The organism is Sphaerisporangium perillae (genome assembly GCF_023276435.1).
Classification (GTDB): Bacteria; Actinomycetota; Actinomycetes; order Streptosporangiales; family Streptosporangiaceae; genus Sphaerisporangium; species Sphaerisporangium perillae.
Map to the genome: position 1 here is coordinate 57,672 of NZ_JALLPO010000012.1, position 54,427 is coordinate 112,098.

The window sequence follows — 54,427 nt, forward strand, 5'->3', positions numbered from 1 at the left end:
ACGGTCTGATCGGTGAAGAAGACGGTGGCGTGAAGAGGCCCAGGCAGGGCTGGATGGGCTACACCTGCCACCCGGTAGCGGCGCGAGCCGTCGACCGCTGTCACAACGTCCGCGAAGTCCCCCGTGCCGAGACCCGTGCGAGCCGCGACACCGCCGTCCAGGACGATCTCATCTGGTTTGACCGGTGGATGGCCCTCCCGCAGCCGGTACGGCGTGAGCCGGCTACTGCTCCAGCCATGACCCCGCGTGGCACCATCCGCGTTCAGGCGGGACGACGGCCCGCCGGCCTTGACGACATGGCTGTAGATAGAGACATCCGTCACCACCTCCCGCACGCCGGGCACCTGTGCGACGCGATGCGCCACGCTGAGAGGAAGCCGCGGGGGTGGAAGCCGGTCCCCGACGGGATCGGCTCCAGAATCGATCGGCCGGCCACCCGGCGCCACGGATATGTGCGGGTTCCCGGTCACGACCAGGGTGACGGCGTGAAACCGCCGGGATCCCCCATCACCGGTCACCGCGGACTGCAGCAGGACGCCTCCGGTGGTGATGACGGTCACGGCAAGTGCGACGGCAAGCAGCGAGCCCGCGAAACGCGCCTTGCGCGTGCGAACGGATCTCAGGCCGAGACGTAGCACAGCTCACGCGTCCAACCGGGACAGCCAGGCCGAGGTCCGTTCGACCGTTGGACTGCTCATCTCGTCCACGATGCCTCCGTCCACAAGGAAGACGACCCGATCGGCATATGTGGCAGCGCGCGGGTCGTGAGTAACCATGATCAGAGTGCGGCCGAAGCCGTCCACGGTCTCCCTGAGCAGGCGCAGGATGCCGGCCCCGGTCTGGGTGTCGAGCGCGCCGGTGGGCTCGTCGGCGAAGATCACCTGCGGTCGGGTGACAAGAGCCCTCGCGATGGACACCCGCTGCTGCTGTCCCCCGGAGAGTTCGGCGGGAAGATGGTCCATCCGCTCGGCAAGACCCACCCTCTCCACGATCTCGTCGACCCATTTCCCGTCAGCCCGCCGACCGTTGAGCAGAAAAGGGAGCGTGACGTTCTGCCGGACCGTGAGGGAGGAGAGAAGGTTGAAGGACTGGAACACAAAGCCCATGTTGTTACGCCGGAAAACCGTCAGCCGACTCTCGCGCATTTTCGTGATGTCCGTTCCCGCGAGGAACACGGCGCCGGCGTCCGGCCGTTCCAGGCCGGCGGCACAATGCATGAACGTACTCTTTCCCGATCCCGAAGGGCCCATCAAGGCGGTGAAGGTGCCCTCGGGGAAGGCCATGGAGACGTCGCGGAGCGCGGCTACCGAGGTCAGGCCCGTGCCGAAGGACTTGGAGACACCCTGAAGGGCCACGGATAACGCCTGCCCGCCTGATGGTGCCGGATCCGGCATCTGAGGGGCGGAGGACGCGGTGGAACGAGCCACAGATGTATCCCATCGATAGTAAATACGCGAAGCAGGACCAAGCACATGCCGACGGCAGCTGAAACCGAAGGTGACGGCGTGGTGAGGATTTGAGGAGCGGCGAGGCTTTCCATGGAAGCACCCCGCCACCTGTCCATTCGCCGGCCCGATCTCCTGGCCATATTCGACTGATACGAAGTCGGCGGCTATCGGGTACGACCCTGGAATAACCCTCAGGCGTCCCTTACGGCCGATGGGACTTCCGCGGGGTCATGGAGGCATGGGGTCGGATCGTGGTTCGGCATCTGACCGGGGCGTCCATCATCAGCCCGTGCAGCAGCACGATCGTGGGGCCGTCGCCGCCGGTGTCCTGGTATTCGATGGTCCCGGCGGACAGCTCGATCTCCTTCATGCCGGTCGGTGCAGCGAGGATGCCGCGGCGGCGGGGTCGTCCGCCGGTGGATGATCGAGCAGGTGCCGGCGCAGGAAGGACAGCTCGACGTCGACGGCCTGCTCGTGCCCGCCCAGGAAGGATTCGTAGTGGCCGCCGGGCATCCGGACGAGCTCTCCGCCGGGGGCTCGCCGCGCCGCGCCGGCCATGATCACGCAGGCACCGTTGGTTCCCGGATAGTGCCAGCGCCCCGGGCATACCTGGCCAGCAGGGCCACCACGCGATTACCCCCTAGAGCCGGGTGGGGGTGCCAGGTGTGACATCCGCCCGCGATCTGTGATCCGGATCTCAGTCGTCCGAGCTGATGACAAGGTTCCCGGCCCCCGCAGGCTTGGACAAGATTATGCAGACCGGTCTATTCTCCTACTGTGGCGGTCAAGGGTGATGAGACGCGGGCGCGGCTGATCGAGGCGGCTCGGACGCTTGTGGAGGCGAAGGGCTACCACGGCACCGGGCTCAACGAGGTGCTCGCGGTGGCCGGCGCTCCCCGGGGTTCGCTCTATCACCACTTCCCCGGCGGCAAGGACCAGCTGGTCGGCGAGGCCCTCGCCGCCGCGGGCCGGGAGGTCGACGGCATCGTAGGAGAGCTGACCGCGACGGCGCCCACCTCCCGCGAGCTCGTGCTGGCTCTGCTGGAAGGGCTGGCCGACAGGATGGTGGCGGCCGGCTATGCCAAGGGCTGTCCGGTGGCGACCGTGGCCCTGGAGGTCGCCTCGACCAACGACCATCTACAGCCGATCTGCGGCGGCATCTACACGGGCTGGCAGCGGCCGCTGGCCGATGCTCTCCGGGCCGACGGTCACGACGCGGCCGAGGCGGATGAGCTCGCGGTGACGGTGCTCGCCCTGATCGAAGGCGCGCTGGTACTGGCCCGCGCCGGCCGCAGCCGGATCCCCATCGAGCAGACCGGCCGGCGCATCGCCAAGCTGCTCGGCACCGACTGACCATCGTGGAGGTGCCGGGCGCGTTTTGCCGGCCAAAGATTATGTAGATCGGTCTAGAGAGGAATCTGACATGGAAGAGACTTCGGCTCGCGCGCCGGACGCCGTGGTGTTCGGCGCGACCGGCTTCATCGGCAGGTGGACGGTGCTGCACCTGCTGGATCAGGGCCGTACGATCGCGGCCGTCGTCCGCGAACCGGCTCGTGGCCGCATGGGCGCAGGCGCCGAGGGCGAGCCCGTCGCCGGCCGGGAAAGCGAATTACGCGCCTGGCTTCAAGATCATGGCGTGGCCGCCGAGCGGCTCGCGGTCGTGGACGGTGATCTCACGGCGGGTGCGGGCCTGGGGCTGAGCGCGGCGGACGACGAGCGACTTGCCGACGTACGGGATGTTTTCCACACAGCCGGCATCTACCGATTCGGGCTGGGGCGCGAGGAGGCCAGGGCGGTCAACGTCGAGGGCGCCCTCAACGTGCTGCGCTGGGCCGCAACCCGGCCCGGCCTGCGCAGGCTGATCCACGTGTCGGGCTACCGGGTCGGGCTGGCCCCGCGAGCGCGCTATCCGCTTCCGGAGGCCGAACTGGTGAAGCTCTACCGCGACAAAGGGGCTTATGAAGGCTCCAAGACCGAGGCGGATGCCGCCGTACGGGTCGTCGCGGCCCAGTTGGGGGTCCCGCTGACCGTGGTGAATCCGAGCAGCGTGATCGGCCACTCGACCACGGGCGAGGCCGGTCAGTACATCGGTCTGGCCGAACTGGTCCGCGACCTGTGGACCGGCCGGCTTCCGGCGCTGCCGGGAACCGCCCGTACGTTCGTGCCCGTGGTGACCGTAGATCATTTCGCGAAGTTCATGGCCGCGATTCCCGAACACGACCCCGAGCCCGGCGGGCTGCACTGGGTACTCGATGAGAACACCCCGGACCTGCCCGACCTGATTCGGCTGCTCGCCGGCCACCTGGGCGTACGCGCGCCGAAGACCCTCGTGCCGGTGGCCCTGATCCGCCGCCTCCCAGCGGCGCTTACCGGAGCCAACTCTGAGACCCTGGCCTTCCTGACCGAGGACCGTTACGACACGGCCTCAGCCGAAAAGGTCGCCGAGGTCGCCGGGCTCCGGCAGCCTCCCGCCGAGACCGCGCTGCGCCGCTGGGCCGATCGGCTGGTGGCGGACAGATTCGGGACGGCCTCGGCCGCGCTTCCTGGCGGCTTCCACGAAGTCGGCGGATCCCGGACCTACGTCACCGGGGACCTGACCTCGCCCGACTTCGTTCTCCTGCACGGACTTCCCCTCGACGGCGAGTCCTGGCAGGGAGTACTCAGCGAGCTGGACGGAGCATCCGCCCTCGTCGCCGATCTGCCGGGACTCGGCCGTTCGGCCCCCACGGCGGCCACCCCGCCGGACTGGCTCACCGATCTGCTGGCGCCCGTACGAACCCGGCCCATCATCGTCGCCCACTCGGCGGCCGCCGCACCGGCGCTCCGCTACGCCGCCGCGCATCCCGATCGCATCACGGCCTTGCTCCTCATCTCCCCCTATTTCCTCCAGGAGCAGCCCTCAAGGTTGCTCCGCACACCGGTGCTCGCCGCACCACTCCTCAGGAGGATCTCCGCCGACCGTCTCGCGATCTCACTCCTCGGCGCGAACGGCGGCGTTTCCTCAGACCAAGCCCGTCCGGCCATTGCGAGTGCCGCCGCCCAACTGCACCGGCCCGGCGTCGCCCGCCGTACGGCCCACCGGCTCCGGGCCGCGAACCACCCCACCGAACGCGCCGCTCTCCAAGCCCTGCTCAGCGGGACAAAGCCGGTCTCAGTCCCGGTCCACATCGTCGCCGGGCAGCTGGATCCGCTGGTCGGCGATCCCGGCCCGGCCACCGTCACGACCATCCCCGCCACCGGACACCACCCGCACCTCACCCACCCCTCCGCCATCGCCACGATCATGCGGGGCATCATCGACGGATCGGGGCCGGGTGAGTCGGTGGCAGGCCGAACCTCGTGAACACCGCGGGGTCGTGGAAGGCGTGGGCCCGGCCCAGACTCGGCCTCACCGGGTAGCCCGCTCTACGCCCCCTGTGCCCGCGAGCGTGGCCTTCTGCGGCACCCGGGACAGGACTGCCGCGGTGACCAGGCCGCACACCAAGGCGACGCCGTGGTGGTCGGCGAAGGCCACCAGGACGAGACCGGCGACGGCGCCGATGGCAGGAAAGGCCCACCGGGGGAACCGCTCCCGGCGGGCGACCATCTGCACGCCGAGCGCGCTGATCACCGCCGTGGCTATCACCCCTGCGATGGAGTACCCGAGCACCCCGGTCCCCACGCTAGCGAGGGCGTAGTACGCGCCGGCCGCGCCCGCGAGCCCGCCGTCCGGGACTGCCGCCAGCAGTCCCTTCCCGGAGGCCGTCGTACCCCTGGCGGTCGGCTCGCCTGACAGGGCGGCGATCATCAGGCCGCCCGCGAGCCCGCAGACGGCGATCGAGTTGCCGGCGCCGGCGTGACCGAACAGGCAGCCGGCCGCCTGGCCGCCCGCCGCGCCCGCCGCGTACAGCAGGAGCCACCGCGCGCGCCCGAGGAGGCGTTCGGCCAGGAAGCCCAGCACCGCGAGCGTCGCGAGGTTGTAGACGGTGCCGAAGACGCCGCCGTCCTGGAAGACCAGCGAAGTCAGCAGCCGCCACCACTCGCCCGCCGCGATGGCCGAGAGGTCGCGCCTGAACGCCTTCTCCAACGCGGGGTGGGCGAGCTGAAGCAGGCTCGGCACCGCCGTGATGACGAAGGCGGCGAGGGTCAGGCCTGGGAAGCGGGTCTTGGTCACGGCAAGAATCGTGCCAGGAACGGCTCTGTCCCGGCAGAGAGCGATATCGCACGTGTGCCGGGACAAATGTCACATCAACCGGGGACGGGCAGGATTGACCGGCCGAGAGCGGCAGGCGGCGGGCCCTCGCGGCCATTCAGGCGGGGGCCCCGCGGCCGGTCAGGCGGGTGGCGAGGCTCAACCGATGGTGAGGACGACTCTGCCGCGGCCGTGTCCGGTCTCCACCTCACGGTGCGCGTCGGCCGCGCCATCCAATGGGAAGGTGCTACGGACGTGGATGCGCAGTTTCCCCTGCGTGTACAGGTCGGCGAGCTCGGCGAGCCGAGCCGCCGAGCGCAGGTTGGGCGTGACCCGGATACCGAGTTCCCGCGCCCTGCCGTGCTCGACGAGCGTAAGGATCCGATCCCGGTCGGCTACCAGGGCCAGCGACACGGTCAGCGCGTCGCCGCCGGCTCCGTCCAGGGCGGCGTCCACGCCGTCGGGTGCGACCGCCTGCACCCGTTCCAGCAGGCCATCGCCGTACGCGACCGGGATCGCGCCGAGCGAGCGGAGGTAGTCGTGGTTCGCCTCGCTGCCGGTGCCGATGACGGTGGCCCCCCACTGCGCCGCCAACTGGACCGCGACCGTGCCGACCGCGCCGGCCGCCCCATGGACGAGCACGGTGTCGCCCTTGCCGGCGCGCAACTCCTGCAGCGCGATGTGCGCGGTCTGCGCCCCGGCACTGAACCCACCGGCGACCTCCCACGGCATGCCGGCGGGTTTGGCGGTGACCTGCTCGGCGGGGACGACCAGGTATTCGGCGTAGGAGTTGAGCTGCCCGAAGCCGAGCACTTCGGCACCGGCCGCGACGCCGGTGACGCCGTCGCCGACCTGGTCGACCACGCCGGCGAACTCGTTGCCAGGAATCTTGGGCAGACCTGGTGCCACACCCGGCGGTGTCCAGCCCGCTCGCACCGCACAGTCGTACGGTTGTACTCCGGCGGCCTTGACGTGGACCCGGACCTGCCCGGTACCGGCCTGCGGGGTGTCGATCTCCATCAGCCGTAGCACGTCCGGACCGCCGTATCGCGAGAATGCCGCTGCTTTCATCAAGGCCACCTTCGTTGTCGTCAATGACGACCGAGTCTCTAACTTCAACCTTGGTTGAGGTCAAGCGAGGAGCCGCGACGCGCACGCAGCTCGGAAGCAGGGTTGGCGGAAGACGGCTCGACTTCACTGACACAAGGTGGCAGTGAAGCGGCTCTACGGTGCAGCCATGGCTTTCGCAGACCGATGTGCTTCGTCCGCTTGGGCCGGTCGCTGGTCGGACGCGTAGGGGCGTTGCCGCCGGTGCTCGGCGATCCGCTTCCCCAAAAGCACGACCTGATCTTGACGCTCATCTCGCCGATTCGCCTCCCCCAAGGCACGACAGGAGACCGCTCATGAACGACTTTGACTTCTACGCCGGCACGTGGGACGTCACCAACCGCCGACGGACGGACTTCCTCGAAGAGACGTGCTTCTTCCAGGAAGCGACCGAGTGGGAGGAGTTCCCGGCCGTCAGCCGGGCCTCCCGGCATTTCGAGGGCGGGGCGAACTTCGACGAGATCGAGTTCCCAACGAAGGGCTTCGGCGGTCTCACCTTGCGGCTGTACGACCCCGAACGCGAGGAGTGGTCGCTGTACTGGGTCAATAGCCGGACCGGCACGCTGACCACGCCGGTCGTCGGCCGGTTCATCGACGGCCGGGGTGAGTTCTACGGGGACGACACCCTGGCGGGCAAGGAGATCCGGGTGCGCTACATCTGGTCGGGCATCACCGCGAACTCCGCCCGCTGGGAGCAGGCGTTCTCGGTGGACGGGGAGAAGACCTGGATCACGAACTGGATCATGGAGTCAACCCGCCGCTGACCTTGCGCCGTGTGTCTCGTCCTTCATGGATGAGACACACGGCCTCTTCGTCATTGGTGGGCGGTCTTGCACGGCCCTGGGGGCCTTGGTGCGGGTGATCCCATGTCGGCCCCTGTCACGGTGGTCGAGGACGACGAGGTGATCCGTAAGACGGTCACCCGGCTGCCGCTTCCCTGATCCAGGATTGGATGTTACTGTAACTTTAGTTACAACATCTAACCAAAGAACCAGCATCTTAGGAGATGGGTCATGGAAGCGACCGAGATCGTGTTGCCAGGCGTGGTGGAGCCGGAGGCGCTGCAGGTGCGGGTCAGGGAGCTCCCCCGGCTCGAGGTTGGACAGGCGCTGGTGCGGGTGGAGGCGAGCGGGGTGTCGTTCGCCGAGCAGCAGATGCGCCGGGGGAAGTACTACGACCAGCCCGCGTTCCCGTTCGTCCCCGGCTACGACCTGGTGGGGACCGTCGAAGCCGTCGGGGACGAGGCCGCCGCGGACGCCGCCCGCATCTCCGTCGGGCAGCGGGTCGCCGCTCTCACGAAGATCGGCGGCTGGGCCGACCGTGTCGTGCTCGACCTGGCCGACCTGGTTCCGGTACCGGACGGGGTGAGCGCCGCGGAGGCCGAGACGGTCGTGGTCAACGGCATCACCGCATGGCGGATGCTGCACCGGACCGCCCGGGTGCGCGCCGATCAGACGATCGTCGTGCTCGGGGCGAGCGGCGGGGTCGGGTCGACGCTCGTCCAGCTGGCCCGGCATGCCGGGATCCGCGTGATCGGGACGGCCTCGCCGCGTGGTCACGACCGCCTCCGCGGCCTTGGCGTGATCCCCGTCGACTACCACGATGACGTGCCCGCGCGGGTGCGCGAGCTCGCGCCGGACGGCGTGGCGGCGGTGTTCGACCATGTCGGCGGGCCCGGCGTCGTCGACTCGTGGCGGATGCTCGGGCGCGGCGGCACGCTGGTCTCGTACGGCAGCGCGTCCACCCGCGACCAGCCGGGCAGCGGGCAACTGACGGTGCTCAAGCTGGTGGCCAGGCTGGCGGTCTGGAACGCCCTGCCGAACGGGCGTCGCGCGTACTTCTTCAACCTGTGGGCCGGCAAGGCACGCCATCTCGACCGCTATCGCGCCGAGCTGCGCGCCGACCTGGGGCGGCTGTTCGCCCTGCTGGCAGCCAGGGACATCACCGCGCAGGTCGCTCGCACCTTCCCGCTGACCGGCGCGGCGGCCGCACTGCGCTACGCCGAGGCCGGCGGTTTCACCGGCAAGGTCGTCATCGTGCCCGGCCATCCCGAGGCGAACGCGTGAACACGGCCGCGAGCTTCGCGGATCCGGCTCCCGTCCCGGACGCCGGCGACCAGCCGGTGAGGTCGAGCAGGCGCCGCACCAGTGGGGACGCCGACCGCAACGTCAGAACATGATCGCCCTCCAGCCGGGCGGCGGCGGCGACCAGGATACGCAGGCTGCCGACATCGATGAACGTCAGGCCGCTCAGATCGACGCAGATGTCGCGGCTGCTCCCCATCGCGGCCAGCGCCCTGATCAGAGCGGGCAGGGTCGTGGCGTCGAGGTCACCGTCGACGCGCAGGCCACGATGCTCGACGAGCGCGGTGATGCGCGGATCCCGGTCGAAGGCCGCGAGGGGGGTGCGGATCGGTTCGGCTCCGAGTCCGTGAGCGCTGCCGGCCATTTCCATGCTGTTCATGCCGTCTCCTATGGGACTGGACAAGATGACCGCACGGCTACAGACGGCATAGAAACGTTGCGATGGTGTCAGCGAGATCGTCGTGATGGCTTAATCATCCGCCCAGCTCGACGGAGCGGAAACCAGCGATCGTGACCTGACTTATCACCGCCGGTGATGACTGGAGGTGTCGTCGTGGGCAGGCAGAATGGCCGCCCGGTCCGGGAGCGGGTTCCAACCCCCCATGACACGGCGAGCCGGACGAGAATGCCTGGTCAGGTCGACGGCGTCGGACCCGTGATCGCGGCCGGTGATGAGGCTTGCTGGGATTGGACGTTTCCCCTGGTCCGCCGATCGCGTTGACTGAAAGACGTTCAGTCGGCGCACCTCGCGTCGCTGTCGCCTGGGGGGGACATGATGACCCAGGACATGCAAGGCATGAACATGGCCGTACGCGGCGGCCTGAACGGTCAGGCGCCGCGCTGTGACCACCTCGATATGGTCCCGGCGGCGGAACCCGGGTTGCCGGAATGCGAGAAGTGCCTGGCGTCCGGCTTGAGCTGGGAGCGCCTGCTGGTGTGCCTGACATGCGGGTGGGTCGCCTGCTCGGACGATTCGTCGGGTGGTCACGCCCAGGAGCACTACAGGGAGACCGACCACCCGGTGGTCTCCGCCTTGGAACCTGAGACGGCTTGGCGCTGGTGCTACGTGCACGGGCGGACCGTGTGAGCGGACGGAAGAGGTTATGACTGTTTCCGAACAAGCGGTGCGAGATCGGGAGGTCTACGACGGCGTATCCCCCTTCCCCCGGGCCGCGGAGCACGCTCCGGCGGGCGGAGCACAGGTAGGCCTGACCGGGGCGATCGTCATCGTGCCGTTCGTCGCGTTGGGGACCGGGATCTGGCTGGCGTGGGGCACCGGGGTCACGCTCACCGATCTGCTGCTGGCAGGGGTCTTCTACGTGGTGACCGGGCTCGGGGTGACGGTCGGGTTCCACCGGCTGTTCACCCATGGGTCCTTCACGGCCCGGCCGTGGCTGCGCGTTGTCCTGGCGATGGCCGGGTCGATGAGCTTTCAGGGCAACCTGATCGACTGGGTGGCGGTCCACCGCCGCCATCATGCGTTCACCGACCGCCCTGGCGATCCGCACTCGCCCTACCGGTACGGCGCCGGCCTGCGTGGGCAGCTACAGGGGCTTGCCCACGCCCACCTCGGCTGGATGTTCGCCGACGATCAGACTCCGGTCACCCGCTACGCCCCCGACCTGCTCGCCGATCCGGCGATGGCAAGGGTGGCGCGCGCCTTCCCCGCCCTGTGCGCGGTGTCGCTGACGCTGCCGTTCCTGGCCGGCTGGGCGATCAGCGGCGAGCTGTACGGCGGGCTGACCGCGTTCCTTTGGGCCGGGCTGGTCCGGGTCGCCCTGCTGCAGCACGTCACCTGGAGCGTCAACTCCCTGTGCCACGTGATCGGCAGCAGACCCTTCACCACGCGCCGCCATGATCGCTCCACCAACGTGTGGCCACTGGCCCTGTTGTCGTTCGGAGAGAGCTGGCACAACGGCCACCACAGCGAGCCCAGCTGCGCCCGCCACGGCCTGGACCGGCACCAGGTCGACCCCTCCGCCGGGCTGATCCGGGTCTTCGAGCGCCTGGGCTGGGCCACCGGCGTGCACTGGCCCGATCGCGATCGCCTCGAACACCGCCGCGCCGCCCCGTCCGTGGAAGCGCGCGCATCCGCAGGTGATGCCGCCAGGAGGAAGGCCTGAGACCGCATCACCGCCTGGACCGAGAGTGAGACGCGGCTACTCTCCAGGAAACGGTTCGCTTGCTGTACGGCCGCCGGCCGCCGCGGGGACCTAGGGTGGACCAAGACGGTCCGCATCAGCGCCGCCCAGGTGGAAAGGGGTGGCGGACATGGAGCTACGCCAGCTCCGCTACTTCGTGACGTTGGCCGAGGAACTGCATTTCGGCCGGGCGGCGACCCGCGAGCACATCGTGCAGTCCGCGCTGAGTCAGCAGATACAGCGGCTCGAGCGCGAGATCGGGGTGCGACTGCTGAATCGCAGCACCCACCACGTCGAGCTCACCCCGGCCGGCGTGGTCTTCCTCGTCGAGGCACGGCAGATCCTCGACCATGTGGGCCGGGCGGCGCACGCCGCACGAAGCGCCGCCGCGTCATCGCCCACGGTCCGGGTCGGCATCATCGACGCCAGCTACGATTCCATGCCGCAGATCCTGCGCGCCGTCCAGCAGAGCCATCCTGAGCTGACGATCCACCAGGTCGAGGCCGGCACCCCCGAGCAGTACCGGCAACTGGCCGATGGGCGCCTGGACATCGGGATCGGGCGCGCATCACAGGCCCCTCCCGAGGTGGCCTCCGAGTTGATCCGGCTCGATCCACTCGGCGTGCTCATCCCCGACGACCACCGCTTCGCCGCCCTGGACGGCGTGCCGGTCGCCGACCTCGTGAACGAACCGCTCCTGCTCGGCGAGGACAGCCAAACGCCGGAGTTGAACCAGTTCGTCACCGAGCTGTGCCGCTCTGCCGGATTCTCGCCCACCATCTACGAGGGAACCGTCGAGAGCAACCGCGCCGCCGCCGACCTCGTGCTCCAGCACCGCTGCGTACTCTGCGTTCCCTCCTCCTACCGCACGTCCAGCCAGCCGGGCACCATATGGCGTCCCCTGATCGAACCGACGACCCGCTACCCGTGGTCGCTCTTGTGGCGCTCGAGTGACCCGCCCCGCCACGTCGCCGCCGTCATCGACAGCGCCAGACGACTCGCCCGCCGGCTCGACTGGCTGGACACATCGGCCTCACCCACTAACGATCACCGTCGAGCCGGTACGTCTTGACCGCCCCGCTAAGGACGCTGCGCCCGCTGGACCATGATGGCGGCGTTAGCAGGCCCGGCACGTCGACGTGCCGCTCGCGTGCCCGTTCCAGCACCCTCGCCCATGGTCCAAGGTCCTCGGCGGTGTCAGGACGTTCGTCCAGCGATCCACGGACGAAGTCCCCTACCGGACGGAGGCGCCGCGTGTGAACGGTGGAGAAAGGATCCGGCGGTCAATCGCACACGTTTATGGAGCCATCCGTGGAACACAACCGGAACGGCACGCTGAGCGTGCTCTGGCACGGCGGAAACCGCTTTGACATCCAGGTCCGCCGCCACACGATCCGCGTCGACCAGTCCATGGACTTCGGCGGGGGCGACACCGGTCCCACTCCTGTGGAGCTGTTCGTCGGGAGCCTCGCGGCCTGCGTCGCGCACTGCGCCGAACGCTATCTCCACCGCTGCGAGCTGTCCGCAGGGGTGACGGTGACCGCCGACTACGAGATGGGTCTCCGGCCGGCGCACGTCAGCCACATCAAGCTGGTCATCGAAGCTCCGGGCGTCCCCGAAGGACTGCGGGAGTCCTTCAGCAACGTCATCCAGCACAGCGCCGTGCACAACTCGCTACGGCTGCCTCCGGAAACGACCTACGAGATCCGCATCGCGGAGGCCGCCGCCGCCGTCAGAGTCCAGCAGTAGCCAGGACAGGCGCCGCGGAGCCGTGGCGGAAGGAGTCGATCGTGCACAAGAAGGTGCGGGACGTCATGACCAGGGAGGTCGCGTCCGTCAACGGCAGCACACCGTTCAAGGACGTCGCCGAGGTGCTCGTCCGGCATGGAGTGAGCGCGGTCCCGGTGGTCGACGGCGAGGGGCACGTCATCGGCGTGATCTCCGAAGCCGACCTGCTCCGCAAGGAGGAGTTCAGGGAGCAGTACTACGGCGAAGACTACCGGCCTTCCCTTCGTTCCCGGCTTCGCCGGCATATCGGCGGCCAAGGTGGGAGCCCGGAGGAGAAGGCGCGCGGGGAGAGCGCGGCCGAGTTGATGACCAAACCGGCGATCACGGTGAGGTCGTACACCTCCGTGGTGACCGCCGCCCGTCAGATGAGCGAGCACGGGGTGAAGCGACTTCCGGTGGTCGACGACGACGGCCTGCTCGAGGGCATCGTCAGCCGCCACGATCTGCTCACGATGTTCGTCAGAACCGACGACGACATCGCCGACGAGGTGCGCGATGACATCGTCGAAGGAGCCCTGTGGCCATACTCGCCTGCCGTCCACGTTTCGGTGGCCGGTGGCGTCGTGACGCTGAGAGGCCAGATGGCGACCCGCGGCGACGCGCGGATGATCGTACGAATGACCGAGCGGGTCAACGGGGTGGTCGACGTGCTCGACGAGCTGGGGTGGAGAGAGGACGACATTCCCGCCGGCGACTGAAGGCGGCGCCGGTATTGAGGCGGCACAGGACGAGCCGGTTTCCCTTCCCGACCCTGATGATCGGATCCTCCGCCACCTCCCCCGGTACGGGGTCGTCAGGTACGGTGCGCTTGATGATGCACCGTCCGGGCGGCACCGGGTCCTCCACCACGACGGCCTGTCCCGGACGGACCTCCGCTTCTTGAGATCGTCCGGGTCCACGTCCCGCAGGTCGACTCCTCCCCAGCGGATCGAGCCGGACGTCGGCTCGAGCATCGAGCATTCCGCATGCTGTGTTCCTTGCCCTGCGCGCACTATGCACCTCTAGGCGATTCGGTCAATCTTGACCGGTTTGCGCGGGTCTTTGTACGATCTTCATCGTCCTATCGGGGCGCCGCCGCGGTGTCGCATCAGGAGACGCCGCTCCTGTCCGGGAATGGGCGTCGTCCTGCCTCCGATGCATTCTCGGCGAGCGTCCGTAGTGTTGTCGCCGATCACGCGCGCGGCGCCGGTGTACCCCTGTTCGCGTGACGAGGTGGGCTCCCGCGGGAGCACTGAGAGGAATCGCATGAGGTCTCGTAGTTTGCGTGGCGCGGTCGTCGCGGCAGGGCTTTCGGTGCTGGTCGGCGCGCAGCCCGCGCTGGCGGCGCCGGCGGGCCACGGTGAGCCGCGCTATTCGGCGGGTGCGCCCAGCGTTGGGGATCCGTACTTCCCCGACGAGGGCAACGGGGGCTTCGATGTGCTGCACTACGACGTCGCCTTCGACTACGAGCCGGCCACCAGGCACATGGTCGCCACCACGACCATCACCGCGCTGGCGACCCAGGATCTGGACCGGTTCGACCTTGACTTCCGCGGCCCGGAGATCAGCGCCCTCCTCGTCGGCAAGCATCCGGCGTCGTTCCGGAGGGACGGGCAAGAGCTCGTCGTCACCCCGCGCCCGAAGCTGAAAAGCGGCGAGCAGTTCACTGTGGTCGTGAAGTACGCGGGCACGCCCCCGGTCATCACCGACCCGGACGAGTCCATCGAGGGCTGGGTGCCGACCGACGACGGCGTGTTCGTGCCGGGCGAGCCGCAGGGGTCCCCCGCCTGGCTGCCCGGCAGCGACCACCCGACGGACAAGGCGACCTTCACCTTCCACGCGACCGTGCCGGAGGGTCTCACCGCCGTCGGCAACGGCCAGTTGCTGTCGCAGAAGACCGTCGGCGGCCGTACGACGTTCGTGTGGGACTCCACCGAGCCGATGGCGACCTATCTCGCTACGGTGACGATCGGGAAGTTCCAGGTCGCCCGGTCGGCCACACCGAGCGGGATCCCGATCTACACCGCCGTCGACCCGCAGCTCGCGAGCCAGTCGGCGGCGACCGTCGCCAGGATCCCCGACATCATCGAATACTTCGGCTCCCTGTTCGGCCCCTACCCGTTCGCCTCCGCCGGGGCGATCATCGACCGGGCGCCGGATGTCGGATACGCCCTGGAGAGCCAGACCAAGCCGATCTTCTCCAGCTCGCCGAGCCTCAACACGATGGCGCACGAGATCGCCCACCAGTGGTACGGGGACAGCGTGTCGCTCAGCCGCTGGTCCGACATCTGGCTCAACGAAGGCTTCGCGACCTATGCCCAGTGGATGTGGACCGAGCACAACGGGGGCGCCACGACGCAGCAGACCTTCAACAGCGCGAGCAACTACGGGCGCGCCGCGACCTCGGCGTTCTGGCAGACCGTCACGACGGACCCCGGCCCGGTGGACATGTTCGGCAGCGTGCCCTACAACCGGGGCGCGATGACGCTGCACGCGCTGCGCGGCAAGATCGGCGACACCGCGTTCTTCCAGCTGCTCAAGCAGTGGGCCACCGCACACCGGTACGGCAACGTGAGCACCGCCGACTTCATCGGCGAGGCGCAGAGCGTGTCGGGCATGGATCTGACGAACTTCTTCGACGTGTGGCTGGTTCAGAAGGGCAAGCCGGCCACCTGGTGATCTCGAACGGCGAGGTCTCCCACCCGTCATCGAGACGGTCTACGCCGCGAACGCCCGCCGCCTGATCACCTGAAGCACTCCCGGCCTCGCGTCCGTTGACGACATGATCTCCGGCAGCGTGCTCTCAACCGCGGAGACTGCGGGACACCACCCCGAGCAGGCGGCCGGCGGGGATGTAGCCGAACCTGCGGGAGTCGGCGCTGGCCGCGGGGTTGTCGCCCAGGAGGACCAGGCAACCCGCCGGGACCCGGGAGCCGGGTGCGGCGCCCGCGGCCGCCGCCACCTCCCCCGGTACGGGGTCACCGGGTAGGGCGGCCGCGCGCTTGATGATCCACCGTCCGGGCGGCACCGGGTCCTCGACCACGACGACCTGGCCCGGACGGACCTCGGCCAGCGGCGCCCTGCGGACCAGGACCCGCTCCCCCTCCCGGTAGGTGGGCGCCATGCTCTCGCCGTGGACCGTCACCACGAGGTACCGACGCCGTGCCCGGAGCCCGATCGCCAGGATGGCCGACAGGGTGAGCACGACCGCCAGGGAGACCAGCCCCGTCATGGTTCGATCGCGGTGGCGGTGAGCTCGTCCCGGTGTCCCTCGGCCTGGAGGTCCAGGTGACCCTCAACCTCGGGGCCCCGGTAGCCCTCGGCTTGGAGGAGGAAGAGCTTCGCGTACGGGCCGTCCGTGCGCAGGAGCTCGTCGTGGGTGCCCTGCTCGGCGATCCGGCCGTCGTCCAGGACCACGATCAGGTCGGCGTCGCGGATCGCGCCCAGCCTGTGGGAGATGAGCAGGCTCGTCCTGCCCGCTCGAAGCCCGCGCAGCCGGCGGTGGATCTCGTGTTCGGCGCGGGCGTCGAGCCCGGCGCTCGGCTCGTCGAGGATCATCATGTCGCAGCCTTCCCGGATGAGCGCCCGGGCGAGTGCCAGGCGCTGCCACTGCCCGCCGGAGAGGACCACGCCCGTGGAGGAGTCGTCCTCTTCCATCTCCCTGAAGAAGCTGCGGCTCAGCATGGTGTCGTAGCCGCGGGGCAGCTTGCGCACGGCGTCGTCGATGCCCGCCCGCCGTGCGGCGGCCGCGATGCGTTCCCGGTCGCCGATCGCCGTCAGGTCCCCGAGCCCGATGTTCTCCGCGGCGGTGAAGTCGTAGGACATGTAGTCCTGGAAGACCGCCCCGAGGCGCTTCCTGAGATCGTCGGGGTCCATGTCCCGCAGGTCGACTCCACCCCAGCGGATCGAGCCGGACGTCGGCTCGTAGAAACGGCACAGCAGTTTCACCAGCGTGCTCTTGCCCGCGCCGTTGAGCCCGACGAGGGCCACGCAGGATCCGCGCGGAATGGTGAAGTCGACTCCGCGCAGGATCCACGGGTGGTCCTCGCTGTACCGGAACCAGACGTCGCGTAGCTCGATGTCGCCGGCGGCGGGAATCCCCCGGGGGCGTTCGGGCCGTGGCAGGTCGGGTTCCATGCGGTCGAGGGCCAGGTAATGGCCGAACATCAGCAGTTCCTGGTGGGTATAGGCGGCCTGCTCGGCCAGGGAGCTCAGCGCCGTCTGCACGGCGGCCACCGCGACCACGAACATGGAGACGTCCCCTGCGGTGCCCTGGCCGTTCAGCGCCGCGTTGATCGCCACGAGCAGTCCGGCGCCCGCCGTGCCGGCGCTCACCAGGCTCAGCGCCGACTGGGTGAGCAGCTCGCGCCGGTCCAGGCTCCGGTGCTCACCGTTCGCGCGCATACGCTCGGCCCGCATCCGCCCCTGCAGGAAGTGGCCGAGCCCGAAGAGCCTGATCTCCTTCGCCGCCTGTACATCACCGAGCAGCCGTCCGTAGAAGATCTCCCTGCGCTCCATGGGGCTGATCTTCCACATCACCTGGGCCCTCCGGCGGCTGAGGGAGAGCTCGGCGATCAGGGTGGGGACGGCGGCGCCCAGCACGGCCGCGGTGATGACCGGACTGATCACCACGAGGGAGACCAGGAAGCCGAGCACCGTGACGGTGTTCTGGGCGATGCCGAGCGCGCCGTCGACGATCTGGCCGGGCGTGTGCCGCGCCGCCTGGTCGGCGAGGCGCAACCGGTCCAGGAACGCGGGGTCCTCGAACCTGGACAGGCCGGTGAAGCCGTTGACCTTGGTGTACAGCCGGTCCTGCGTGCGGAGCGCGGTGGCGCGGCCGAGTTCCGCCCGCAGGTACCGGCGTGCGTGCGGCAGCGTGAGCGCCAGCACCCCGAGGGAGACCAGGGCGATCGCCGCGGGCATGACCGCGGTTCCCTCCCCCGTCAGCCCGTCCAGCACGATCTTAGTCAGCCAGGCGGTCGCGACGGGGATGGCCGCCGCGGCCAAGGTGACGGCCACGTAGGCCGGCAGCAGCAGCGGACCGGCCTGCCACCCGAGGCGCAGCGCCGCGCCCAGCTCCGCGAGCCGGGACCACCGGACCTCCCTCTGTGCGGTCATGCCGGGATCGGGTCCTTGAGTACCGACAGGTCGAATCCCGCGGTGGTGACGGCGTGCGCTTCCCCGACGCGGCAGAACGTGGGGAAGGCGTTCACCTCGAACGCCGTGGCCACCGGTCCCTCGTGGTCCTCCACGACCACGCGGGCGACCTCTGCCAGCGCGTCCGCCATGGCATCGGCGTGGGGGGGGGGGGGGGGGGCCCCCCCCCCCCCCCCCCCCCCCCCCCCCCCCCCCCCCCCCGCCCCCGCCCCCCCCCCCCCGGGGGGGGCCCCCGCCCCCGGGGGGGGGGGGGGGGGGCCGGCCCCCCCCCCCCCCCCCCCCCCCCCCCGACGCCGACGACCACCGCCAGTGCCCGGTCCTTGCCCCCGGGCAGTGCTCTGACGTGTTCGGCGAACTCCGGCAGGCTCGTCCGGCATGGCTCGCAGCCGGGAGAGAAGAATCCGACGACCGTGCCCGGTTCGAGGTCGCGGCGCGACACCGCCTGGAGATCGACCGTGAGCGCGTCGAAGTGCCCGACCGTCGACCCGACCGCGGGAAGGCGCGCGCCTGGGCCACCGGATCCGGATAATTCGGACAACTTCTGTGTGTGTTCTCGTAATCTCCGCACCACCGCGAGTATCAGAATGAGATTCAGCCCGCAGAGGATGCTCAGCACGATCCCGACCGCGGTGAGATAGGGCGCCATATCAAGTCCTCTCAGGTCGATGTCCCGCCGGCCGAATGGGCTCCGGCCGGCGGGCGGGGAAGGTCGCGGCTACGGCCGGTAGACGCAGGAGCCGCAGATGATCACGTTGTCGTCGGGGTAGTAGCAGCAGTACCGGGAGTGCCGGGCGCCGCACTGCTCGTAATAGCAGGACGCGGCGTCCGCGTGCCCCCTGGGAACCAGGAGCCCGAGCAGCCGGTCGGCCAGCGAGCCGATTCTTCTCGCCATCGTTCTTCCCCTCTCTGAACGCGGATCCGGTTTTCAGTGATCGTCGGAAATTGTTGTTCTCAGCTGTAGAAGTGCCGTAGAAAAGGCGTAGAGCTTCTGTTCAGGACCACGTCCGAATGGAGATCCGCTTGGCATCGATGAGGTTCCGCTGCCTAGGGCCTCTGGAGGTGTGGGACGGCGAACGCTGGGTGCCGCCCAGCGGACGCAAGGTTCGCGGTGTGCTGGCCGCCCTGCTGGTCAGGGCGGGGCAGAACGTGTCAACGGACTATCTGGTCCAAGAGCTGTGGGGGGAGGCGCCTCCCTCCTCGTGCAGGACGTTGGTTCGCGGATACGTCCTGTCGCTGAGACGGCTGCTCAACGACCGCGACGCCGACGTCCTGCGGTACCGCGACGGCGGCTACCGGCTGAACGTCGAACGCGACGCCGTCGACGCTGCCTGTTTCGAGGACCTCTGCGACGAGGCGGGGCGGTTGCGGGCTCGCGGCGACCCGGCGGGGGCCGCGAAACCGGTGCGGCGCGCCCTCTCGCTCTGGCGCGGGCCGGTGATGGCCGACGTGCCCGTGACCTCCTCGCTGGCCACGTACGCCGACGTACTGGGCGAGCGCAGGCTGGCGGCGCTCGAATGGCGGATGGAGGCCGACCTAGAGGAGGGCCGGGCGGAGGATCTCGTCAAGGAGCTGGTGAGCCTCGTGGCGGAGCACCCGTTCCGCGAGGGGTTCGCGGTCCTGCTCATGCGCGCCATGCACCTGTCGGGACGGCGTTCCGAAGCGCTCAAGTTCTTCGCCGACCACCGGCGGCGGCTGAGGGACGACCTCGGCGTCGGTCCCGGCCCCGAGCTGGGCCGCGTGCACCAGGAGGTCCTGGTCGACGAGCGCCGCCCGGCGGCGCCGAACCAGCGCCAGGGGCCGGTTCAGACGCCGCCCTGCCTGGCCGACTTCACCGGTCGCCAGAAGGAGATCGAGCACTGGACGGCGGTGCTGGCCGCGGACGGCCCGCGGGCGCTCAGGACCGTCGCGATCTCCGGCCGCGCGGGGGTCGGGAAGACCACGCTGGCCGTCCACCTCGCGCATGGCCTCAGGGAGGGCTACCCCGACGGCCAGCTGTGCGCGGACTTCACCGGCCAGACCGCGCCCGCGGCGGTGCTGGGACAGTTCCTGCGCGCGCTCGGCGTGCCCGGTCCCTCGGTCCCCGAGACCCTCCCCGAGCGGGTCCAGCTCTACCGCAGCCTGCTCGCGGACCGGCGGGTCCTGGTGCTCGTCGACAACGCCGACGCCGAAGCGCAGGTACGGGCGCTCCAGCCGGGGTCGGCCGGCTGCGCGGTGGTGGTGACGAGCCGCAAGCGGCTGCTGGGTCTGGAGTCCGCCTCCTTCGTCGACCTCGACGTCCTAGAGCCCGGCGCGGCTCTCGACCTGTTCGCCAAGATCGTGACCGCCGGGCGGGTCGAGCAGGAGCCCGAATCGGCGCTGGAGATCGTCGAGCTGTGCGGCCGGCTGCCGTTGGCCGTGCGGATCGCCGGGGCGCGGGTGACGGCACGGCCGGGGTGGCGGCTGTCCGCCTTCGCGGCGGAGCTGCGCGACGAGGCGTCGCGGCTCGACCGGCTCCGGGCCGGCGACCTCGACGTGAAAGCCGCGATCGGCACCTCCTACGCGGGCCTCGACGAGCCGCAGCGCCGGCTGTTCCGGCTGCTCGGGCTGCTCGACGCGCCCGACTTCCCCGGCTGGGCCGCGGCCGCGCTGACCGGTACGTCCGAGCGGGTCGCGGACGAATGGCTGTTCGGCCTGGTGGACGCGCGCCTCGTCGACGAGATCGGGCCCGACCTCGCGGGACGGGCGCGGTTCCGCCTGCACGAGCTGATCCGGATCTTCGCCCGCCATCGCGCGGAGACCGAGGACGACGCCGCCGGCGGCCGGGAGGCGCTGTGCCGCGCGTTCGGCGGGTGGCTGCTGCTCGCGGAGGAGGCCGACGCGCGCCTTCCCGCACGGACCTTGGCCGCGTTACATCCCAGCGCGTCCCGCTGGCGGCCCGACGCGGCGGAGAGCATGGTGAGCGACCCGTTCGCCTGGTTCGAGACGGAACGACGGACGATCATCGCTTCGGTGCGGCAGGCGGCCGGCCTGGGCGCGACGGAATACGCGTGGGGGCTGGCGGCCGCCGCCCAGACCTTCTACGAGCTGCGCGACGCCCCGGAAGGCACGCGTACGCACCAGGTGGCGCTGGCCGCCTGCCGGGAGGCCGGGGACCGCCTGGGCGAGGCGATCATGCTGCGCAACCTCGCCGACCTGCATTCCGGCAAGTCCGGCACCGCGCTCGACGACAAGCTGGAGTCGACCGGCTCGTCCTGCCGGATCTTCCGCGAGCTCGGTGAGCGTCGCGGCCTGGCGGACGCGCTGTACCTCTGCGGCGACGCGCACCGGCTGCGGGGTGACCACGACCAGGCCCTCACCCGGCTCCACGAGAGCCTGGAGATCGCCCGGTCGTGCGATTACCTGCTCGGCGAGCTCCACGTGCTCCAGCAGTTCGGCATCATCGACAACGAGCGGGGACGCCTCGACGAGGCGCTAGAGCACGCGCGGCGCGCCATGGTGATCGCCGAGAAGCTCGCCGGCCCGCGTGAGGAGTGCGTCGTGCGCACGCTGCTCGGGGTGATCCACAAACGGGCCGGCCGGTACGACGAGGGCGCCGAGCAGTTGCGCGAGGCCGTGGCCAAGGCCAGGTCGTCGGCCGATCCCCTGCTGGAGGCGCAGGTGCTCGCCCATCTCGGACAGCTCTACGCCGATCACGGTCACCCCGACGCCCGCCGGACGCTGGAGCGCGGCCTGGCCGCCGGCTCCGCCTGCCACTACGACTTCGGCCAGGCGGTCGCCCTCCACGGGCTCGGCCTCCTGGAGAGCGCGGAAGGACGCCACGAACAGGCCATCGCCCGGTTCCGCGCCGCCGCGGTCCTGTGGGAGCGGCTGCAGCACGCGTACGGAAGAGCGCGGACCATGGGCGCGCTCGGTGAGGTCTACGCGAAGGCCGGCGACCGGGCGGCCGCACGCCTCTCCCTTGCCGAGGCGCGCCGGCAGTACCTCGAACTCGGCAACGAGACCGAGGCCGCACGCCTCACCGCCCTGACCCCAGAGGAATGAGCACAGCCGCGCGGGCGGAGCGGCGAGGTGATCACCCCTGACCGCGCAGGTCCGCGCCGGCGCGGGGATGTCCACAGGCTGTGTTCAGGTCGCCCGGTACTGGTCGTGGCGGGCGTACAGTTCCGTCCATTCGTCCTCGGTGAGGGTCCTGCCGGTCTGGCCGATCTCGGCCAGTTCGCGGAAGTACGCCTCCCGGGGCGCGCCCGGCGCGAACAGGATGAGCATGGCGGCGGCTTCGTCGCTCTCGTTGGCGAAGTTGTGCACTCCCCCTTCGGGGACGTGCAGGAAGTCGCCCGGGGTGGCGTCCACCCAGCGTGCTCCGTCGTAAAGCCGGACGGTGCCGGACAGGATGTAGAAGGACTCGGAGAACGTCTTGTGGAAGTGCGGGCTGGACCCGCCCATTCCCGGGAGCATGTTCCACTCGAACAGGCCGAAGCGCCCCTGCGTCACCGAGCCGGTGGCGACGAAACGGGCGACGGTGCCCGACCGCATCGTCACGTGTTCCACTTCGCCGGGCGGCAGGTAGAGCGCGCTCGTCTCACCGACGTCTTTCAGGTACGACACCTCGGGTTCCTTCCTTGTCGCAGGGCGGCGAAGGCCATCCTCCGGCATTTGATCGGCCGGCCGTAAGCGCCAATGCCGGTCCGGTCGATTGGGCCAATGCGGTGCCCGAGGTGCCGGATCGCGCCGGATCCCGCCCGTCATCGCCGGGTCCCCGTCTCACCGCGATCCCTGGCCAGGCAAATCCATGTATTCCCTATTGACTTATAGCAGAATGCGATCGACGCTTGGCCTGAATAACGGCGGGCCTGCGATCACCGCGCCGGTCCGCCAGGTGACGACGCAGCTCGGCCGGCCGTTCCGACGCGGCCCGCCGGCCGCAGAAAGGCACTCCCATGAGTGAGCAGCGATCGGCGGAGGTGCCGGCATGAGCGAGGTAGAACCGCCGACCAGCGGCGAGAGCCGTACCGCGCTCAACGAGGACTGGGCTGCCACCATCGTCGGCCTCGTCCTCCTCGTGCTGATCATCACAGGCGTGATCCCGACAGGGCTGGTGCCGTGATGAGCACCGAGCAGGCCGCGAACACCGGTGTCCAGGCCGGGACGCCCGCCTGGCGGTGGCCCGCCGCCGGAGTCCTCGTCGTGCTCCTCCTTGCCGCGGCCACCCGGTTCCTGGAGAAGGGCGTCCCCACCTGGTTCGCCGGGTCGGGCCTGGCCAAGGCCATCGAGTTCCCCGTGTACGCGATCGTCCTCGGCCTGCTGGGCAACGCCGTCCTCACCGCCACCGGGCTGCGGGACCGGCTGGCCGGCGGCTTCAGGACGGAGTTCTTCATCAAGACGGGCCTGGTCCTGCTGGGCGCGTCGATCAACCTCAAGGTGATCGTCACCGCGGCCGGGCCGGCCATCATCCAGGGCATCGTGCTCATCAGCACGGTCTTCCTGTTCACCTGGTGGCTCGGCGGCAGGCTCGGTCTTGACGACAAGCTCCGGGCGCTGCTGTCGGCCGCCGTGTCGATCTGCGGCGTCAGCGCCGCCATCGCCGCGGCCGGAGCCGTGCAGGCCAGGCGCGAGCAGCTCGCCTACAGCGCCAGCCTGGTGATCGCCTTCGCCCTGCCGTCCATCTTCATCCTCCCGGCGCTCGCCTCCGCCCTCGGCCTCAGCCCCGAAGTGGCCGGGGCCTGGATCGGCGGCAACATCGACACCACCGCCGCGGTGACCGCCGCGGGAACCATCGTGGGCGAGGACGCCCTCGCGATCGCCACCATCGTGAAGGTCACGCAGAACGCCCTCATCGGTGTCGTCGTGGTGGCGCTGACCGCCTGGTTCGCCTTCCGCGTCGAGCGCCGCGCCGACGCCGCCCGGCCGGGCCTGGGCGAGCTGTGGCGGCGCTTCCCTAAGTTCGTGCTGGGGTTCGTGAGCGCCTCGGTGATCGCCACCTGGTACCTGACCACCGTCCCCGCCGCCCAGGGCAAAGCCGTCATCGGCGTCGCCAACGACCTGCGCACGTGGTTCCTCATCCTGGCCTTCGTCAGCATCGGCCTTGAGTTCCGCGTGGCCTCGCTGAAGGAGGCCGGCTGGCGTCCCGTGGGCGTGTTCGCCGCCGCCACCGTGGTGAACGTCCTGGTCGCCCTGGGCCTGGCCGCCCTGCTGTTCAGCGGCTACACCGTCGAATAGGCCGCGTCGGAGGTCCCACACGTAGGGGGCCTGGGCAGCGTCAGGCCGAACCACCGTAGGTCGGCGTCTGCCGGTCCCGATACCCCGGGACCGGCACCCGACGACAGCTGGTGCCTCGACGTTCTATGACGCCAGCTGGAACGCCGTATGTGGGGAGATGTCAGCGCTTGCGTTTCTTGCCAGGTCTGCCGTGGCGGCCGTGCGATCCGGGAGCCGGGGTACGCACCAGACGCAGCCGGTGAACTCGCGCGCGCATCGGTTCGGCCACCAGTATGCGCAGTTCCTCCATGGCCGTGTGACCGGCATGGCCTGAGCTCAGCACCGCCTCGACCATCTCAAGGGCGTCCTTCCCCGCCATTTCCTTGACCTGCTCCATGACGGCTTCAGGACCACCGAGCTCCAGGAGCACGAGCAACCCTTCGGCCAGCAGCGACAGTTGCTCCTGCGGGGTGAGGTCCTCGGGTCGCAGGTCTCCCGCCTCCAGGAGAGCCGTCACGGCGATCGGGCCCAGCGCCGGATCGTGCCGCGCCCGTGCGAGCATCGACCGCCCGTCAGCGCGCACCTCCACCAGGGAGGCGAGCATGGCCGCCGCTCGCGTGCGGAAAGGGCAGGCACGGATGGCGCCGAGAAGTGGTGCGATGTCTCCCCCGTGCGCCGTCAGCCAGCCTTCGAGCTCCAGGGCGGCCTGTTCCGGAGGGTAGTGCTGGGCCAGTACACCCAGCAGCTCCGCCGGTGGAGCATCGGCCAGCTCTCCGACCAGCGGAACGTCCCGGCCGTCGGCGAGCATCTGCTCCCGTACCGCCCTCAGGCCGAGGGGCGTCAGCTCGATCAGCAGGTCCGGCTTGTCCCGGCCTCTCAGGAGCCGCGCACAAACCTCAGGCGGCAAGGGCTGCTCAGCTCCCTGAAGATCACTGAAGTACAACTCGTCCGGAACGCCGTGGCTCAGCTCGACCACGCCTAGCTCGGACAGGACCTCAAACGCCATGAGCAGATCCCGCTCGACCAGCCGCCGCCAAAGCTTCTGCCGGACGTCGTCCCCGGCCTGATCGAGCACGAAGTATTCCTGACAGGTAAGCCACACGGTCTCCTTGAGCCGGGCCAGTGGAACAGGACTCGGCATGCCGTACGCGCTGTTCAGCACGTCGGGGAGAACCTCGTCGAATGTCTCGACGAGCAGGGAGGACGCGCTCCAGGTGGCGGCGGGCACGCCGATCGCGGCGCCCAGCTCGAAGAACACCTCGAACGCACGCGACCACAGGGCCTCGGGATCGCGCAGGACTGGCGCGGCCTTGGCCACTCGCACCAGGCGTCCCTTGCTGACCCGGAGCAAGCGTGCTTTCTTCGCCCAAGCGAGCAGCAGCCCGATGCGGGGCATCTCGGCCGAGCTGCGCACCTTCATTTCCTGCTCTTCGGTCTCGAGCAAGCCAGCCAGTTCCCGGGCATCGCCCAGTCTCAGGTGACCGGCGGCGGTGAGCTGCCGCCCGTCCGCCCCCACCCAGCCGGCCAGGCGAGTTAGCTGCCATACGACCCTGCTCTTGGCCGCCGCCTCGGCGAGTTCCGCAGCCGGCGGGAGTGCCACGGGAAGCTGGGCGAAAGCCCGCTCCTGGTAAGAGCGAGGCCCCGAGTCCAGGAATTGGGCCTTCACCAGGTTGTCGAGCAGGTCGTTGTCGTATCGCACCCGCCCGGCGTCGAGGTCCCGCTGGAACCTCTCCAACGCCCGCCGGTCGGTGAGATCGACACCGTTGTCGAGCGCCGTCCGTGCCCAGAATTTCCCAACGCTCTGACGCAGCGGATCGGCAAGCGCGACGGGGTACTCCGCCGCGACCTCGGCGACGGCCGCCTCCAGCTCCGCCGGCCCGGCGCCACGAGGATCACGCAGACCGGACGCGGCCAGATAGCGCAGCAGGGTGAGCAGGCTCTCAGGCGCGGCGTCGAGGACATCCGGGTCGGCCACGACGCGCTGCGGAATCCACTCCAGCAGTAGCCGCCGCACCTGGCCGGGGCCCCAGAAGGCCAGCCGCCCATCACGACTGTGGTGCCGCGAGTCCAGAGCCGCGGAGATCATCACCTCTTCGGCCCGCATGCCGTGCTCGGCCGCCCATATCTGGCAGCGCCGGATCAGCAGATCCTTGACCGACGCGAACTCCTCGACCTCGTCGAGTTCGAAGTGGGTCCGCATCATGCACTCCGTCTCATGCTCACAGGATCCTGCCATGTGTGAGCCAATCAAAGCGGTAAGCCGCAGTACGGTCACCGCTCTCCTCACGCGGGACCGCAGGTTCGAATCCTGCTTCGGAGGATATGTGATGTCTCCGGACATCCATGTCCATGCTCGACGGCGGTCGCAACCTGAGCACGGCCCTTCCTCGTGAACAGGATCAGCGGCCTTCCTGCTTGGCGCGCTCCAGCCAGTCGAGGCTGTTCTGCCCGATGGCCTCGCAGGCGAGTTGTTTGGCCGCAGTGGTGGAGAGGCCGGTGAGTGAGGTGTCGATCCAGGCCTGCACGTTGACGTGACCTTGGTCTTGGTATTCCCGCTCCCATGACCGGCCGCTCGGTGGCGGGATGGCCCGCCAGGTGACGGCCCGCCGTCACCGGTGGATGCGCGGGCCGTCCTTTCCGGCTCGGAGGGACGAGGACCGGTCACGCCCGCAGGTCGTCCGAGGTGATCACGGGACAGTGGAACAGGCCGGTCAGCGCCTCGCGCTGATGGTCGGTCAGCGGGTTGAGGAAGATGACCGCGTGGGCGCGGCTCTTCTCCCGCACCAGCGCGATCTCCTCCACCTTGCCGGCGCTGACCAGCGTGCGTGACGAGTACGGCAGGTCCATCGTCCGCACGCCACCGTCGGATACTCCCCGGCGCTGGACGAACCGCCCCACCACCTGAGCGCCGAGAGCCAGCACCGAGTCCGCGAACTCATCCATGATCGTTAGATACTGCTTCTCCTTGGCGGAGAAGTAACCGACGAGCACGACGTTCATGCCAGTCAGATCCACAGCCGGAGGGTCCTTCGCGGGACGGGTGCTCCGCGGGGGGCGGCCGCGCCGCCCCATGGGTCGATGTGGCTTCACGATCGCCACGGTAGCGATCGGATGACCGCCCTTCTATCTGCCGCCCGCCCTCAGGCGATGATCACTGGCCGGACTTGAAGGGAACGATCCAGGCGAAGACCACGCCGCCGAAGTTCACCAGCATCGTGTGCGGGGCACGGTTGGCCGTTTCGGTGACCTCGAGCCTGATCACGGAGCCCTCGGACATCCACGCCGCCACGTCGTCCTCGGTCGGCTGGGCGCCGTGCACCCGCAGCATCAGGTCATGGGGTTGTCCGGCCATCCTGAGATGCAACTCGCACGTGGGCTCGGGGTACGCCATGGTCGCCGTCCAGGTGAAGGAGATCGCGCCGAGGTGCCGGGCGCCGGCATCCCTCTCAGCGTACTTGCCCGACCGGCCCGGACCGTCGGGCCAAGGTGCGTGGGCGCGCGTAGGCGCCCTTTCCGGCCGCTATCGTCGGCCATCCATCGGGGCCGGTGAAATAGAAGCGCAGCGATAGGGAGCGGATAGCGACCCCTAATACCTTCGTAATTGCCAGCAGGGAAACGGCAAAGAAATAAGCCGAAGGTCGCAGAAAAGGGGTCAGCAGAAATGACGAACAACCTCAGGTCCACCGCCGCCCGGATCGCCATCGTCACCATCATCGCCATCGGCGGCAGCGCGACCGTCACCAGCATGGCCATGGCCCAAACGTCCGCCACGCCCACCACGGTCACCTCGGAGACGCAGGCCACGCCGACCCCCACCCCGACCCCCACGAGCAGCTTCGGCACCCCTTGGGGCTGATGCCCAAGGAGCGGCCACGGCTCAAATGCGACCGGAGAATTCATTTCTCCGGTCGCATTCAGCATTTCGACCCCGATTCTCACGCCCGATTTCCCGCCGCCCTCCTTTCCGGATTACGCACCCGAAAACCCGCACCGCCCCACGTGAGCCGGCCCCCTACTCCGCTATCGAATCCCCGCACGCGCGCGACCTGTCGTGTGCCCGCATCGACGGCATCCGAACGCCAGGGCAGGCTTTCAGGCGGCGCGCAGTGCTCCGGAGAAGTCGCGGGCGAACTCGGCGAACGGCCGGGCGGGGCGTCCCATGACGTCGGGGAAGTCCCGCGTGGTGAAGTCTCCCCAGCCACCCGCGTAGGCGGTGCCGTACTCGGCGTTGACGGCGGCGATCCATTCGGGCAGCCCCGCGTCGAGCATGGCCTGGTAGGCCTCCCGCTCGCTCAGCGAGTGGTAGCGGATCGGGGTGCCGAGCACGGGCTCCAGCCGCTCGGCGGCCTCCTTCAAGGAGATGCTCGCGGGGCCGGTCAGGGTGTACACCTTGCCGGCGTGCGACGCGGGTGCGGCAAGGACGCGCGCGCCGAAGTCCGCGATGTCGCGGACGTCGATGAAGCCGAGCCGGCCGTCCCCCACACCCCCGTACAGGGTGTCGCCCTGCACCGAGCCGAGCAAGTTCTGCATGAAGAAGTGCGGCCTGATGATCGTCCATCCCAGGCCGGACGCCATGAGCTCGGCGTCCGACAGCGCGTGGAGCCGCCCGTTGCGGGTGGGGGCGTCATGGGCGGCGCCGACCGCCGACAGGCGTACGACGTGGCGGACGCCCGCCTGGCGAGCCGCCCAGAGGGCGTTCATGCTCGCATGCGGCGCCTGCGGGCCCATCGCGTTGAGCAGCCACAGGGTGTCGACCCCCTCGAATGCCGCGCCGAGGGTGCGCGGCCGCTCGAGGTCGCCGACCACGACCTGCGCTCCGGCGACGCCGGGCGCCCTGTCCGGATCGCGTACGAGCACGCGGACGTCATCGGTGATGGGCAGGGAGCGGAGGAGCGCGCCGGAGACGTTGCCGCTCGCGCCGGTGATCAGGATGGTCATCGGGCGTTCTCACTTTCGGTGGTGGTGCCCTCTTCGGAGGAGAGCACGTCGTCGATGGCCGCGAAGAAGGCCGTGATGCCGGGGAGGTTCGCGCCCTTGGCGCGCGACCGGGTGAAGTCCTCGGAGGTCCGCCAGTAGACGATGTCGAGCCACTGGTCGCCGGGCAGGCGTACCAGGCGGGCGTCCAGGAAGCCGGCGCGGTCGGCCCGGAAGTCCGCGAGCATCGCGGGTCGCGCGGCGAGCAGCGCTTCCACGCGGTCCGGTGCGACGTGGAAGCGGGTGAGTTCTACGGTTGTCAACGCTGTCTCCTCCATGGCGACCAGGCGAGATCGACCATAAAGTAAGAATCAGTGACAGTCAAGATTAGTGACTAATGAGACCGGTGATCAGGTGACCTCGATGCGGCGCAGCGAACGCAAGCAGATCGACCCCGACCTCGGCATGATGGCCGGCCAGACGCTGTTCACCATCCAGAAGGAGCTGTTCGAGACCCTCGCCCAGCAGGGGCACCCCCGCCTGCGGCCCCGGCACGGAGCGGTACTGGCCTACCTCGACGAGGAAGGCAGCCGGGCGACGGACCTGTCCCTGCAGTCCGGCCAGCACAAGCAGGTCATCGGCACGCTCGTGGACGAGCTGGTCGAGCTCGGCTACGTGCGCCGCGAACCCGACCCGCAGGACCGGCGCGCCAAGCTGATCGTGCCCACCGCTCTCGGGCTCGACGAGATGGCCCGGTCGGACGCGATCATGGCGGCCATCGAGCACCGGCACGCGCGGGCGTTGGGCGAGGACGTCTATGCGGTGTTCAAGCAGGCGTTCCGCCAGGTCACCGAGCTGCAGCGCGCCCGGCGAGACCAGCACTCCTCCCAGGCCTGAACTCCCCGCGACCCACGCCTGTCCTGCCGTACCTCGCCGATCAGGTGACGGGGACGATCTCCGCGCTCACGAGGCGGCCGTCCTCGATCTGGAGCACGCCGATGGTGCCGTGCGGCCGGCGGCGGCGATCGGTCGGCGAGCCCGGGTTGAAGATGCGCAGCCCCTCCTCGGCGTGATCGAGGGGGATGTGCGAATGGCCGAAGACCACGAGGTCCGCCGAGGGGAAGCGCCGCCGCATCCGGGCCCAGCGCCCCTTGGCCGCCCCGCTGTCGTGGATCATCGCGACCCGCAGCCCGCCGAGCTCGAGCTCGAGGGTCTCGGGCGCCCGCACGTCGGGTCCGTCGTTGTTCCCCTTCACCGCGTGGACCGGCGCGTACGCGGCCAGCTCGTCGAGCACACCGGCCGTGCAGACGTCACCGGCGTGCAGGATGGCGTCGGCCCCACGCAGGTGATCGGCCACCCGAGGCGGGCAGCCCTTCCACCGCCGAGGGGCGTGGGTGTCCGCCAGTACGACGACTCTCATCCCACCTCCGCGCATCGCACCCCCTCATACCCCAGGTCGGCCGCCGCACAACGGCGCCGGCATCGCCGTACCGCTACCCGCCGTCGCGATGCCCATTGATACGACCACCACGCCGGCCGAGAGGAACACCGGCCCCGGCGAGGAAGGTACGGGGGTGGGCCGGGGAGTCGAGGCGGGGTGATCAGGGGTGGGCTTGGACGAGGTGGTGTTCGGCGTCTGTCAGATAACTGTCGAGGAGGCGTTCGGCGCCTTCGGTGTCGCCGGTCTCGATTAGCTGGAGGATGTCGCGGTTGCGCCACAGGTAGGGCTCGTGGAAGGCGCGGGGGTTGTTCATCTCGAGGAAGCAGAGGCGTAGCTCGGCGAGCAGCCGGCTCATGGTCTCGTCCAGCCGGGGGCTGGCGGCCAGCCGCACGATGGCCTGGTGGAAGCGCATGTTGGCGGTGCCGACGTCCTCCCAGCGCTGCTCCCGCGCCGCGAGCTCGGCGCTGCCGACCGCCTCCCGGAGGGCGGCGAGCGCCTCCGCCGAAGGCTTGGCCGCCTGGCGGATGGCGGCGCACTCGACGAGGCGCCGGACGCGGTAGAGGTCGACGACGTCGCTCTCGGTGAGCCGGCGGACGAAAACGCCGCGGTTGAGCTCGTGGACGAGCAGCCGCTCGTGGGAGAGAAGGCGGAAGGCCTCACGGAGCGTGTTGCGTGACACGCCGAGGGCGCTGCCGATCGACTCTTCGGACAGGCGGGTGCCGGGCGCGAACATGCCCTCGGTGATGCGCTCGCGCAGGATCGCGGCCACGCGTTCGGCGGTGCTGGTGCGCCCGAGCAGGGCGCGGTCCTCGGCAAGGCGCTCGGTCGCCCTCGCGGCACCATCTATCACGACCGCTCAGCCCCTTCGTCGTCGTCGACGGAAGAATCTTAGCACGAGGCTATTGTCAGATCGTTGAACAATACTTATGTTGAAACCATTGGCTCCACGAGGAGTCGAGAGACGCTCGGGGGTGGCCCTGCTCGGCCTGCCGGAGACCCGGGCCCGGCAACTTTCCTGAATCACACGCACGAGGACATGGGAGCTCATCATGTCTGGCCCGATCAGAAAACTGGACCTCAACTCCGACCTCGGAGAGGGGTTCGGACGGTGGGACCTCGGCGATGACGAGGCGCTGCTGTCCATTGTCACCAGCGCCAACGTGGCCTGCGGCTTCCACGCCGGAGACCCGACGATCATGCGGCGCACGTGCGAGACGGCGGTCGAGCGCGGAGTGGCGATCGGCGCCCAGGTGGGCTACCACGACCTGGCGGGCTTCGGGCGGCGCTTCATCGAGGTGCCACCCGAGACGCTCGCCGACGAGATCGTCTACCAGATCGGCGCCCTGGAGGCCTTCGCGCGGCTCGCCGGATCCAAGGTGAGCTACGTCAAGCCGCACGGCGCCCTGTACAACGCGATCGTGCACCACGAGGGGCAGGCGGCCGCCGTCGTCGCGGCCGTCCGCGCCTACGACCCCGGGCTGCCGGTCCTCGGCCTGCCCGGGTCCCAGTGGCTGCGCCTGGCCGAGCAGGCGGGGCTCACCGTCGTCGCCGAGTGCTTCGCCGACCGGGCGTACACCCCGCAGGGCACGCTCGTGCCGAGGGACCGGCCGGGGGCGGTGCTGCACGACCCCGACGAGGTGGCCGCGCGCTGCCTGCGCATGGCGCGCGGCGAGCCGATCGCGGCGATAGACGGCACGCCGCTGTTGGTGCGGGCCGGGTCGATCTGCGTGCACGGCGACAGTCCCGGCGCCGTGGCCATGGCCCGCCGGGTACGGGAAGTGCTCACGGCGGGCGGCATCGAGCTCGCGCCGTTCGCCATGGAGCGTGCGCGATGAACCCGCACCTCACTCGCGGAGCCCAGGCCGTGAACGCGCGCCTCGCCGTGGAGCGTGCGGCGTGAACCCGCGGTTCCGCCAGTGCGGTGACAGCGCCGTCCTGGTCGAGCTGGACGGTGTCGAGGAGGTCCTCGCGCTCTACGACGCGCTCGCCGCCGACCCGCCGAACGGGGTCACCGACCTCCTCCCGGCGGCCCGCACGCTGCTCGTCCGCTTCGAGCGTCCCGCCCAGCGCGAGGCGGTCCAGTCCGCGATCCTGCGGGCGCGCCCGGCGTACGGCGGGCGGGCGGCGGGCGGGGAGGTCGTCGTACCCGTCGTCTACGACGGTGCCGACCTCGCCGACGTGGCGGCGCTGACCGGGCTCTCGGAACGCGAGGTGGTGGAGGCGCATACCGGGACGGCGTGGACGGTGGCCTTCTCCGGCTTCGCGCCCGGATTCGGGTACCTGGTCGGCGGCGACCCCCGGCTGGCGGTCCCCCGCCGGACCGAGTCGCGCGTCCGGGTGCCCGCCGGAGCGGTCGCGCTGGCGGCCGGGTTCAGCGCGGTCTACCCGCGCGAGTCGCCCGGCGGGTGGCAGCTCATCGGCCGCGCCGAGATCACGGTGTGGGACCTCGCCGCCGACCCGCCCGCCCTGCTGCGTCCGGGCATGCGGGTTCGGTTCGCCGAGGCGGGCGCCACCGGAGCGAATCCGGCGGCCCCAGGCACGACCAGAGGCACGAACCCGGGCGCCACCGGAGCGGCGAGGCCGGCGGAGGCGGGCCGTGGCTGAGATCAGATGGCTGGAGGTGCTGGTCACCGGGCCGATGACGACGGTGCAGGACCTCGGGCGCCCGGGTCGCGGCGATCTCGGCGTGGGCCGCTCCGGCGCCGCCGACCGTGGCGCGCTCCGCCTGGCGAACCGGCTGCTCGCCAATCCCGAAGGGGCCGCCGGGCTGGAGGTGACGATGGGCGGGCTGCAGGTGCGCGCGCATGGGCATCTGCTGGTCGCGCTGAGCGGTGCGCCGTGTCCCGCGACGGTGACCGACGCCGCGGGCCGCACGCGCGGCGCCGGTCACCACGCCGTCGAGTGCTTGCCCGACGGGGCGACGCTGCGGCTCGGCGTGCCACGGCATGGCCTGCGCACGTACCTGGCGGTCCGCGGCGGGCTGGACGTCCCCGCGGTGCTCGGCTCGCGGGCCACGGACATCATGGCCGGGGTCGGCCCGGAGCGCCCGGCACCGGGCTCGGTGCTGCCGGTGGGTCCTCCGCCCGAGATGTACCCGGTGGTGGAACTCGCCCCGGTGCCCACTCCGCACCCGGGTGAGCCGGTGCTCGACATCCTGCCCGGCCCGCGCGACGACTGGTTCGCTCCGGAAGCGTTGCGGACCCTGTGCGCGGAGCCGTACGAGGTGACCGTCGACAGCAACCGGGTGGGCATGCGGCTGCGCGGGCCCCGGCTGGAGCGGTTGCGCGAGGGCGAGCTTCCTCCCGAGGGGATGGTGCCCGGGGCGCTTCAGGTGCCGCCCTCCGGCCAGCCGACGCTCTTCCTGGCCGACCATCCGGTGACGGGCGGGTACCCGGTGATCGCGGTGGTGCGCACGCGTGACGTCGACCGCGCGGCGCAGGCCCGTCCCGGGCAGCGCATCCGCTTCCGGCTGAGCCGGCCGGAGCGGCGCTGAGCAGGCCGAACGGGTAGCAGGCAGAGTCGGACGCGATGGGTGGACGAAGGAGGAGAAGGTGGAGAGGACCATGGTGGATCAGGCGCGGATCGCACCCGGGGAGGCCCGCTCGCTGTTCCGCGAAGGGCTCGTGACCCCCACCTCCGGCTGGTCGTCCGGCTGGACGCAGGCCAACCTGCTGGCGCTGCCCAAGGACCACGCGTACGACTTCCTGCTGTTCGCGCAGCGCAACCCGCGACCGGCCCGACTTCGGCGAGCCGGTCGAGGTGCGCCGGGGGAGGTTCCGGTCTTCTGGGCCTGCGGGGTGACCCCGCAGGCCGCCGTGATGCGGTCGCGCCCGCCGTTCGCGATCGGCCACGCGCCGGGGCACATGGCGATCACGGACGTCCGCGACAGCGTGTACCTGGTGCCGTGAGCCGGTCCGGGACCGGCGGGGTCACATGGCCGGCGACGTCTCCCAGCCGTAGCCGGCCTGGTAGGTCACCTCGGCGAGCAGCCGCTGGCCTGTGGTGTTGGGGTGGAAGTAGTCCCAGGTGCTGAGGTCCGAGAGCGCGAACGGGTGGCCGAAGACGGCGCCGCCGTCGTACCGGCAGGTGGGCTGTTCCCCGCACACCCGCGCGAGCACCGTGTTGTAGTCGGCGACGCGCTGGCGCACCCGGTCGCGTCTGGCGACGTCGGCCGCGTCGGTGGAGCGGGGGCGGGCGAGCATCGACTGGCAGATGTCGAGGGCCGCCCACGCGGTGCGGGCCGACAGGCTGCCCTTGCCGACCTCCCACAGGCGCTTGATGTCGGGAATGCTGGCGACGAAGATCGACGCACCCGGCAGGCCGGTGGTGAGCGTCTGCATGGTGGTGCGGAAGTCGGTCTCGAAGGTGGCGACCGAGGTCATGCCGGCCTCCGAGGAGGCGCAGGCGTCGTTGGCCCCGATCAGGATCGTCACGTAGTCGGCGTCCTGCGAGACGGCCTGCTGGGCCTGTCCGGGCATGTCGGCGACCTCGGCGCCGGACTTGGCGTCGTTGTGGGCCACGAGGGAGGGGTTGGCGGCCCGGATGCGCAGGTAGTGGCTGTTCACGCTGCTGCTGGATCCGGTGGACCACGACCTGGACGGGCAGTCGACGTAGAAGCCGCAGGCGTTGAAGCCGCGGGTGATGGAGTCGCCCATCGAGGCCATCGAGTCGGGGACGGGTGCCGCGTCCGCCACGGCGGAGGCCGGGAGGAACGGGAGGAGGATGCACGCTACTGCTGCGAGGAGGACGAGGGTGCGACGGCGGGTGTCCAAGCTGGCTCCTGAGGTGAACCCCCGATCGGCGGTTTGCTCAAAATGTCAGCCCACTTGGCCCGATTTACAACCTCACATTACAAGTTACTGACCTGTTAGTAACATCCGGTTCGGTGTCCCGGCCGCCCCGGCGTACGCCGCACTCCGGCCGCCTGAGGTGAGGGCGGGCGAGGATGGGAACATTGCTCGCGACCGAGCGTGAACGGCGGCGTGGCCGGAGGTGGAACGTGCGGGCGGATCCGAGCCTGGTCGTGGAGGCGCTCGCCGAGGTGTCCGCCATCGGCCCGTACTTCGCGATCTCCACCGACCCGGCCTGCGAGGACGATGAGGCCTGGCGCCCGCTCGCCGAGCTGTCCACCGATACGGGCGCTCTGCGGGCGCGCATCGACGACTTCCAGCGGCGCCTCGGCACCGAGGAGAGCCGGGTCGCGGCCTCCATCCTGTTCCAGGGGCTGGCGGCGCGGCTGTGGTCACCGGTCGTGGGCGCCTTCGCCGCGCGCGGCCTGGTCCCCGTCGCGGCGCCGACCGGCATCCGGTGGCGGCCGGCCGCCACCGGCCCGCTCCCCCTGTGCGCCTCCCGGACCTCGCGCTGGTCCATCGTCCCCGATGACCCGCCACGGGACGCCGAGCGGGCGCCGGGCGAGGCCGCCGTGCTGGTGTACCAGGCCGTCGTGGACGACCTCCTGGCCCCTCTGGTGGCGGCCGTCCGGAGCATCACCAAGATCTCGGCATCTCTGCTGTGGGGCAACGCCGCGTCGTCGCTGGCCGGGACCCTCCGGACCCTTCCCGCCGCCCGGCCCGACCTCGGGCCCCGGGCGGCGCGGCTGGTCCGGGACGTGCTCCGGCTCGGCGTGCTCGCGGGGACGGGACGGCTCGCCGAACCGGCGCCCGGCCAGTACTTCTTCGTCCGGGTCAGCTGCTGCCTCTACTACCGTGTGCCCGGCGGCGGGATGTGCGATGACTGCGCCCTGCTCGACCCGCCCGCCCGTGACACGCAGTGGGCGCGGGCCGTACGACAGGCGGGAGGGACGCGGTGAACGACGCGACGACGGACGGCGGCACGATGCAGGACGACCTCGGCCTTCCCGTAAGGCTGCCCGCCCAGGTGCGGCGGGTGGTGTCCCTGGTGCCCTCGCTCACCGAGTCGGTCGCGGCGACGGCGCCGGAGATCCTGGTCGGCGCGACCAACTGGTGCTCCCACCCCGCCGATCTGGACGTGACGCGAGTGCGCGGCACCAAGAACCCCGACGTGGAGGCGATCGTCGCGCTCCGACCCGATCTGGTGCTGGCGAACGAGGAGGAGAACCGCGTCCCCGACCTCGACGCGCTGCGGGCGGCAGGGGTGCCCGTGTGGGTCACGGTGATCCGCACGCTCGACGACGCGCTGGCGTCGCTGCGCAGGTTGCTGGTCACCGCGATGGGGCTCCCCGAGCCGGAGTGGCTGCCCGCCGCCGAACGGGCATGGAACGCCGGCGACCTGGCCCGGGGGCCGGGCGAACGCCGCGCCGTGATCCCGGTGTGGCGCAAGCCGTGGATGGTCGTGGGGCGGGACACCTTCGCCGGTGACCTGCTCCTTCGCCTGGGCGTCCAGAACATCTACGCCGGGCACGCGGAACGCTACCCGCGCATCCCCCTCGACGAACTGCTGGCGGCCCGCCCCGATCTGGTCGTCCTGCCGGACGAGCCGTACCGGTTCACCTGTGACGACGGCCCGGGATTCTTCCCCGGCGTCCCGGCCGCGCTGGTCAGCGGGCGGCACCTGACCTGGTACGGCCCGTCGCTGGCCGAGGCCCCCCAGGTGATCGCCGCGGCCCTCGCCGCCGCGCACGCCGCCCCGCCCGGCGCGCGCTGACTCCCGCTCCGGAAGGGCGACCTGTTCTAACCTGGTTCGATGGCGGTGGCACTACTCGGCGACCTCGCCGGGCAAGGCTGGACACAGGTCGGTGAGCTGGCCCTGGCGTTCGTGCTCTCGGCCGCCATCGGCCTGGAGCGGGAGATCCGCCAGAAGAGCGCGGGGCTGCGCACCCACACCCTGGTCGGCTTCGCCTCGGCCCTCATCATGCTGGTGTCCAAGTACGGCTTCGCCGACGTCCTCGGGCAGAACGTCACCCTGGACCCGTCCCGGGTGGCCGCCCAGATCGTGTCCGGCATCGGCTTCATCGGCGCCGGGCTGATCTTCATCCGGCAGGACGCGGTGCGCGGGCTCACCACCGCCGCGACGATCTGGCTGACCGCCGCCATCGGCATGGCGGCCGGGGCCGGGCTGTGGCTGCTGGCGGTCATCGTCACCGTGGGGCATTTCGCGGCGGTGTTCGTGCTCACCCCGGTGGCGGGCCGGCTGCCGCACTCCAAGTACGCCCCCTCCCGGCTCCACCTCACCTACCAGCAGGGACGCGGCGCGCTGCGGCGGGTGCTCGAGGAGTGCACCCACCGCGGGTTCAGCATGAGCGAGCTGTCGGTCGACCAGCGGGCCGGGCGGGAGGATTCGGCCTTCGTGACGGTGTGGCTGAGCGTGCACGGCCCGGGCGCGATCTCGGAGCTGACCGCCACGCTCACCGAGATCGACGGGGTGCTCGCCGTCTCCGGCCAGGACTCCGACTCGGCGATGCCCTGACAGGCGGTTTCTCCTGTCCGCGCGCGGGGAGGTAGTCGCAATGATCCACAACCTCGTGCGGGGCGCCTTCAGCGGCGTGATCGCCACCGCTGCCATGAGCGCCGTGATGGTCGCCGGAGACCGGGCCGGGCTGATGGGCGAGCATCCACCCCAGCGCATCGCCCGGGCGGCCCTCCCGGGTCCGAAGCACCGGCCCAAGCCGGGTGAGGGCGTGCTCGGCGCGGTCGCGCACTTCGGGTTCGGCGCCGTCAGCGGCGCGCTGTTCGCCGCGGCGGTCGGCCGTCGCGAGCCCCGCCCGCCGCTGGGCGCCGTGTACGGGCTGGCGATCTGGGCCGTCAGCTACCAGGGATGGGTGCCCGGCCTCGGGATCCTCCCGCCCATCCACCGCGACCGGCCGGGCCGGCAGGCCATCATGGCCGCCGGTCACGTGGTGTACGGCACGGCGCTGGTGCTCGCCCTGAACCGCCTGCGCCGGGGCGACCGGACGGCCGTGCGCCACTGACACAGCGACAGTTCAGCGCCGTTTGTATGGGTTTTTGGATCTTTTCTATATGAGTCCTCCGGACGCTTTACGGCACGGCCCTCCGAGCCTGGAGCGCCTGCCTTGAGGAGGACTCATGATGGCTTTCCGCGCGCGCCGCCCCCATCGCCTGGCGGTGGCGCTGGCCGGCTTACTCGCGACACCGATCTGCCTGCTCGGCCAGCCGGCGAGCGCCGCACCGGCCGACCCGCTGGCCGACGCCTTCAGCGGTGCTGCATCGGCGTACGAGGTGCCACGCGATCTGCTCGTCGCGCTCGCCTACTCCGAGACCCATCTCGACGGGCATGGCGGCAAGCCGAGCGCGAGCGGCGGCTACGGCGTGATGCACCTGGTCACCAATCCGACCAACCACACGCTGGAACAGGCCGCGGCGCTCACCGCCAAGCCGGTGGCGACGCTCAAGTCCAACAGCGCGGCCAACATCGCGGGCGGCGCCGCCGTCCTGCGCGCCCAGGCCGACAAGCTCGGCCTCAGCGCGGCCGGCCGCAAGGACCTCGGCAAGTGGTACACCGCCGTGGCCAAGTACGGCGGCGCCACCAGCCCCGGATCGGCCCGGCTCTACGCGGACACCGTCTACGACCTGCTCGGCGAGGGCATCCGCGCCGTCACCCCCAGCGGTGAGACGGTGAGCGTCAAGGCGCAGGCGGTGGAGCCGGACCGTGGCGAGTACGCCGACGCCCCCGACCTGAACGCCCCGCGCCTCGCGGCCTCCGCGGACTACCCGAGCGCCCAGTGGGTCGCGGCCAGCACCAGCAACTACCGGGTCGCCAGCAGGAACGCGAGCACGATCGACCGCATCATCATCCACGTCATGCAGGGCTCCTACGCCGGCACGATCTCCTGGTTCCAGAACCCCAGCGCCAAGGTGTCGGCGCACTACCTCGTGCGGTCCTCGGACGGCGACATCACCCAGATGGTCCGCGACAAGGACGTCGCCTACCACGCGACGGTCTACAACGACCGCGCCATCGGAATCGAGCACGAGGGGTACATCAGCGACGCCAGCTGGTTCACCGACGCCATGTACCGCTCGTCGGCCGCCCTGACCCGTTACGTCGCCGACAAGTACGGCATCCCGAAGGACCGTACGCACATCATCGGCCACGTCCAGGTTCCCGGGACCGACCACACCGACCCGGGGCCCAACTGGAACTGGACCAAGTACATGCAGTACGTCACCGGGAGCACCAGCGGTAACCCCTACACCCCCGAGCAGGTCTGCGGGAGCGGCTACAGCGTGATCGACTCCGCCGCCCTCGGCTCGTCGGGGACGGTGTACCTGCTGTACAACACCGACACCGGCTACAACTGCGTCGCCACGATCAAGAGCACCTCACTCGGCACCGCCTCCGCCGCCTCGGCGTACCTGGAGGTGCAGGGGTCGACGAGGATCACCGACTCGGGCAACTTCGCGTACTACGCGGGACCGGTACGGGCCTCCGCGGCCGACAAGTGCGTCAAGTGGGGCGGCAAGGCGGGCACGTCGACCTACGACAGCGCCTTCGAACACTGCGGCTGATCTCCGGCGACCCGACCGTCTCGGGCCGCCTCCCCACCGGGGGGCGGCCTTCGGCCGGGCTCACCGAACGGGGACGGCGTCATGGCTCCCGGAGAGAGGCCGGTGCCTTCACGACCCGCCGAGGCGGCGCAGCAGGGCCTCGCGCCTGGCCTCGAGCGTCGCGATGAGCTCCTCCTGCTCGTCGGCCATGGCGATCAGCATGGCGACCTCGGCCGCGTCGGTCGGAGCGATGGAGCGTTCCCCGATGGTCCCGCGCAGCTCCGCCACGCTCTCGCGCAGCTTGGCCAGATCCTCCTCGACCATGCGAAGTTCTTCGCGAAGCTCGGTCTCATCGCCCTCGGCCGCCATCAGCGCTCCCTCCTTCTCCTCACGCCGGGCCCCGTGCGAGACCCACCCGCACGGCACCGCCGGGCACCCACCTGATACCCAGTCGGGCGGCGACCACCCCGATCCGGCGGGCGCCGGCGGGCACTATGATCACTCGGTCCGCGGCTTCGTACGGGTCTGCCGGAAAAGGGAGTTGTGGGTCAACTGCCTGAAAAGCCGAAATGGTGGCAGTAAGCCGACTAAGGTGCTGGACGACCGATCATGCGAGGAGTGGCAATGAGCGAGTACGCGGTGACCTTCGATCTGGTCGACGCCGACAAGGACGGGCTCATCTCGGCCGGAGAGCTGCTGCGGCTGATGGAGGTGCTCGGCCAGCCGGTGTCGGCGGAGACCGCCGAGACCGCGGTCCAGAAGCTCGACTTGGACGGCGACGGGCGCATCTCCCTGGAGGAGTTCTCCCGCTACCTGGCCTCCACCACCGGCTGACCGCACGCCGCGACGATCAGGCGATCCGAGGTCACGGCTTCCCGGCCGCGCCGCTTCAGGGCCTCATCGCCTGGCGGGCGCGTAGCACGATCTCCAGCTCGAAGCGGATGTCGGGGTCGGCGAGCTGGTCGCCGTACAGCTCCTCCAGTTGCCGCAGCCGGTAGCGCACGGTCTGCGGGTGGACGTGGAGCCGCGCGGCGACCTCCCCGGCGCCGCGCCCGTGCCGCAGCCAGGCGAGCAGCGTCTCGGCCAGCCGGTCCTGCCGGCTGGGCGGCAGACCGGCGAGGGGCGCGAGCCGTACCTCCGACAGGGCCCTCACCAGCGCCTCGTCCTTGAACACGATGAGCACGGCCATGTGGTCCGAGCATCGCACCACTCCCTTGCGCTCCGGGAGTACGCCGCGCTTGGCGAGGCCCAGCGCGTCCCTGGCCCACTGAAGCGACGTCGCGGCGTCCAGCAGCGGCACCGCCGGGCCGATGGCCGCCCGCCAGCCGCGCAGCCCCGCGTCCAGCATCTGGGCCCGGCCCGGTCCCGAAGGATCGGGGACGATGAGGCAAGGAGGCTCGCGCTCCAGCCCGATCAGGACATCCGGTGGCAGCGACGGCGCGCGGAAGCCGCCCCGCTCCTCCATCGCCACGCCCGCCACCGTTCTCGGCGGCCGCCATCCGGCGGCCTTGGCCAGGCCGGCGATGACCTCCGGGGACGCGGCCGGCCGGGAGAGCAGCAGGTCCAGGAGGCGATGCCGGCGGCGTTCCATCTCGCCCGCCGCGTTGGCCCTGGCCTCGTTGTAGCCGTCGGTCGCGGCGTCGGCGAGCTGGTCGAGGAACACGAAGATGGCTTCGCCCATGTCGTAGAGCGTGCGCGGGTCGAGGGCGAGCCGTTCGGCCTGCTCTGTGAGGCGATGCCACGCCACCCGGGCTCCAAGGCGCATCGCGGTCTGGAGGGGTTCCAGATCGCGGCCCTCGGCCGCCTCCCCGCGGCCGATCGCGCGGAACACCTCGGGGTCCCAGGCCTCGTGTGGTCGTTCGATACGGCCGAGGAACCGCCGGAGAGCCTCGTCGACGGCCAGGCGCAGCACCTTGATGTAGATCTCGTCCGCCGGACGGGCGTACTCGGGCACGCGCTGCTGGATCTCGCTGATCATCTGATCGGCGAGGTCGCCGACCACCGGCCGGAGAAGTGCGGCCACACCGGCCGGCACGGCGGCCCAGAGCTCGTCGTCCGATGTGATCGCCAACGCACCCTCCCGTCGGAGTCCGTCCAATTGTGGCGTACGGGACAGCGGGCGCAGGGGTGAGCAGCCCGTTTTCCTTGGCGGGTGGTCATACGACCCGGCCGGATCCTCGCCGGAAGAAAGTGGGACCTGGGGTCGCACGTGCGGCCAAGTATGGGTGAAAGCATCGAAACCCGGAGAGGACCGCACGTGGTGAGTGCTCAGGCACTGCTCGACGGCTCCACGCTGGACGACTCCACCGTGATCGCCCGCTCGCTGGAACAGCCCGAGCTGTTCGCGGTGGTGTTCGACCGGCATGCCGACGAGATGTTCCGGTACGCCGCGAGGCGCCTCGGAGCCGAGCCGGCCGAAGACGTGGTGGCGGAGGTGTTCCTGGTCGCGTTCCGCCACCGGGGCCGCTACGACCGCACGCGTCCCGACGCCCGGCCGTGGTTGTACGGCATCACGACCAACGTGGCATCCCAGCACCGCAGGGCGGAACGCAGGCGCATCGACGTCATGGCGAGGATCGGCGCCGACCGCCCGGGATCGTTCGACGACCGGAGCGTGGAGCGCGTCACCGCCCAGCAGCTCCAGCCCCGGCTGGCCCGGGCCCTGTCCACGCTGTCGTCACGCGAGCGCGACCTGCTGCTCCTGGTGGCCTGGACGGACCTGAGCTACGAGGACGTCGCCGAGGCGCTTCGCATCCCCACCGGGACGGTCCGTTCCCGGCTGCACCGCGTCCGCGTGAAACTCCGCCGGACGCTCGGCGCCATCGACCCCTTCACCTTGGAGACCCAGCATGGATGACGAGATCCAGCCGTTCGCGGACGGCCGTCCGGCCGCTCCGCCGTACCCCGCGGAGGCGCGGGAGGCGGCACGCGACCGCCTGCTCGCCGAAGCCGCCGGCCGACGGCGGACCAGGTTCCGTTTCGGGTCCGGGTCGGGCCGGCCGGGGGGCCGGTTCGGCGTTCCCCGGCTCGGCTGGCAGGCCGCCGGAGCCTTCGGGGTGACCGTGGCCGTGGTGGGCGGCGTGGTGCTGGCCCTCCCGTCACGGCCCGCTCCGGTCGCGGTGCCGGGGGCCATCGCGACCGCGTCGCCGCAGGCCACGGCGGCCGACTCGGTCGCGGTGGCTCCCCCTGTGGACGGCGCGGAGCTGCACCCGCGGGCCGGCCAGTTCCTCCTGGTGGAGTCCGAGACCATGTACACCGCCGAGACCATGGGCAAGACGGAACGGGCTCGCTACCTCTACCGGACCAAGCGCCAGATCTGGCAGGCGGCCGACGGGAACGCCGGAGGTCTGCTCCGGATCGAGGGACTCCCGCCCAAGCAGATCCCGGGCTGGCCGCTGCCGCAGGAGGCGCAGCAGTGGGAGAGCGGCGAGTGGCATGAGATCTCCGGCCACTGCCCCGGGCAGTCCGACGACTTCCGCACGGACTACGTCCACCTCAGCACGTTGCCCGCGGACGAGGCCGGGATGCGCGAGCACCTCTACACCGGGTCGCCGACCAAGAACCCCGCCGACGACGCCGCGTTCACCGCGGTCGGCGACCTGGTGAGGGAGAACTACCTGCCGCGCGCCCAGAGGCAGGCGCTGTTCGAGGCGGCCAAGACCATTCCTGGGGTGGAGGTGGCCGAGCGCGTCAAGGACTCGGCGGGACGCGAAGGCATCGCGCTGGGCAGGAACGAGCGCGGCACGCTCACCCAGCTGATCTTCGATCCGGAGACGTACATGTTCCTCGGGGAGCGCGGCACGGTCGTCGACGCGAAGGCGGCGGAAGCGCCGGCCGGCACCGTCCTGGCGCTGACGGCGCAGCTGAAGGTGTCGGTCGTGGACGAGCTGCCGAAGGTGTCCGGGGCCGGCAAGGACGGCAGCTGCGACATGCGGCAGCAGGAGCCGACGCCGCCGCCCGACTCCCCCGACCAGAACGGCGACGGAGCCCTTCCGACGCCGACGCCGACGCGGACGCGGACGCCACAGTCCACGGATGGCGACACCGGCCGTCCGACGGCGCCGCCGCCGAGGCCGGAGCCGCTCACGAACGGCGACGCAGGTGTCACGACGTGGGCCGTGCCGAGCGACTGACCCGTTCTCACCCACCGCGCCGGCATCACCGTCCCGACATCGCCATCACGGGGTCAGACGAGGCCGATCATGAAGCCTTCGTCGCGTACGCCGAGGTAGATGTTGGGACGGTGCGTCCGCATGCCCTGCTCGATCGGTTCGATGTGCTTGCGGACGGATCCGAGCGGGAGGCGGTAGCCGTTCACGACGCGGTGGAACTCCCACAGGTGCTCCATCTCGGGATGCCGGGCCCGGAAGCCGGGGTCGGCCGGGAAGAGATCGAGCCGGAGCATCACCTTGCGGGGCATGAGGTAGTCGTCCAGCCTGAACCGGCGTTGCACGGTCCGGGAGACGGCCACTGCTGCCAGTTCGGACCACGCGACCGCCCAGGACCTGCCGGCCGGGTCGTCCCACCGGATGCCCGGCTGCTCGATGACGAGCTTGCGCGGTCGGGTGATCTTGCGCCAGGTCAGCACCGGGAGCAGCGCGATGGCGATGAACACCACACCGAGAACGCCGACGACGGCGGCCGTGGCGCCGCCGCCTTCCACCTGGCCGGTCAGCGCCGAGAACACCGAGATCAGCCCAAGCGCCCCGGCCACCACGCCACCGGCGACGGCCTTGCCCTTCGACCCGGCTCCCACGTCCACCACGACCGGCTCCGCCCCCGGCTGCGGCCGCGGGACGTCCCCCTGCTCTCCGAACGCACGAGCCGGCACCGCCGGCTGAACGAACTGCCCGGGCGGCACAGGGGGCTGGACGAACTGCCGTGCTGCGTGCTGCCTGCCTGGCGGCGGTGGAGGCGCCTGCTGTGATGGGAACTGCTGCCCCGGTCCCGTATATGCCACACGGGGATGCTAGGCCGAACGATGAATGGAATACCGGAATTCGGGATGACTCGCCGTAGATAAGTCGAGTTATCACGCTATGTCATGAAAAAATCCCATGCCGTACCCCACGTCCGGCCTACCCCATACCGCAGGTAAGGCGTGGTAGCGGGGCAGGCCGGGGGTGGAGGTGGGGTGGGGGTCAGTCGGTGATGTAGATCTGGCTGAAGACTTCCGAGAGCTTCTTCACGTCCTGGGTGATGCCGACCTCGGGGGAAGCCGCGCTGTACATGGTCGACAGGCGACGCTGGAGGGGCTGCAGCTTGGTGAGCTGCTCCCAGGCGGGCGTGGCGGTCAGGCCGGAGCCCATGACGCGGTACGTGGCGCCCGTGCCGTCCTCCCAGCGGGTCCACAGGTTGACGGTGGCGGCGCCGTCCTTGAGCGGGGTGGCGATGCGGTCCTGCGCGGCGGTGGCGGCCTGCTCGGCGGTCAGCGGCGAGGCGTCCTTGCCGGCGAGCCCGGCGTCCTCGGCGGCGATCTGCGCGAGCGTGTCCCACGCCAGGGACTTGACCTTGGTCCACTGGTTGCGCTGCGCCTGCTGGGGGGTGATCTTCCAGGTGGCGTAGGCGCTCTGCAGCAGTCCGGAGTCGAGCGCGAGCTGGTCCACCGAGCCGGAGGTGAGCAGCGGCTCGATGTGCTCAGGCGTGAGCAGCGGGTACTTCTTGGTCATCTCGGCCTTGCAGGAGTCGTCGGCGCCGCAGCCGAACTCCGGGACCACCGTGTGGACGCCGAGCTTCTTGCCGGGGGCGACGGTGTGCAGCGCCGCGGCGGCGGCCGAGACGAAGGTGCTCATCTCCTCGGGCGTCTTGACGGCGCCGTTGTAGCCGAGCTGGGAGGTGAACCGGATCCCGACGACGCCCGGCTGGGCGGCGAGCGCGCCGGCCTTCTTGACCGCGGTGGCGAAGGCGGCGGCACCGGCCTTGTAGTCGTCGAGGAGCTCGGTGTCGACCCACACCCGCATGTTGCTCGCCGCGGCGGCGGCGATGGCCTGCCCGGCGGGCGTCTGCGCGGCGGCGGCGATCTCCTCGGGGGTCACCGAGCAGGTCTCGCCGGCGGTCTGGCAGGTGGGCGGCGTGTTGTCGTCCTGGTACCCCTCAGGGGCGGGGTCGCCCTCGTCGTGGGCCTGGCCGTCACCCTCACCGCCGGTCGCGCACGCCTCGACGGTGCAGTCGATCCAGCCGACGGGGTACTCGGTGGCCCCTTTCAGATTCGCACCGTCGTCCTTCGCCCAGAACCGGACGATGTCCAGCGCCTCCTGCGGGGTCGGCGCCAGCCAGAAGCACTGGGGGTCCGACTGCGAGGCACCGTTGGTGTAATTACGGCAGTCGTCGGCACCGTCCTCGGAGAACGCCGTGGCGGCCGGGATGCCCACCGCGAGAACGGTGAGGGCGGCGCTGAGGGCGAGTGCTCTCCTGATTCGCATCAAGCGTCTCCTTGGGCGGCGCGAAATATTGGTGATCGTCCATAAACGATCGAAACGACTGTATCGGGCACATCATTACTCGACCAGTGGCTCTCCAGGATTCCTTGACCGGCGAGCGCCCCACCTGCCCGTCCGTCCCATCAGTTCACCTGGTGTGATCCTCCACGTTCCCAGGCCGGCGGCGGAACGCCGCACGCTTCCAGCGGCGTGTCGCCGCTTCCCCGACGCGCCGGGGCCCGGCCGTGCTCACCCTCCTTCCTCCTGAAGGCGGCCTCACCTCGCATAATCGGGAGATGCGCGACCATAAGGGGAGCCCGGAGTCGGCCCAGACCCTGGAACGAGGGCTGCGGCTGCTCCGCCTGCTCGCCGACGGGCATCGCGGGCGCACACCCACCGAGCTGGCGCAGGAGCTCGGGCTGAGCCGCCCGATCGTCTACCGGCTCCTGACGACATTGCAGAACGAAGGGTTCGCGCGGCGGGACGCCGAAGGGCGGGCCCATCTCGGCTTCGGCGTCCTCGCGCTGGCCCGCGCCGTCCAGCCGCTGCTCCGGGCGGCCGCGCTGCCGGCGCTGCGCCGCCTGGCCGAGGACACCGGGGCGACCGCCCACCTGACCGCGGCCGAGGGCGACGAGGGGCTGGCCATCGCCGTCGTCGAACCGACGTGGACCGACATGCACGTGGCCTACCGGGAGGGCTCGCGCCATCCGCTGTCGCGCGGAGCCGCGGGGCTGGCGATCCTGGCGCTGCGCGAGGGCCGTACGGAGTACATGGTCACCGAGGGACAGCTCCAGGAGGGGGCGCGCGGCGTCGCGGCTCCGCTGCCGGGGCTGCCGTGGCTGGAGGCCTCCGTGGGCATCGTGACGTTCGGCCCGATCGACGCCGCCACCCTCGGCCCCCGCGTGGTCGCCGCCGCCGTCGAACTGGGCGGGGCCCTGACGTAGCACGCGGCCTTGTGTGGCCCACGAGCGTGGCGTGGCGCACGGGCGTCGCGTGGCGTGGCGCACGGGCGTCGCGTGGCGTGGCCGGAGGGTGACGACCGTCTGTGACCAGCGAGGGAGACGCGACGATCAGGTTGACATCGCCGGGATGATGGCGGATCGTCGTACGTATAGAGGACATCATTGTCCGATATGCGTACACCGGGAGGGGCGATGCCGCACTACCGCACCGTCGGCGAGGTGCCGCGCAAACGGCATATCCAGTTCCGCAAGCCCGATGGCGGGCTGTACTCCGAGGAACTGATGGGCGAGGAGGGCTTCTCCTCCGACTCCTCGCTGCTGTACCACCGGCACCTGCCCACCGCGATAGTCAAGGCGGAGGCGGTGCCCGACATCGTGCGCGCCACCCTGTCGCCGAACCTCCCCCTCTCGCCGCGCCACTTCCGCACCCAGGGGCTCCCGGTGGGCGGCGACCTGGTCACCGGGCGGCAGCCGCTGGCCGGCAACGCCGATGTCCGCATGTCGTACGCCGCCGCCGACCGGCCGAGCGAGCTGTACCGCGACTCCAAGGGCGACGAGTGCGTCTACATCGCGAGCGGCCGGGTGCGCTTCGAGTCCACCTACGGCGCGATCGAGGCCGGCGAGGGCGACTACGTGGTGGTCCCCACCGGGACGATCCACCGCTGGGTGCCGCTGGACGGCACGACGGTGCGCGCGCTGACCATCGAGGCCGCCGGGCACATCCGCCCACCGAAGCGCTACCTGTCGCAGTACGGCCAGTTCCTGGAGCACGCCCCGTACTCCGAGCGCGACCTGCGCGCTCCGGACGAGCCGCTGATCGTCGAGGAGTCCGAGACGCCCGTCCTGGTCAGGACCCGGGGCGGCCTGACGCGGCTGACCTACGCCCATCATCCGTTCGACGTGGTCGGCTGGGACGGCTGCCTCTACCCGTACGCCTTCGACATCAACGACTTCGAGCCGGTCGTGAAGCGCACCCACGCGCCGCCACCGGTCCACCAGACCTTCGAGGGGCCGGGCTTCGTCATCTGCTCGTTCTGCCCCCGGCCGCTGGACTTCCACCCCGAAGCCGTGCCGATCCCCTACAACCACCACAACGTCGACTCCGACGAGTTCATGTTCTACGCCGGCGGCGACTACACGGCGCGTAAGGGCTCGGGCATCGACGTCGGGTCCATCTCCCTGCACCCCGCCGGCTTCACGCACGGTCCCCAGCCCGGGGCGGTGGAGGCGGCCGTCGAGGCCGTGCGGCGGGGCACCACCGTCACCAGCGAGCTCGCCGTGATGATCGACACCTTCCGCCCGCTCGACCTCGGCGACGCCGCGCTGTCCTGTGAGGACCCGTCCTACGCATGGACGTGGGCCCGATGACCGGACACGTCGTGGGCACCGAGACCACCACCCCCCGTACGGCCGACGAGGAGATCGCGGTGAGCACGCTCTTCCGGTCCCTGGTCGACGACGCCGGCCTGTTCCCGCCCACGCTGCTGCCCATGTCGAGGGCGCTGGCCCGCCATTACGCCGACGAGGACGCCGGCAACCCCGTGCTCACGCACCGCCTCGTCTGCCCGGCCAGCCGCCTGGACGAGCTGCGCGCCTCCCTGACCCGTCCCGTCCGGGTGGGGGTCATCGTCGACACGCCCCTGTCACCGGAACTCCTCGGACTGACGTCCTGCGACCCGAGCGTGGAGGTCGAACTGGTCGAGGCGCCCCTCCCGCCCGACGCCACCGTCGTCGACGTGGCGGAACGGCTCGGGCCGGCCCGCTCGCGGGCGCGGCTGTTCGTCGAGGTCTCGCCCACCGACCTGCACCATGTTCCGCACGACGTGGGGCTGAAGGTCCGCTGCGGAGGGCTCAACCCCGAGGACTTCCCCTCCACGCACGAGCTCGGGGCCTTCATCCGCAACTGCGTCGAGCAGGGCACGCCGTTCAAGGCCACCGCCGGCCTGCACCGCGCCGTCCGCCACCCCGACCCCAGCCTCGGCGTCTACCGGCACGGGTTCCTCAACCTGGTACTGGCCGTGTGCGCGGCCGTCCAGGGCCGCGACCCGGTCCCCGTGCTGGACGGCATGGACGAGGACGAGCTGGTCGCGATGGCGCGTGCCATGCCCGAGGAGGTGGCGCGGCGCGCGAGGGAGCTGTTCGTCTCCTACGGCTCCTGCAACACCAGCACTCCCATCGAGGAACTGCGGGCGCTCGGGCTCGCCGAACGGCGCCCCCGCCGCGAGACGCCCGTCGTAGTCAGAGAGGAGATCGTGATCCGCAGCTGGGTGCCCGGGGCGGACGCGAGCCCCTACACGGTGGCCAACCTCCCCTACGGCGTGTTCTCCCGCCCAGGTGAGCCCCCGAGGGCCGGGGTGCGCATCGGCGACCACGTCCTCGACCTCGCACCCGTGCTGCACGACGAGATGTTCGCCACCGGCAGCCTCAACGGCTTCCTCGCCAGAGGGCGCACCGCGTGGCGGGACACCCGGCGGCTGCTCCAGCGGCTGCTGTCCGCGGACGCCAAGGAGGCCGCGGCCAACCGGGCGGCGCTCCAACCACACCTGATCCCGCTCCGCCAGGTGCGGCTCCACCTGCCGATCGAGATCGGCGACTACGTCGACTTCTACTGCTCGCTGGAGCACGCCACCAACCTCGGCCGCATGTTCCGGCCCGGCGACGAGCCCCTCAAGCCCAACTGGCGGCATCTCCCGGTCGGGTACCACGGCCGTTCCGGCACCGTCGTGGTCTCCGGCACGCCGGTCACCCGTCCCCGGGGTCAGCGCGCCTCGGCCTCCGGCGGCGAGCCCGTCCTCGGGCCGTCGGTCAGGCTCGACATCGAGGCCGAGCTGGGGTTCGTCGTCGGCACGCCGACCCGTCTCGGTGAGAGCGCGGGCGACTTCGCCGACCACGTCTTCGGGGTGACGCTGGTCAACGACTGGAGCGCCCGTGACATCCAGGCCTGGGAGTACGTCCCGCTCGGGCCGTTCCTCGGCAAGTCGTTCGCCACGTCGATCTCCCCCTGGATCACGCCGCTGGAGGCCCTTTCCGACGCCCGCCTGCCGGGGCGCGCGCAGGACCCCGAGCCGATGGACTACCTGCGCAGGCGGGAACCCTGGGGGCTCGACATCAGCCTGGAGATCACGTTGAACGGCGAGCCGATCTCCACCCCGCCGTACCGCGACATGTACTGGACGCCGGACCAGATGCTCGCCCACATGACCGTCAACGGCGCCTCCCTGCGCACAGGCGACCTGTTCGCCAGCGGCACCGTCTCCGGCGCCGATCCGTCGCAGCGGGGATCACTCATCGAGATGAGTTGGAACGGCGCCGAGCCGGTCAAGCTGTCCGACGGACAGTCCCGTTCCTTCCTCGAGGACGGCGACACCGTGACGATCACCGCGACGGCGCCGGGACCGAACGACACCCGCATCGCGCTGGGCGAGGTGACGGGCACGGTCCTTCCCACCCCGAGCTGACCGCCTACGGCATGGCTCACTCAGGCCCGGCGCCTTCGCCGTGCCCCACCGAGCCGGCCGCCTTCGCCGTCCCCCGCCGGACCGGCCACCTTTGCCGTGCCATGCCCGTCGAATTGGGGATACCGTGGGAATTCAGGAACCACCGAAGCCCAAAGCGCGTTCTCACTAATAAGGGAGGGCCGGGGCGATGGACTCATGGATCTTCTGGTTGATAATGGCGGCGGCGCTCGGTGTGGCGGAGATCTTCACGCTCACCGCGGCGCTCGGGCTCCTCGGTGCCGCCGCGCTGCTGACGGCCGCCGTCGCGGCCATCGGCCTGCCGACCGGCATCCAGCTCGCCGTCTTCATCCTGTCCTCGGTGTCCGGCCTCGTCCTCATCCGGCCCGTCGCCCAGCGCCACATCAAGCAGCCTCCGGTCCAGCGATTCGGTGTCTCCGCCCTGGTCGGAAGGCCCGCCTACGTCACCCGTGAGGTCACCGGGCTGAACGGCCGGGTGCGCATCGGCGGGGAAGAGTGGTCGGCCCGCGCCTACGACGAGACGCTGGTGATCCCGGCGGGCGCGACAGTGGACGTCATCGAAATCGAGGGCGCGACCGCGCTCGTCTATCCCCGGGGGTAAGCATGGACGCCGCTTTGATCGCCGGAATCCTCATCGTGCTGTTCGCGGTGTTCACCGTCCTTCGTTCCGTCCGCATCGTCCCGCAGGCCAGAGCCGGCAACGTCGAACGCCTCGGCCGCTACTCGCGCACGCTCGGGCCCGGGCTCAACTTCGTGATCCCCTTCGTGGACCGCGTCCGGCCGCTCATCGACCTGCGCGAGCAGGTGGTGTCCTTCAAACCGCAGCCGGTCATCACCGAGGACAACCTCGTCGTCGACATCGACACGGTGCTGTACTTCCAGGTCACCGACCCGCGCGCGGCGGCGTACGAGATCGCGAACTTCATCCAGGGCGTGGAGCAGCTCACCGTCACGACGCTGAGGAACGTCGTCGGCGGCATGGACCTGGAGAAGACCCTCACCTCCCGCGACACCATCAACAGCCAGCTGCGCGGAGTGCTCGACGAGGCCACCGGCAAGTGGGGCATCCGGGTCAACCGGGTGGAGATCAAGGCGATCGACCCGCCGAGGACGATCAAAGAGGCGATGGAGAAGCAGATGCGCGCCGAGCGTGACAAGCGCGCCGCCATCCTCACCGCCGAGGGCTTCCGCCAGTCGCAGATCCTCACCGCCGAAGGTGAGAAGCAGAGCGCGATCCTGCGAGCCGAAGGCGACCGGACCGCGGCCATCCTGAAGGCCGAAGGCCAGTCGCAGGCCATCGACGAGGTGTTCCAGGCCGTCCACCGCAACGACCCCGACCCCCAGCTGCTCGCCTACCAGTACCTGCAGGTCCTCCCACAGCTCGCACAGGGCCAGGGCAACACCTTCTGGGTCATCCCGAGCGAGGTCACCTCCGCCCTGCAGGGGGTGTCCAGGGCGTTCACCGAGTCCCTGCCCAGGTCCCCGGCGACCCGGGAGGTCACCGAAGGCAGGAGCGACGCCAAGCAGGAGGCCGTGAAGGCCCAGGAGGCCGCGGACGCGGCCATCGCCGACGCCGAGGAGTCCGGCCCGCGCCGGCTCGGCCCCGGCACCTCCATCCCCGACCCCCTGACCGGCCTGGACCAGACCGCTGCCGCCCAGCAGGCCGTCCACGCCCGGAAGGACACCGCCTCCGACGACTCCTGACCCGAGCAACCTGTCGGACCCGGTCTTCAGAAGGAAGATCTCGCGACAACTGAACAAGGGCGAGAGCCTGCACGCGCTGCGCCGCGACCTGCACTACGCCCAGCAGGGCACGATCACGCGCCCGCACCTGGAGCAGCAGAGGCGTTGATCCAGCGGGCGGCCAGCAGCTCCGAACCGGCGGTCGGGACGGGGCGCGGATGCGCCTGTCAGGCGGTGCCGTAACCGGACAGGGCGGGCTCCAGCAGGTCGAAGGCTTGGGTGGCTTCGGCGGCGATGGCCTGGGCGATCTGATCGTTGGGGTGTCCGGCGAGGGTGAGGGTTTGGATGCGCTGGAACAGCACACGGTGGACGGTGCTCAGCAGGCCGGCGGCGGTCTGGACGGTGATGTCGTCGGACTGGGCGCCGGTGGCCTCGGCCAGGGCCCGCGCCAGGTGGTGTTCACGCTGGTCGTGCAGGCCACGCAGGCAGGCGCTCAGGGTCGGGCTGTTGGCGATCATGCGGGCGAATTGCTGGCCGGAGAACCCGGCGATGGGGTCCTGGGCGGCCACGGCGTCGATGAACGCGCGGCGCAGTGCGGCCAGCGCCGACTCTCCTGGGTGCCGGGCGGCTACGGCGCCGGCCAGGGAGGCGGCGAACTGCTCCTGGTGGTCCAGGGCCAGGTCTTCCTTGCGGGGGAAGTAGTTGGTGACGGTCTTCTTGGCCACGCGGGCGGCGGCGGCGATCTCGGCGATGGTCGTCTGCTCGAAGCCCTGGGCGATGAACAGCCGGGTCGCGTGGTCGGAGATCAGCTGCCGGGTCTCCTGCTTCTTGGTCTCGCGCAGCCCGGTGGTCGCGGGGGGTGTCTGGATGCCCATGGTCGCAATCTTACCCTCGTAGCATCTTTATGTTGACACTCTCGAACATCTCAGGATAAATTTACGTCCGTCGCAAACTTGCGACGGATGGAACGCTGAGTGTGAAAGGGACACCCATGCGCAAGCTCACTCACGACCTCGTCCCGCCCGTGGTCGAGTCCGTCCCTATGCCCCAGCCGCAGCTGCCCCAGCGGTCCGCGCTGCGCGGCGCCGAACTGCGTCGCCCGCCCGCCGCCCACAGCATTCGCGCGTCGCGGCAGACCCGGCACCTGCGCTCCCTGCCCCGCCGCCGCAGCTACTGACCCCGCTCCAACCGCACCAAGGAGACTCGTGCAGTTCACCGCCTCCACCATTTCGCTGACCGTTGACGACGTCACCGCCTCCCAGGAGTTCTTCACCGCCCATCTGGGCTACAGCCTCCAGCAGGCCGCCGACGGTTTTGCGTCCCTGACCCGCCCCGACGCGGTCGATGTCGTCCTGCTCGCCCGTGGCATCCAGGTGCTGCCGCCCGAGCAGCGCGACCAGCGCGCCAGCGGCGTGATCCTGGCCTTCACCCTCGCCGGCGGCCTGCAGGAACAGGAGAAGCGGCTGCGTGACGCCGGTGTGGAGATCACCATGCCGCTGCGTCAGGAGCCCTGGGGCGAGCGCCTGTTCCAGGTCACCGACCCCAACGGAGTGATCGTCCAGTTCGTCGAGTGGGCCGCCCCGGACACCGCCTGACATTCCCCCGCCATCGCCCAGGCCAGCCGCCCCGGCCACGAACATCACGAAAGAGAGCCTCCCGTTGCGCAAGCTGGTGTACTACATCGCCACCACCCTCGACGGTTTCATCGCCGGTCCGGACGGCGCCGACCCCACCGGCCCGGACGGCTTTTGGCCCCTGCCCGCCGACTACATCCAGCACATCGCGGCCCACTACCCCGAGACCCTGCCCGCCCCGGCCCGCACCGCCCTGTCGGTCACCGCCGAAGGCACCCACTTCGACACCGTCCTGGAAGGGCGCCGCACCTACGAGATCGGACTGAAGGCCGGGATCACCGACGCCTACCCTCACCTGCGCCACCTGGTCTTCTCCGGGACCCTCACCAAGAGCCCCGACCCCGCCGTCGAACTGGTCGCCACCGATCCCGCCCAGACGGTACGCGACCTCAAACGCCAGGACGGCAAGGACATCTGGCTGCTC

The 54,427-nt window shown here is 70.5% G+C and carries 61 protein-coding genes (2 of these 61 only partly in view); 36 read left to right on the plus strand and 25 right to left on the minus strand.

Annotation, left to right across the window (positions count from 1 at the left end):
- From MYF83_RS13700 to MYF83_RS13710, 3 genes are all read right to left on the minus strand, one after another.
- Positions 1-638 carry the beginning of an ABC transporter permease gene (locus MYF83_RS13700; protein ID WP_248960675.1) on the minus strand. 1,933 nt of this gene lie to the left of the window's left edge, so 638 of the gene's 2,571 nt are visible here — the first part of the coding sequence; it begins with the start codon at positions 636-638; its stop codon lies off the left edge, out of view.
- 3 nt (positions 639-641) lie between these two features.
- A complete protein-coding gene (locus tag MYF83_RS13705) occupies positions 642-1,394 on the minus strand; it encodes an ABC transporter ATP-binding protein (RefSeq protein WP_248960676.1) in 753 nt (250 codons plus the stop codon).
- Between the two features lie 420 nt (positions 1,395-1,814).
- Positions 1,815-2,012, minus strand: a complete 198-nt coding sequence (locus MYF83_RS13710) for a hypothetical protein (protein ID WP_248960677.1) — start codon at positions 2,010-2,012, stop codon at positions 1,815-1,817.
- Between the two features lie 213 nt (positions 2,013-2,225).
- On the opposite strand from MYF83_RS13710, the gene MYF83_RS13715 reads away from it, so the two are divergent.
- Positions 2,226-2,801 (plus strand): TetR/AcrR family transcriptional regulator, encoded by a 576-nt coding sequence (locus MYF83_RS13715; RefSeq protein WP_248960678.1) that lies wholly within the window; start codon positions 2,226-2,228, stop codon positions 2,799-2,801.
- Positions 2,802-2,871: 70 nt separating this feature from the next.
- The gene (locus MYF83_RS13720; RefSeq protein WP_248960679.1) at positions 2,872-4,791 is read left to right on the plus strand and encodes an alpha/beta fold hydrolase; all 1,920 of its coding nucleotides are present in this window, start codon (positions 2,872-2,874) and stop codon (positions 4,789-4,791) included.
- A gap of 45 nt (positions 4,792-4,836) precedes the next feature.
- Here MYF83_RS13720 and MYF83_RS13725 read toward each other — a convergent pair whose 3' ends face one another.
- Positions 4,837-5,601 carry a rhomboid family intramembrane serine protease gene (locus tag MYF83_RS13725; RefSeq protein ID WP_248960680.1) on the minus strand — a complete coding sequence of 255 codons (765 nt, stop codon included), beginning with the start codon at positions 5,599-5,601 and terminating at the stop codon, positions 4,837-4,839.
- A gap of 177 nt (positions 5,602-5,778) precedes the next feature.
- A complete protein-coding gene (locus MYF83_RS13730) occupies positions 5,779-6,690 on the minus strand; it encodes an NADP-dependent oxidoreductase (protein WP_248960681.1) in 912 nt (303 codons plus the stop codon).
- Positions 6,691-7,022: 332 nt separating this feature from the next.
- On the opposite strand from MYF83_RS13730, the gene MYF83_RS13735 reads away from it, so the two are divergent.
- A complete protein-coding gene (locus MYF83_RS13735) occupies positions 7,023-7,490 on the plus strand; it encodes a hypothetical protein (protein WP_248960682.1) in 468 nt (155 codons plus the stop codon).
- A gap of 249 nt (positions 7,491-7,739) precedes the next feature.
- A complete protein-coding gene (locus MYF83_RS13740; protein WP_248960683.1) occupies positions 7,740-8,792 on the plus strand; it encodes a medium chain dehydrogenase/reductase family protein in 1,053 nt (350 codons plus the stop codon).
- Here MYF83_RS13740 and MYF83_RS13745 read toward each other — a convergent pair.
- Entirely contained in the window at positions 8,758-9,189 is a 432-nt protein-coding gene (locus MYF83_RS13745) for an STAS domain-containing protein (RefSeq protein ID WP_248960684.1), read from the minus strand. The genes MYF83_RS13740 and MYF83_RS13745 overlap by 35 nt on opposite strands.
- A gap of 393 nt (positions 9,190-9,582) precedes the next feature.
- Between MYF83_RS13745 and MYF83_RS13750 the strand changes: the two genes are divergently transcribed.
- The 6 genes from MYF83_RS13750 to MYF83_RS13775 all read left to right on the plus strand — a co-directional run bounded on the left by MYF83_RS13750 (position 9,583) and on the right by MYF83_RS13775 (position 15,397).
- A complete protein-coding gene (locus MYF83_RS13750; protein WP_248960685.1) occupies positions 9,583-9,897 on the plus strand; it encodes a UBP-type zinc finger domain-containing protein in 315 nt (104 codons plus the stop codon).
- 16 nt (positions 9,898-9,913) lie between these two features.
- Positions 9,914-10,933, plus strand: a complete 1,020-nt coding sequence (locus tag MYF83_RS13755; RefSeq protein WP_248960686.1) for an acyl-CoA desaturase — start codon at positions 9,914-9,916, stop codon at positions 10,931-10,933.
- Between the two features lie 148 nt (positions 10,934-11,081).
- Positions 11,082-12,023: a LysR family transcriptional regulator gene (locus MYF83_RS13760; RefSeq protein ID WP_248960687.1), complete on the plus strand. Its 942-nt coding sequence runs from the start codon at positions 11,082-11,084 to the stop codon at positions 12,021-12,023.
- Between the two features lie 239 nt (positions 12,024-12,262).
- On the plus strand, positions 12,263-12,700 hold the full coding sequence (locus tag MYF83_RS13765) for an OsmC family protein (RefSeq protein WP_248960688.1): 438 nt from the start codon (positions 12,263-12,265) through the stop codon (positions 12,698-12,700).
- A gap of 41 nt (positions 12,701-12,741) precedes the next feature.
- Positions 12,742-13,437, plus strand: coding sequence for a CBS domain-containing protein (locus tag MYF83_RS13770; protein WP_248960689.1), 696 nt, complete (start codon positions 12,742-12,744; stop codon positions 13,435-13,437).
- Between the two features lie 547 nt (positions 13,438-13,984).
- Positions 13,985-15,397, plus strand: a complete 1,413-nt coding sequence (locus MYF83_RS13775; protein WP_248960690.1) for a M1 family metallopeptidase — start codon at positions 13,985-13,987, stop codon at positions 15,395-15,397.
- A gap of 124 nt (positions 15,398-15,521) precedes the next feature.
- On the opposite strand, the gene MYF83_RS13780 is transcribed toward MYF83_RS13775, so the two are convergent.
- The 4 genes from MYF83_RS13780 to MYF83_RS13795 form a co-directional block, all read right to left on the minus strand.
- Positions 15,522-15,950 (minus strand): S26 family signal peptidase, encoded by a 429-nt coding sequence (locus MYF83_RS13780; RefSeq protein WP_248960691.1) that lies wholly within the window; start codon positions 15,948-15,950, stop codon positions 15,522-15,524.
- Positions 15,947-17,836 (minus strand): ABC transporter ATP-binding protein, encoded by a 1,890-nt coding sequence (locus tag MYF83_RS13785; protein WP_248960692.1) that lies wholly within the window; start codon positions 17,834-17,836, stop codon positions 15,947-15,949. Before MYF83_RS13785 ends, MYF83_RS13780 begins: the two co-directional genes overlap by 4 nt.
- Complete coding sequence (locus MYF83_RS13790; RefSeq protein ID WP_248960693.1) at positions 17,833-18,006, minus strand: hypothetical protein; 174 nt, start codon at positions 18,004-18,006, stop codon at positions 17,833-17,835. Before MYF83_RS13790 ends, MYF83_RS13785 begins: the two co-directional genes overlap by 4 nt.
- Before the next feature lie 584 nt (positions 18,007-18,590).
- Positions 18,591-18,767 carry a hypothetical protein gene (locus tag MYF83_RS13795; RefSeq protein ID WP_248960694.1) on the minus strand — a complete coding sequence of 59 codons (177 nt, stop codon included), beginning with the start codon at positions 18,765-18,767 and terminating at the stop codon, positions 18,591-18,593.
- A 137-nt stretch (positions 18,768-18,904) separates the two neighbouring features.
- On the opposite strand from MYF83_RS13795, the gene MYF83_RS13800 reads away from it, so the two are divergent.
- The gene (locus MYF83_RS13800; RefSeq protein WP_248960808.1) at positions 18,905-21,895 is read left to right on the plus strand and encodes an AfsR/SARP family transcriptional regulator; all 2,991 of its coding nucleotides are present in this window, start codon (positions 18,905-18,907) and stop codon (positions 21,893-21,895) included.
- A gap of 84 nt (positions 21,896-21,979) precedes the next feature.
- Here MYF83_RS13800 and MYF83_RS13805 read toward each other — a convergent pair whose 3' ends face one another.
- Positions 21,980-22,459 (minus strand): cupin domain-containing protein, encoded by a 480-nt coding sequence (locus tag MYF83_RS13805; protein ID WP_248960695.1) that lies wholly within the window; start codon positions 22,457-22,459, stop codon positions 21,980-21,982.
- A 364-nt stretch (positions 22,460-22,823) separates the two neighbouring features.
- On the opposite strand from MYF83_RS13805, the gene MYF83_RS42665 reads away from it, so the two are divergent.
- Positions 22,824-22,958: a hypothetical protein gene (locus MYF83_RS42665; RefSeq protein ID WP_279339498.1), complete on the plus strand. Its 135-nt coding sequence runs from the start codon at positions 22,824-22,826 to the stop codon at positions 22,956-22,958.
- Positions 22,958-24,070 carry a YeiH family protein gene (locus tag MYF83_RS13810; RefSeq protein ID WP_248960696.1) on the plus strand — a complete coding sequence of 371 codons (1,113 nt, stop codon included), beginning with the start codon at positions 22,958-22,960 and terminating at the stop codon, positions 24,068-24,070. Before MYF83_RS42665 ends, MYF83_RS13810 begins: the two co-directional genes overlap by 1 nt.
- A gap of 160 nt (positions 24,071-24,230) precedes the next feature.
- Here the strand turns inward: MYF83_RS13810 and MYF83_RS13815 are convergent, their stop codons facing one another.
- The 4 genes from MYF83_RS13815 to MYF83_RS13825 form a co-directional block, all read right to left on the minus strand.
- Positions 24,231-26,252 (minus strand): hypothetical protein, encoded by a 2,022-nt coding sequence (locus MYF83_RS13815; RefSeq protein ID WP_248960697.1) that lies wholly within the window; start codon positions 26,250-26,252, stop codon positions 24,231-24,233.
- 196 nt (positions 26,253-26,448) lie between these two features.
- Positions 26,449-26,574, minus strand: coding sequence for a hypothetical protein (locus MYF83_RS42670; RefSeq protein WP_279339499.1), 126 nt, complete (start codon positions 26,572-26,574; stop codon positions 26,449-26,451).
- A gap of 136 nt (positions 26,575-26,710) precedes the next feature.
- Positions 26,711-27,064, minus strand: a complete 354-nt coding sequence (locus MYF83_RS13820; protein ID WP_248960698.1) for an HflX-like GTP-binding protein — start codon at positions 27,062-27,064, stop codon at positions 26,711-26,713.
- 136 nt (positions 27,065-27,200) lie between these two features.
- Entirely contained in the window at positions 27,201-27,401 is a 201-nt protein-coding gene (locus MYF83_RS13825) for a hypothetical protein (RefSeq protein ID WP_248960699.1), read from the minus strand.
- Positions 27,402-27,710: 309 nt separating this feature from the next.
- Here MYF83_RS13825 and MYF83_RS13830 point away from each other — a divergent pair, with 309 nt between their 5' ends.
- Entirely contained in the window at positions 27,711-27,905 is a 195-nt protein-coding gene (locus tag MYF83_RS13830) for a hypothetical protein (RefSeq protein ID WP_248960700.1), read from the plus strand.
- 236 nt (positions 27,906-28,141) lie between these two features.
- On the opposite strand, the gene MYF83_RS13835 is transcribed toward MYF83_RS13830, so the two are convergent.
- Both MYF83_RS13835 and MYF83_RS13840 read right to left on the minus strand, forming a co-directional pair.
- Positions 28,142-28,987, minus strand: coding sequence for an SDR family oxidoreductase (locus MYF83_RS13835; RefSeq protein WP_248960701.1), 846 nt, complete (start codon positions 28,985-28,987; stop codon positions 28,142-28,144).
- Positions 28,984-29,286, minus strand: coding sequence for an antibiotic biosynthesis monooxygenase (locus MYF83_RS13840; protein ID WP_248960702.1), 303 nt, complete (start codon positions 29,284-29,286; stop codon positions 28,984-28,986). The genes MYF83_RS13835 and MYF83_RS13840 overlap by 4 nt, the downstream gene beginning before the upstream one ends.
- 100 nt (positions 29,287-29,386) lie before the next feature.
- On the opposite strand from MYF83_RS13840, the gene MYF83_RS13845 reads away from it, so the two are divergent.
- On the plus strand, positions 29,387-29,860 hold the full coding sequence (locus tag MYF83_RS13845; RefSeq protein ID WP_248960703.1) for a MarR family winged helix-turn-helix transcriptional regulator: 474 nt from the start codon (positions 29,387-29,389) through the stop codon (positions 29,858-29,860).
- 40 nt (positions 29,861-29,900) lie between these two features.
- Here the strand turns inward: MYF83_RS13845 and MYF83_RS13850 are convergent, their stop codons facing one another.
- Both MYF83_RS13850 and MYF83_RS13855 read right to left on the minus strand, forming a co-directional pair.
- Positions 29,901-30,383, minus strand: coding sequence for a metallophosphoesterase family protein (locus MYF83_RS13850; RefSeq protein WP_248960704.1), 483 nt, complete (start codon positions 30,381-30,383; stop codon positions 29,901-29,903).
- A 181-nt stretch (positions 30,384-30,564) separates the two neighbouring features.
- Positions 30,565-31,254, minus strand: coding sequence for a GntR family transcriptional regulator (locus MYF83_RS13855; protein WP_248960705.1), 690 nt, complete (start codon positions 31,252-31,254; stop codon positions 30,565-30,567).
- A gap of 199 nt (positions 31,255-31,453) precedes the next feature.
- Between MYF83_RS13855 and MYF83_RS13860 the strand changes: the two genes are divergently transcribed.
- The 4 genes from MYF83_RS13860 to MYF83_RS13875 all read left to right on the plus strand — a co-directional run bounded on the left by MYF83_RS13860 (position 31,454) and on the right by MYF83_RS13875 (position 34,312).
- Positions 31,454-32,239: a LamB/YcsF family protein gene (locus MYF83_RS13860; RefSeq protein ID WP_248960706.1), complete on the plus strand. Its 786-nt coding sequence runs from the start codon at positions 31,454-31,456 to the stop codon at positions 32,237-32,239.
- Between the two features lie 61 nt (positions 32,240-32,300).
- Positions 32,301-33,008: a 5-oxoprolinase subunit B family protein gene (locus MYF83_RS13865; protein WP_248960707.1), complete on the plus strand. Its 708-nt coding sequence runs from the start codon at positions 32,301-32,303 to the stop codon at positions 33,006-33,008.
- Positions 33,001-33,897, plus strand: a complete 897-nt coding sequence (locus tag MYF83_RS13870; protein WP_372500152.1) for a 5-oxoprolinase subunit C family protein — start codon at positions 33,001-33,003, stop codon at positions 33,895-33,897. The genes MYF83_RS13865 and MYF83_RS13870 overlap by 8 nt, the downstream gene beginning before the upstream one ends.
- 58 nt (positions 33,898-33,955) lie before the next feature.
- Positions 33,956-34,312, plus strand: a complete 357-nt coding sequence (locus tag MYF83_RS13875; protein ID WP_372500153.1) for a D-glutamate cyclase family protein — start codon at positions 33,956-33,958, stop codon at positions 34,310-34,312.
- A 21-nt stretch (positions 34,313-34,333) separates the two neighbouring features.
- Here MYF83_RS13875 and MYF83_RS13880 read toward each other — a convergent pair whose 3' ends face one another.
- Positions 34,334-35,176, minus strand: coding sequence for an SGNH/GDSL hydrolase family protein (locus tag MYF83_RS13880; protein WP_248960708.1), 843 nt, complete (start codon positions 35,174-35,176; stop codon positions 34,334-34,336).
- A 182-nt stretch (positions 35,177-35,358) separates the two neighbouring features.
- Between MYF83_RS13880 and MYF83_RS13885 the strand changes: the two genes are divergently transcribed.
- The 5 genes from MYF83_RS13885 (at position 35,359) to MYF83_RS13905 (ending at position 39,850) form a co-directional block, all read left to right on the plus strand.
- On the plus strand, positions 35,359-36,213 hold the full coding sequence (locus tag MYF83_RS13885) for a (2Fe-2S)-binding protein (RefSeq protein ID WP_248960709.1): 855 nt from the start codon (positions 35,359-35,361) through the stop codon (positions 36,211-36,213).
- Between the two features lie 26 nt (positions 36,214-36,239).
- The gene (locus MYF83_RS13890) at positions 36,240-37,028 is read left to right on the plus strand and encodes a helical backbone metal receptor (RefSeq protein ID WP_248960811.1); all 789 of its coding nucleotides are present in this window, start codon (positions 36,240-36,242) and stop codon (positions 37,026-37,028) included.
- A 39-nt stretch (positions 37,029-37,067) separates the two neighbouring features.
- Positions 37,068-37,790, plus strand: a complete 723-nt coding sequence (locus MYF83_RS13895) for an MgtC/SapB family protein (protein ID WP_248960710.1) — start codon at positions 37,068-37,070, stop codon at positions 37,788-37,790.
- Positions 37,791-37,830: 40 nt separating this feature from the next.
- Entirely contained in the window at positions 37,831-38,292 is a 462-nt protein-coding gene (locus MYF83_RS13900; RefSeq protein ID WP_248960711.1) for a DUF6789 family protein, read from the plus strand.
- A 115-nt stretch (positions 38,293-38,407) separates the two neighbouring features.
- Entirely contained in the window at positions 38,408-39,850 is a 1,443-nt protein-coding gene (locus MYF83_RS13905) for an N-acetylmuramoyl-L-alanine amidase (protein ID WP_248960712.1), read from the plus strand.
- Positions 39,851-39,958: 108 nt separating this feature from the next.
- Here the strand turns inward: MYF83_RS13905 and MYF83_RS13910 are convergent, their stop codons facing one another.
- On the minus strand, positions 39,959-40,198 hold the full coding sequence (locus MYF83_RS13910) for a hypothetical protein (RefSeq protein ID WP_248960713.1): 240 nt from the start codon (positions 40,196-40,198) through the stop codon (positions 39,959-39,961).
- A gap of 255 nt (positions 40,199-40,453) precedes the next feature.
- On the opposite strand from MYF83_RS13910, the gene MYF83_RS13915 reads away from it, so the two are divergent.
- Positions 40,454-40,663, plus strand: a complete 210-nt coding sequence (locus tag MYF83_RS13915; RefSeq protein WP_248960714.1) for an EF-hand domain-containing protein — start codon at positions 40,454-40,456, stop codon at positions 40,661-40,663.
- A 55-nt stretch (positions 40,664-40,718) separates the two neighbouring features.
- Here the strand turns inward: MYF83_RS13915 and MYF83_RS13920 are convergent, their stop codons facing one another.
- A complete protein-coding gene (locus MYF83_RS13920) occupies positions 40,719-41,900 on the minus strand; it encodes a PucR family transcriptional regulator (RefSeq protein ID WP_248960715.1) in 1,182 nt (393 codons plus the stop codon).
- 189 nt (positions 41,901-42,089) lie between these two features.
- On the opposite strand from MYF83_RS13920, the gene MYF83_RS13925 reads away from it, so the two are divergent.
- Both MYF83_RS13925 and MYF83_RS13930 read left to right on the plus strand, forming a co-directional pair.
- A complete protein-coding gene (locus MYF83_RS13925) occupies positions 42,090-42,686 on the plus strand; it encodes an RNA polymerase sigma factor (RefSeq protein ID WP_308201441.1) in 597 nt (198 codons plus the stop codon).
- Positions 42,679-43,962 (plus strand): CU044_5270 family protein, encoded by a 1,284-nt coding sequence (locus MYF83_RS13930; RefSeq protein ID WP_248960717.1) that lies wholly within the window; start codon positions 42,679-42,681, stop codon positions 43,960-43,962. The genes MYF83_RS13925 and MYF83_RS13930 overlap by 8 nt, the downstream gene beginning before the upstream one ends.
- Before the next feature lie 53 nt (positions 43,963-44,015).
- Here MYF83_RS13930 and MYF83_RS13935 read toward each other — a convergent pair whose 3' ends face one another.
- Both MYF83_RS13935 and MYF83_RS13940 read right to left on the minus strand, forming a co-directional pair.
- Positions 44,016-44,594 carry a hypothetical protein gene (locus MYF83_RS13935; RefSeq protein ID WP_248960718.1) on the minus strand — a complete coding sequence of 193 codons (579 nt, stop codon included), beginning with the start codon at positions 44,592-44,594 and terminating at the stop codon, positions 44,016-44,018.
- A gap of 376 nt (positions 44,595-44,970) precedes the next feature.
- On the minus strand, positions 44,971-46,251 hold the full coding sequence (locus tag MYF83_RS13940) for a hypothetical protein (protein WP_248960719.1): 1,281 nt from the start codon (positions 46,249-46,251) through the stop codon (positions 44,971-44,973).
- A 293-nt stretch (positions 46,252-46,544) separates the two neighbouring features.
- On the opposite strand from MYF83_RS13940, the gene MYF83_RS13945 reads away from it, so the two are divergent.
- The 6 genes from MYF83_RS13945 to MYF83_RS44265 all read left to right on the plus strand — a co-directional run bounded on the left by MYF83_RS13945 (position 46,545) and on the right by MYF83_RS44265 (position 52,538).
- Positions 46,545-47,192 (plus strand): helix-turn-helix domain-containing protein, encoded by a 648-nt coding sequence (locus tag MYF83_RS13945; protein ID WP_248960720.1) that lies wholly within the window; start codon positions 46,545-46,547, stop codon positions 47,190-47,192.
- A 210-nt stretch (positions 47,193-47,402) separates the two neighbouring features.
- Complete coding sequence (locus tag MYF83_RS13950; protein ID WP_248960721.1) at positions 47,403-48,578, plus strand: homogentisate 1,2-dioxygenase; 1,176 nt, start codon at positions 47,403-47,405, stop codon at positions 48,576-48,578.
- 884 nt (positions 48,579-49,462) lie between these two features.
- The gene (gene fahA, locus MYF83_RS13955) at positions 49,463-50,668 is read left to right on the plus strand and encodes a fumarylacetoacetase (RefSeq protein ID WP_248960812.1); all 1,206 of its coding nucleotides are present in this window, start codon (positions 49,463-49,465) and stop codon (positions 50,666-50,668) included.
- 187 nt (positions 50,669-50,855) lie between these two features.
- Positions 50,856-51,287 (plus strand): NfeD family protein, encoded by a 432-nt coding sequence (locus MYF83_RS13960; protein WP_248960722.1) that lies wholly within the window; start codon positions 50,856-50,858, stop codon positions 51,285-51,287.
- A 2-nt stretch (positions 51,288-51,289) separates the two neighbouring features.
- The gene (locus MYF83_RS13965) at positions 51,290-52,390 is read left to right on the plus strand and encodes an SPFH domain-containing protein (RefSeq protein ID WP_248960723.1); all 1,101 of its coding nucleotides are present in this window, start codon (positions 51,290-51,292) and stop codon (positions 52,388-52,390) included.
- Between the two features lie 10 nt (positions 52,391-52,400).
- Positions 52,401-52,538, plus strand: coding sequence for a Tn3 family transposase (locus MYF83_RS44265; RefSeq protein ID WP_372500154.1), 138 nt, complete (start codon positions 52,401-52,403; stop codon positions 52,536-52,538).
- Between the two features lie 58 nt (positions 52,539-52,596).
- On the opposite strand, the gene MYF83_RS13970 is transcribed toward MYF83_RS44265, so the two are convergent.
- On the minus strand, positions 52,597-53,244 hold the full coding sequence (locus MYF83_RS13970) for a TetR/AcrR family transcriptional regulator (protein ID WP_248960724.1): 648 nt from the start codon (positions 53,242-53,244) through the stop codon (positions 52,597-52,599).
- Positions 53,245-53,360: 116 nt separating this feature from the next.
- Between MYF83_RS13970 and MYF83_RS13975 the strand changes: the two genes are divergently transcribed.
- The 3 genes from MYF83_RS13975 to MYF83_RS13985 form a co-directional block, all read left to right on the plus strand.
- Positions 53,361-53,546, plus strand: coding sequence for a hypothetical protein (locus tag MYF83_RS13975; RefSeq protein WP_248960725.1), 186 nt, complete (start codon positions 53,361-53,363; stop codon positions 53,544-53,546).
- 28 nt (positions 53,547-53,574) lie between these two features.
- Positions 53,575-53,964 carry a VOC family protein gene (locus MYF83_RS13980; RefSeq protein WP_248960726.1) on the plus strand — a complete coding sequence of 130 codons (390 nt, stop codon included), beginning with the start codon at positions 53,575-53,577 and terminating at the stop codon, positions 53,962-53,964.
- Between the two features lie 64 nt (positions 53,965-54,028).
- Positions 54,029-54,427, plus strand: the 5' portion of a protein-coding gene (locus MYF83_RS13985) for a dihydrofolate reductase family protein (protein WP_248960727.1). 213 nt of this gene lie beyond the right edge of the window; 399 of the gene's 612 nt are visible here — the first part of the coding sequence; its start codon is at positions 54,029-54,031; its stop codon lies beyond the right edge, outside the window.

Bases quoted from the DNA above. Each gene is read 5' to 3' on its own strand.
- MYF83_RS13705 (WP_248960676.1), bottom strand. From the start codon at position 1,394: ATGCCGGATCCGGCACCATCAGGCGGGCAGGCGTTATCCGTGGCCCTT.
- MYF83_RS13720 (WP_248960679.1), top strand. From the start codon at position 2,872: ATGGAAGAGACTTCGGCTCGCGCGCCGGACGCCGTGGTGTTCGGCGCG.
- MYF83_RS13730 (WP_248960681.1), bottom strand. From the start codon at position 6,690: ATGAAAGCAGCGGCATTCTCGCGATACGGCGGTCCGGACGTGCTACGG.
- MYF83_RS13735 (WP_248960682.1), top strand. From the start codon at position 7,023: ATGAACGACTTTGACTTCTACGCCGGCACGTGGGACGTCACCAACCGC.
- MYF83_RS13740 (WP_248960683.1), top strand. From the start codon at position 7,740: ATGGAAGCGACCGAGATCGTGTTGCCAGGCGTGGTGGAGCCGGAGGCG.
- MYF83_RS13745 (WP_248960684.1), bottom strand. From the start codon at position 9,189: ATGAACAGCATGGAAATGGCCGGCAGCGCTCACGGACTCGGAGCCGAA.
- MYF83_RS13750 (WP_248960685.1), top strand. From the start codon at position 9,583: ATGATGACCCAGGACATGCAAGGCATGAACATGGCCGTACGCGGCGGC.
- MYF83_RS13755 (WP_248960686.1), top strand. From the start codon at position 9,914: ATGACTGTTTCCGAACAAGCGGTGCGAGATCGGGAGGTCTACGACGGC.
- MYF83_RS13760 (WP_248960687.1), top strand. From the start codon at position 11,082: ATGGAGCTACGCCAGCTCCGCTACTTCGTGACGTTGGCCGAGGAACTG.
- MYF83_RS13775 (WP_248960690.1), top strand. From the start codon at position 13,985: ATGAGGTCTCGTAGTTTGCGTGGCGCGGTCGTCGCGGCAGGGCTTTCG.
- MYF83_RS13780 (WP_248960691.1), bottom strand. From the start codon at position 15,950: ATGACGGGGCTGGTCTCCCTGGCGGTCGTGCTCACCCTGTCGGCCATC.
- MYF83_RS13785 (WP_248960692.1), bottom strand. From the start codon at position 17,836: ATGACCGCACAGAGGGAGGTCCGGTGGTCCCGGCTCGCGGAGCTGGGC.
- MYF83_RS13790 (WP_248960693.1), bottom strand. From the start codon at position 18,006: ATGGCGGACGCGCTGGCAGAGGTCGCCCGCGTGGTCGTGGAGGACCAC.
- MYF83_RS13795 (WP_248960694.1), bottom strand. From the start codon at position 18,767: ATGGCGAGAAGAATCGGCTCGCTGGCCGACCGGCTGCTCGGGCTCCTG.
- MYF83_RS13800 (WP_248960808.1), top strand. From the start codon at position 18,905: ATGAGGTTCCGCTGCCTAGGGCCTCTGGAGGTGTGGGACGGCGAACGC.
- MYF83_RS42665 (WP_279339498.1), top strand. From the start codon at position 22,824: ATGAGCGAGGTAGAACCGCCGACCAGCGGCGAGAGCCGTACCGCGCTC.
- MYF83_RS13810 (WP_248960696.1), top strand. From the start codon at position 22,958: ATGAGCACCGAGCAGGCCGCGAACACCGGTGTCCAGGCCGGGACGCCC.
- MYF83_RS13815 (WP_248960697.1), bottom strand. From the start codon at position 26,252: ATGATGCGGACCCACTTCGAACTCGACGAGGTCGAGGAGTTCGCGTCG.
- MYF83_RS13825 (WP_248960699.1), bottom strand. From the start codon at position 27,401: ATGGCCGGACAACCCCATGACCTGATGCTGCGGGTGCACGGCGCCCAG.
- MYF83_RS13830 (WP_248960700.1), top strand. From the start codon at position 27,711: ATGACGAACAACCTCAGGTCCACCGCCGCCCGGATCGCCATCGTCACC.
- MYF83_RS13835 (WP_248960701.1), bottom strand. From the start codon at position 28,987: ATGACCATCCTGATCACCGGCGCGAGCGGCAACGTCTCCGGCGCGCTC.
- MYF83_RS13845 (WP_248960703.1), top strand. From the start codon at position 29,387: ATGCGGCGCAGCGAACGCAAGCAGATCGACCCCGACCTCGGCATGATG.
- MYF83_RS13850 (WP_248960704.1), bottom strand. From the start codon at position 30,383: ATGAGAGTCGTCGTACTGGCGGACACCCACGCCCCTCGGCGGTGGAAG.
- MYF83_RS13860 (WP_248960706.1), top strand. From the start codon at position 31,454: ATGTCTGGCCCGATCAGAAAACTGGACCTCAACTCCGACCTCGGAGAG.
- MYF83_RS13890 (WP_248960811.1), top strand. From the start codon at position 36,240: ATGCAGGACGACCTCGGCCTTCCCGTAAGGCTGCCCGCCCAGGTGCGG.
- MYF83_RS13895 (WP_248960710.1), top strand. From the start codon at position 37,068: ATGGCGGTGGCACTACTCGGCGACCTCGCCGGGCAAGGCTGGACACAG.
- MYF83_RS13900 (WP_248960711.1), top strand. From the start codon at position 37,831: ATGATCCACAACCTCGTGCGGGGCGCCTTCAGCGGCGTGATCGCCACC.
- MYF83_RS13905 (WP_248960712.1), top strand. From the start codon at position 38,408: ATGATGGCTTTCCGCGCGCGCCGCCCCCATCGCCTGGCGGTGGCGCTG.
- MYF83_RS13910 (WP_248960713.1), bottom strand. From the start codon at position 40,198: ATGGCGGCCGAGGGCGATGAGACCGAGCTTCGCGAAGAACTTCGCATG.
- MYF83_RS13915 (WP_248960714.1), top strand. From the start codon at position 40,454: ATGAGCGAGTACGCGGTGACCTTCGATCTGGTCGACGCCGACAAGGAC.
- MYF83_RS13930 (WP_248960717.1), top strand. From the start codon at position 42,679: ATGGATGACGAGATCCAGCCGTTCGCGGACGGCCGTCCGGCCGCTCCG.
- MYF83_RS13940 (WP_248960719.1), bottom strand. From the start codon at position 46,251: ATGCGAATCAGGAGAGCACTCGCCCTCAGCGCCGCCCTCACCGTTCTC.
- MYF83_RS13945 (WP_248960720.1), top strand. From the start codon at position 46,545: ATGCGCGACCATAAGGGGAGCCCGGAGTCGGCCCAGACCCTGGAACGA.
- MYF83_RS13950 (WP_248960721.1), top strand. From the start codon at position 47,403: ATGCCGCACTACCGCACCGTCGGCGAGGTGCCGCGCAAACGGCATATC.
- MYF83_RS13960 (WP_248960722.1), top strand. From the start codon at position 50,856: ATGGACTCATGGATCTTCTGGTTGATAATGGCGGCGGCGCTCGGTGTG.
- MYF83_RS13965 (WP_248960723.1), top strand. From the start codon at position 51,290: ATGGACGCCGCTTTGATCGCCGGAATCCTCATCGTGCTGTTCGCGGTG.
- MYF83_RS13970 (WP_248960724.1), bottom strand. From the start codon at position 53,244: ATGGGCATCCAGACACCCCCCGCGACCACCGGGCTGCGCGAGACCAAG.
- MYF83_RS13975 (WP_248960725.1), top strand. From the start codon at position 53,361: ATGCGCAAGCTCACTCACGACCTCGTCCCGCCCGTGGTCGAGTCCGTC.